The sequence below is a fragment of the Peptoniphilus obesi ph1 genome (genome assembly GCF_000311865.1).
Lineage (GTDB): Bacteria > Bacillota > Clostridia > Tissierellales > Peptoniphilaceae > Peptoniphilus_E > Peptoniphilus_E obesi.
Genome location: NZ_HE978580.1, coordinates 665,651 through 723,321 on the forward strand (window position 1 = coordinate 665,651; position 57,671 = coordinate 723,321).

Annotated in this window: 48 protein-coding genes, 3 pseudogenes, 2 riboswitches and 2 other annotated features (2 of these 55 running past the window's edge); of the genes and pseudogenes, 11 read left to right on the plus strand and 40 right to left on the minus strand. The window is 30.8% G+C overall.

Annotated elements, in window-relative coordinates; translation table 11 throughout:
* The 5 genes and pseudogenes from argH to HGPB_RS02910 form a co-directional block, all read right to left on the minus strand.
* Window positions 1–571, minus strand: the start of a protein-coding gene (argH, locus tag HGPB_RS02895; RefSeq protein WP_019132187.1) for an argininosuccinate lyase. Its footprint begins 866 nt before the window's first position; only the first 571 of its 1,437 coding nucleotides appear in the window; it begins with the start codon at window positions 569–571; the stop codon falls past the left edge of the window.
* Between the two features lie 9 nt (window positions 572–580).
* Window positions 581–1,456: pseudogene (locus HGPB_RS08940) on the minus strand (Na+/H+ antiporter NhaC family protein).
* Window positions 1,457–1,482: 26 nt separating this feature from the next.
* Window positions 1,483–2,130: a hypothetical protein gene (locus HGPB_RS08580; RefSeq protein ID WP_081578454.1), complete on the minus strand. Its 648-nt coding sequence runs from the start codon at window positions 2,128–2,130 to the stop codon at window positions 1,483–1,485.
* Between the two features lie 40 nt (window positions 2,131–2,170).
* Window positions 2,171–2,385: a binding site (T-box leader), on the minus strand.
* 76 nt (window positions 2,386–2,461) lie between these two features.
* Window positions 2,462–3,574, minus strand: coding sequence for a 5-methyltetrahydropteroyltriglutamate--homocysteine S-methyltransferase (locus HGPB_RS02905; protein WP_019132189.1), 1,113 nt, complete (start codon window positions 3,572–3,574; stop codon window positions 2,462–2,464).
* Window positions 3,575–3,677: 103 nt separating this feature from the next.
* Window positions 3,678–3,901, minus strand: a binding site (T-box leader).
* A 63-nt stretch (window positions 3,902–3,964) separates the two neighbouring features.
* Window positions 3,965–4,552: a xanthine phosphoribosyltransferase gene (locus HGPB_RS02910; protein WP_019132190.1), complete on the minus strand. Its 588-nt coding sequence runs from the start codon at window positions 4,550–4,552 to the stop codon at window positions 3,965–3,967.
* Window positions 4,553–4,738: 186 nt separating this feature from the next.
* Here HGPB_RS02910 and HGPB_RS02915 point away from each other — a divergent pair, with 186 nt between their 5' ends.
* Together HGPB_RS02915 and HGPB_RS02920 are read left to right on the plus strand one after the other, a co-directional pair.
* Window positions 4,739–5,197 (plus strand): LytTR family DNA-binding domain-containing protein, encoded by a 459-nt coding sequence (locus HGPB_RS02915; RefSeq protein ID WP_019132191.1) that lies wholly within the window; start codon window positions 4,739–4,741, stop codon window positions 5,195–5,197.
* A 10-nt stretch (window positions 5,198–5,207) separates the two neighbouring features.
* Window positions 5,208–5,654 carry a DUF3021 family protein gene (locus HGPB_RS02920; RefSeq protein ID WP_019132192.1) on the plus strand — a complete coding sequence of 149 codons (447 nt, stop codon included), beginning with the start codon at window positions 5,208–5,210 and terminating at the stop codon, window positions 5,652–5,654.
* Window positions 5,655–5,681: 27 nt separating this feature from the next.
* Here the strand turns inward: HGPB_RS02920 and HGPB_RS02925 are convergent, their stop codons facing one another.
* A complete protein-coding gene (locus tag HGPB_RS02925) occupies window positions 5,682–7,292 on the minus strand; it encodes a Na+/H+ antiporter NhaC family protein (protein ID WP_019132193.1) in 1,611 nt (536 codons plus the stop codon).
* A gap of 100 nt (window positions 7,293–7,392) precedes the next feature.
* Window positions 7,393–7,559: riboswitch (Lysine riboswitch) on the minus strand.
* A 128-nt stretch (window positions 7,560–7,687) separates the two neighbouring features.
* Complete coding sequence (gene yfcE / locus HGPB_RS02930) at window positions 7,688–8,197, minus strand: phosphodiesterase (RefSeq protein ID WP_019132194.1); 510 nt, start codon at window positions 8,195–8,197, stop codon at window positions 7,688–7,690.
* 191 nt (window positions 8,198–8,388) lie between these two features.
* Here yfcE and HGPB_RS02935 point away from each other — a divergent pair, with 191 nt between their 5' ends.
* Window positions 8,389–9,132 carry an SDR family NAD(P)-dependent oxidoreductase gene (locus tag HGPB_RS02935; RefSeq protein WP_019132195.1) on the plus strand — a complete coding sequence of 248 codons (744 nt, stop codon included), beginning with the start codon at window positions 8,389–8,391 and terminating at the stop codon, window positions 9,130–9,132.
* Between the two features lie 47 nt (window positions 9,133–9,179).
* On the opposite strand, the gene HGPB_RS02940 is transcribed toward HGPB_RS02935, so the two are convergent.
* The 5 genes from HGPB_RS02940 to HGPB_RS02960 form a co-directional block, all read right to left on the minus strand.
* Window positions 9,180–10,049: an acetamidase/formamidase family protein gene (locus HGPB_RS02940; RefSeq protein ID WP_019132196.1), complete on the minus strand. Its 870-nt coding sequence runs from the start codon at window positions 10,047–10,049 to the stop codon at window positions 9,180–9,182.
* Between the two features lie 86 nt (window positions 10,050–10,135).
* Window positions 10,136–10,459, minus strand: a complete 324-nt coding sequence (locus HGPB_RS02945; protein WP_019132197.1) for a branched-chain amino acid transporter permease — start codon at window positions 10,457–10,459, stop codon at window positions 10,136–10,138.
* Complete coding sequence (locus HGPB_RS02950; protein WP_019132198.1) at window positions 10,438–11,133, minus strand: AzlC family ABC transporter permease; 696 nt, start codon at window positions 11,131–11,133, stop codon at window positions 10,438–10,440. The genes HGPB_RS02945 and HGPB_RS02950 overlap by 22 nt, the downstream gene beginning before the upstream one ends.
* A gap of 123 nt (window positions 11,134–11,256) precedes the next feature.
* Complete coding sequence (locus HGPB_RS02955) at window positions 11,257–12,213, minus strand: 3-hydroxyacyl-CoA dehydrogenase family protein (RefSeq protein ID WP_019132199.1); 957 nt, start codon at window positions 12,211–12,213, stop codon at window positions 11,257–11,259.
* Between the two features lie 83 nt (window positions 12,214–12,296).
* Window positions 12,297–12,695: a hypothetical protein gene (locus HGPB_RS02960; protein ID WP_019132200.1), complete on the minus strand. Its 399-nt coding sequence runs from the start codon at window positions 12,693–12,695 to the stop codon at window positions 12,297–12,299.
* A 198-nt stretch (window positions 12,696–12,893) separates the two neighbouring features.
* Between HGPB_RS02960 and HGPB_RS02965 the strand changes: the two genes are divergently transcribed.
* From HGPB_RS02965 to HGPB_RS08435, 4 genes are all read left to right on the plus strand, one after another.
* Entirely contained in the window at window positions 12,894–14,360 is a 1,467-nt protein-coding gene (locus HGPB_RS02965; protein WP_019132201.1) for an APC family permease, read from the plus strand.
* Window positions 14,361–14,550: 190 nt separating this feature from the next.
* A complete protein-coding gene (locus HGPB_RS02970) occupies window positions 14,551–15,672 on the plus strand; it encodes a zinc-ribbon domain-containing protein (RefSeq protein WP_019132202.1) in 1,122 nt (373 codons plus the stop codon).
* 84 nt (window positions 15,673–15,756) lie between these two features.
* Window positions 15,757–15,825, plus strand: a riboswitch (Fluoride riboswitch).
* A 49-nt stretch (window positions 15,826–15,874) separates the two neighbouring features.
* Window positions 15,875–17,074 carry a cation:proton antiporter gene (locus tag HGPB_RS02975; protein WP_019132203.1) on the plus strand — a complete coding sequence of 400 codons (1,200 nt, stop codon included), beginning with the start codon at window positions 15,875–15,877 and terminating at the stop codon, window positions 17,072–17,074.
* A gap of 88 nt (window positions 17,075–17,162) precedes the next feature.
* Complete coding sequence (locus HGPB_RS08435; protein WP_019132204.1) at window positions 17,163–18,272, plus strand: copper amine oxidase N-terminal domain-containing protein; 1,110 nt, start codon at window positions 17,163–17,165, stop codon at window positions 18,270–18,272.
* 92 nt (window positions 18,273–18,364) lie between these two features.
* Here the strand turns inward: HGPB_RS08435 and HGPB_RS02985 are convergent, their stop codons facing one another.
* From HGPB_RS02985 to HGPB_RS03025, 9 genes are all read right to left on the minus strand, one after another.
* Window positions 18,365–18,616, minus strand: a complete 252-nt coding sequence (locus HGPB_RS02985; RefSeq protein WP_019132205.1) for a hypothetical protein — start codon at window positions 18,614–18,616, stop codon at window positions 18,365–18,367.
* A gap of 302 nt (window positions 18,617–18,918) precedes the next feature.
* Complete coding sequence (locus HGPB_RS02990; RefSeq protein WP_019132206.1) at window positions 18,919–23,199, minus strand: adhesin domain containing protein; 4,281 nt, start codon at window positions 23,197–23,199, stop codon at window positions 18,919–18,921.
* Between the two features lie 467 nt (window positions 23,200–23,666).
* Window positions 23,667–24,605, minus strand: coding sequence for an alpha/beta hydrolase (locus tag HGPB_RS02995; protein ID WP_019132207.1), 939 nt, complete (start codon window positions 24,603–24,605; stop codon window positions 23,667–23,669).
* A 149-nt stretch (window positions 24,606–24,754) separates the two neighbouring features.
* On the minus strand, window positions 24,755–25,348 hold the full coding sequence (locus HGPB_RS08440) for a DUF1294 domain-containing protein (RefSeq protein WP_019132208.1): 594 nt from the start codon (window positions 25,346–25,348) through the stop codon (window positions 24,755–24,757).
* 108 nt (window positions 25,349–25,456) lie between these two features.
* Window positions 25,457–26,170: a peroxide stress protein YaaA gene (yaaA, locus tag HGPB_RS03005; RefSeq protein ID WP_019132209.1), complete on the minus strand. Its 714-nt coding sequence runs from the start codon at window positions 26,168–26,170 to the stop codon at window positions 25,457–25,459.
* A gap of 121 nt (window positions 26,171–26,291) precedes the next feature.
* Complete coding sequence (locus HGPB_RS03010; RefSeq protein ID WP_019132210.1) at window positions 26,292–27,038, minus strand: copper amine oxidase N-terminal domain-containing protein; 747 nt, start codon at window positions 27,036–27,038, stop codon at window positions 26,292–26,294.
* 34 nt (window positions 27,039–27,072) lie between these two features.
* Entirely contained in the window at window positions 27,073–28,590 is a 1,518-nt protein-coding gene (locus HGPB_RS03015; RefSeq protein ID WP_019132211.1) for a hypothetical protein, read from the minus strand.
* 217 nt (window positions 28,591–28,807) lie between these two features.
* A complete protein-coding gene (locus tag HGPB_RS08445; RefSeq protein ID WP_019132212.1) occupies window positions 28,808–31,783 on the minus strand; it encodes an S-layer homology domain-containing protein in 2,976 nt (991 codons plus the stop codon).
* An 869-nt stretch (window positions 31,784–32,652) separates the two neighbouring features.
* A complete protein-coding gene (locus tag HGPB_RS03025; protein WP_019132214.1) occupies window positions 32,653–33,258 on the minus strand; it encodes a CadD family cadmium resistance transporter in 606 nt (201 codons plus the stop codon).
* Window positions 33,259–34,049: 791 nt separating this feature from the next.
* Between HGPB_RS03025 and HGPB_RS03030 the strand changes: the two genes are divergently transcribed.
* Window positions 34,050–34,505 (plus strand): CopY/TcrY family copper transport repressor, encoded by a 456-nt coding sequence (locus tag HGPB_RS03030; protein WP_019132215.1) that lies wholly within the window; start codon window positions 34,050–34,052, stop codon window positions 34,503–34,505.
* Window positions 34,506–34,518: 13 nt separating this feature from the next.
* Window positions 34,519–36,621 (plus strand): heavy metal translocating P-type ATPase, encoded by a 2,103-nt coding sequence (locus tag HGPB_RS03035; protein WP_019132216.1) that lies wholly within the window; start codon window positions 34,519–34,521, stop codon window positions 36,619–36,621.
* Window positions 36,622–37,072: 451 nt separating this feature from the next.
* On the opposite strand, the gene HGPB_RS03040 is transcribed toward HGPB_RS03035, so the two are convergent.
* The 14 genes and pseudogenes from HGPB_RS03040 to rlmD form a co-directional block, all read right to left on the minus strand.
* A complete protein-coding gene (locus tag HGPB_RS03040) occupies window positions 37,073–38,371 on the minus strand; it encodes an ATP-binding protein (RefSeq protein WP_019132217.1) in 1,299 nt (432 codons plus the stop codon).
* A gap of 334 nt (window positions 38,372–38,705) precedes the next feature.
* Window positions 38,706–39,350: a hypothetical protein gene (locus HGPB_RS03045; RefSeq protein ID WP_019132218.1), complete on the minus strand. Its 645-nt coding sequence runs from the start codon at window positions 39,348–39,350 to the stop codon at window positions 38,706–38,708.
* A 14-nt stretch (window positions 39,351–39,364) separates the two neighbouring features.
* A complete protein-coding gene (locus tag HGPB_RS03050) occupies window positions 39,365–41,311 on the minus strand; it encodes an FtsX-like permease family protein (RefSeq protein WP_019132219.1) in 1,947 nt (648 codons plus the stop codon).
* Between the two features lies 1 nt (window position 41,312).
* Window positions 41,313–42,047 carry an ABC transporter ATP-binding protein gene (locus HGPB_RS03055; protein WP_019132220.1) on the minus strand — a complete coding sequence of 245 codons (735 nt, stop codon included), beginning with the start codon at window positions 42,045–42,047 and terminating at the stop codon, window positions 41,313–41,315.
* A 199-nt stretch (window positions 42,048–42,246) separates the two neighbouring features.
* Window positions 42,247–42,615, minus strand: a complete 369-nt coding sequence (locus tag HGPB_RS03060; protein WP_019132221.1) for a 4Fe-4S cluster-binding domain-containing protein — start codon at window positions 42,613–42,615, stop codon at window positions 42,247–42,249.
* A 297-nt stretch (window positions 42,616–42,912) separates the two neighbouring features.
* Entirely contained in the window at window positions 42,913–43,518 is a 606-nt protein-coding gene (locus HGPB_RS03070) for a response regulator (protein ID WP_019132223.1), read from the minus strand.
* Window positions 43,490–45,037, minus strand: coding sequence for a sensor histidine kinase (locus tag HGPB_RS03075; RefSeq protein WP_019132224.1), 1,548 nt, complete (start codon window positions 45,035–45,037; stop codon window positions 43,490–43,492). The genes HGPB_RS03070 and HGPB_RS03075 overlap by 29 nt, the downstream gene beginning before the upstream one ends.
* 890 nt (window positions 45,038–45,927) lie before the next feature.
* A pseudogene (locus HGPB_RS08585) lies at window positions 45,928–46,262 on the minus strand (hypothetical protein); the annotation flags it as partial.
* A gap of 85 nt (window positions 46,263–46,347) precedes the next feature.
* Window positions 46,348–46,668, minus strand: coding sequence for a hypothetical protein (locus HGPB_RS03080; RefSeq protein WP_148497877.1), 321 nt, complete (start codon window positions 46,666–46,668; stop codon window positions 46,348–46,350).
* A 156-nt stretch (window positions 46,669–46,824) separates the two neighbouring features.
* Window positions 46,825–47,529, minus strand: coding sequence for an FRG domain-containing protein (locus HGPB_RS03085; RefSeq protein WP_019132226.1), 705 nt, complete (start codon window positions 47,527–47,529; stop codon window positions 46,825–46,827).
* A 172-nt stretch (window positions 47,530–47,701) separates the two neighbouring features.
* A pseudogene (locus HGPB_RS03090) lies at window positions 47,702–48,147 on the minus strand (nucleotidyl transferase AbiEii/AbiGii toxin family protein); the annotation flags it as partial.
* A gap of 76 nt (window positions 48,148–48,223) precedes the next feature.
* Complete coding sequence (locus tag HGPB_RS03095) at window positions 48,224–49,072, minus strand: AraC family transcriptional regulator (protein WP_019132228.1); 849 nt, start codon at window positions 49,070–49,072, stop codon at window positions 48,224–48,226.
* A gap of 146 nt (window positions 49,073–49,218) precedes the next feature.
* Entirely contained in the window at window positions 49,219–49,806 is a 588-nt protein-coding gene (locus HGPB_RS03100; RefSeq protein WP_019132229.1) for a type IV toxin-antitoxin system AbiEi family antitoxin domain-containing protein, read from the minus strand.
* A 324-nt stretch (window positions 49,807–50,130) separates the two neighbouring features.
* Window positions 50,131–51,456, minus strand: coding sequence for a 23S rRNA (uracil(1939)-C(5))-methyltransferase RlmD (gene rlmD, locus HGPB_RS03105; RefSeq protein WP_019132230.1), 1,326 nt, complete (start codon window positions 51,454–51,456; stop codon window positions 50,131–50,133).
* Between the two features lie 57 nt (window positions 51,457–51,513).
* Here rlmD and HGPB_RS03110 point away from each other — a divergent pair, with 57 nt between their 5' ends.
* Window positions 51,514–52,332: a polysaccharide deacetylase family protein gene (locus tag HGPB_RS03110; RefSeq protein ID WP_019132231.1), complete on the plus strand. Its 819-nt coding sequence runs from the start codon at window positions 51,514–51,516 to the stop codon at window positions 52,330–52,332.
* A 51-nt stretch (window positions 52,333–52,383) separates the two neighbouring features.
* Here the strand turns inward: HGPB_RS03110 and HGPB_RS03115 are convergent, their stop codons facing one another.
* Window positions 52,384–53,064: a phosphoribosylaminoimidazolesuccinocarboxamide synthase gene (locus tag HGPB_RS03115; protein WP_019132232.1), complete on the minus strand. Its 681-nt coding sequence runs from the start codon at window positions 53,062–53,064 to the stop codon at window positions 52,384–52,386.
* 48 nt (window positions 53,065–53,112) lie between these two features.
* Window positions 53,113–53,775 carry an aspartate/glutamate racemase family protein gene (locus HGPB_RS03120; RefSeq protein ID WP_019132233.1) on the minus strand — a complete coding sequence of 221 codons (663 nt, stop codon included), beginning with the start codon at window positions 53,773–53,775 and terminating at the stop codon, window positions 53,113–53,115.
* An 82-nt stretch (window positions 53,776–53,857) separates the two neighbouring features.
* On the opposite strand from HGPB_RS03120, the gene HGPB_RS03125 reads away from it, so the two are divergent.
* Window positions 53,858–54,118 carry a hypothetical protein gene (locus tag HGPB_RS03125; protein ID WP_019132234.1) on the plus strand — a complete coding sequence of 87 codons (261 nt, stop codon included), beginning with the start codon at window positions 53,858–53,860 and terminating at the stop codon, window positions 54,116–54,118.
* A gap of 307 nt (window positions 54,119–54,425) precedes the next feature.
* Here the strand turns inward: HGPB_RS03125 and HGPB_RS03130 are convergent, their stop codons facing one another.
* The 3 genes in view from HGPB_RS03130 to HGPB_RS03140 are tightly spaced (at most 8 nt apart) and all read right to left on the minus strand, a layout consistent with a single transcriptional unit that may run on beyond the window.
* The gene (locus HGPB_RS03130) at window positions 54,426–55,043 is read right to left on the minus strand and encodes a V-type ATP synthase subunit D (protein ID WP_019132235.1); all 618 of its coding nucleotides are present in this window, start codon (window positions 55,041–55,043) and stop codon (window positions 54,426–54,428) included.
* A gap of 2 nt (window positions 55,044–55,045) precedes the next feature.
* Entirely contained in the window at window positions 55,046–56,422 is a 1,377-nt protein-coding gene (locus HGPB_RS03135; RefSeq protein WP_019132236.1) for a V-type ATP synthase subunit B, read from the minus strand.
* 8 nt (window positions 56,423–56,430) lie between these two features.
* Window positions 56,431–57,671: the 3' portion of a V-type ATP synthase subunit A gene (locus tag HGPB_RS03140; RefSeq protein ID WP_019132237.1), read on the minus strand. Its footprint extends 526 nt past the window's final position; only the last 1,241 of its 1,767 coding nucleotides appear in the window; its start codon lies off the right edge, out of view; it ends in the stop codon at window positions 56,431–56,433.

The window sequence follows — 57,671 nt, forward strand, 5'->3', positions numbered from 1 at the left end:
ATAATCTTTTGTATAATTCTAAAAGTTTGTCGCAATCTCTTTTTAGTCCTTGGAAGTGGGCCATATAATAATATCCACATGTTATAGGTTGAGCATGTTGAAGGTGGGTAAATCCTGGCATTATTTTATGGTTTTCTTCTTTAGCTTTTTTTAATAAAACATTTAACAAATCTGTAAGCTTGCCTAAAGTATTTACAACAGACTGTCTTAAAAATAATGTTTCGTCCAAGGCATTTTGGTCATTTCTACTTCTTGCTGTGTGAAGTGCCTTGCCTGCTTCTCCAATTTCTTCTATTAATTGAGCTTCGATAAGCATCATTATATCTTCATTTGCTATATCAAGTTCAATTTCATTCTTGTCTAATCTTTCTCTTACAATTTTTAAACCCCTAGAAATTTCTTCATAAGTTTTTTTATCTATAATATCCTGCTTATAAAGCATAGTTACATGAGCAAGACTGCCCAAGATACTATATCTATATAGGACATGATCAAAACTTAATGATTCATTGTAATCCTGTGTAAAATCTGCCATAGATTTAGAAAATCTACCACTCCATAAATTTGCCATAATAACCTCCTAATTTTGATTTTCTTTTACAAGACCGTATTTTCTAACTGATATCTTATGCAAGATGTATATAATTAACATTAAAACTATAATAGATACAAAAATAATTAAATTAGATGCTAAATGTCCTGCAATTATAAATGTAATAAAGGCAATGATACCAACTGTTAGCGAGTAAGGAAGCATACAAGAAAAGAAATCCATATGGTCTCCTCCAGCACCAGTTGATGCAAGCATAGTTGTATCTGAAATTGGTGAAGATGAATCTCCAAAAAGTCCTCCACTACTTACTGCTGCAACAATTACTGATAGTGATACTCCTAGCTTATATGCCATAGGAATTGCTAATGGAATTAAAATTGCCATAGTTCCCCAAGATTAACCTGTAGCAAAAGACATAAGGCATGCTATCAAGAAAAATACTGCAGCTAACATTTGTGGACTTAAAAAAGACTCAGTTATTTCTAATATATACTCAGCTGTTCCCATTTCGGTACTTATTCCACCAAGCGACCAAGCAAGTGTTAGTAAAACTGCCATAAAACCAGCACCACTAACCCCGCTTAAAAAATTTGACATGCAATCTTCAAAGCTCATAACCTTTTGAACTAAACACATTATTACTAAAAATATTGTGGCAAGCAAAAATCCTGCTGCAATTGATGCCCTTATCATATTTCCTGGAACAACCTCAAAAGGAAATCCATTTAAAAATAAGTTTGTAAATATTGTTGCAACCATTATCACTAGAGGTATAACCATTATCCTAACAGGCACTTCTTTTCCATCATTATTGTATTTTTCACTGACTGTTTTTCTCATCGGAGTTCCGCCTGCTCTCATAGTTTGACCTGTCTCCATAGCCCTGTTTTGAGCTTTTAACATAGGACCATAATCAAATTGAGTAATAGCTAAAAACCCGCCATTATTAGTCCAAGTATGGCATAAAAGTTAAAAGGTATTGCCCCTACATATACAGACCAACTTGTAAGATCATTTATATTTAAATTGTTTAATTCTGTTTCAATTAGACCCATTGAATAAACTCCCCAACCAATAATTGGGATAAGTGCTGCATCACATATACTAGTTATGTCTAATATATAGGCAAATTTTTCTTTAGAAGTTTTTAATTTATCTAAAATTTCTTCAAAAATTGGTCCAAGGATTAAAGCATTGCCAGTATCCGTAAACCAGATTACAAGTCCACCAAGCCAAACTGAAAACTCTCCCTTAGCTCTAGTATTAAGTTTATTAGTCATTGACTTAGCAAAAGAGTTTGCAGCACCAGTGCTTGTTAGTAAGGCCACAAAGCCACCTATTATTGCCATCATAAATATTGTTTGTGCATTAGAATCTTCTGCAATTTTTACATACATAAAATCAGATATCATGCTCACAAAAGCTGTGAATGGATTAAATGAATTTATAATTAAAGCACCAAGATATACCGAAGTTAGTAAAGAAACTATTACATTTTTTGTTACAACTGATAATATTATTGCAACTAGCGCAGGTAGCAATGATAAAAATCCATAATAAATTGTAGTATCTTCCATATTCTCTCCCCCTTAAAAAAATATACAAAAAAAGTCCCTACTAAGGGACGTTTTAACGTGTTACCACCCAAATTCGTAATTAAAAAAATTACCTCATTTAGCTTAAACTAAAGCTATAACGTAGCCAACGTGTGAACTTATGTATTCATTCCATGCTCCGAGTTTCTTTTTGGTTATTATCGCCTAGTTTTTTTCAGCAAGCAAAACCTCTCTGTGAGTGCTCCAATAACCTACTCATCTCTTCATCGCAATTTATGAAATAATAACAAATATTTAATATAAAGTCAAATAAAAAAAGTCTGGTAGTGATTTTCTACCAGACCTTATCTCTTTATAAAACTTCTTCTGCAACTTCTCTGCAAAGAGCAATCTTTTTCCATTGGTCTTCTTCTGTCAAAGCATTTCCTTCTTCAGTTGAAGAAAAACCACATTGAGGTGAGATGCAAATATTTTCTTTTCCTATATATTTACTTGCTTCTTCTATTCTTCTTTTTAAATCTTCTTTCTTTTCTAGCTCTGGTCTTTTTGATGTAACAAGACCAAGTACAACTTTTTTACCTGCTGGGATTTTTGCTAAAGCTTCAAAATCTCCACTTCTCTCATCATCATATTCAAGATAAAAGGCTGAAACTTTTTCATTTGCTAGTAAAAAATCTGCTATCTTATCATATCCACCGCTAAAGTGCCAAGCTGATTTATAATTTCCCCTGCAAACGTGGCTTGTTATATTTAAATCTTTTGGAGCATTTTCTATTGTCCTGTTATTTATTTCTAGGTAAAGTTTTTTTAGTTCATCTACATTTTTGCCATTTGCTTCATATTCTTTTATTGAATCTTCATCAACCAAGGCTCCCCAAGTGCAATCGTCCAATTGAATATTTCTGCAACCAAGATCATATATCTCTTGGAAAAATTGTCCGTAAGCTTTTGCAACATCTTCTATAAATTCTTGGTCGTTTTTATAAATTGAATCTTCTTTTCCAATTTGAGTATATACATTTCTTAAAAATTGTGCGGGTGCTGGTAGGGTTTGTTTTGCAGATACTTCATCATCTTCAAATTCTTTCACAAATTTAAAATGTTCTAAAAATGGATGAGATGTTCCTGTGATTTTTCCAACTATCTTAACCCCTTCTGGTCTAAGACTTGCTCCGTGGAAATGGATTATATTTGCATCTTCTAACTCATATTTTTCTACACCATTTAAACCCCAGAAGAAATCATAGTGCCACCAGCTTCTTCTAAATTCTCCATCTGATATAAATTTTAAGCCTGCTTCTTTTTCTTTTTTTATTAATTTTGTAATTTCTTGGTCTTCAACTTTTTTCAAATCTTTTCTTGTAATTTTTCCATTTTTAAAATCTTCCCTTGCCTTTTTTAAATTTTCTGGTCTTAAAAAAGATCCAACTACATCAAACTTATAAGGTGCTACTTTCTTTGTCATATTATCTAATCTCCTTTTGCTTTTTCTATTAAGAGTATCTTTTTTAGCAAGCAAGGACTAGTAAAAAATCTATAAAAAAAGTCCTTACTGTTATAAAAATAACAATAAGGACGAAGAATTTTCCGCGTTACCACCTATTTTGCATAAAAATGCCACTCTCAAGTACCAACATACTCTATCTCTATAACGGGAGATCCCGTATGAATCTAATATCGATCCATCCTATCAGAGGCCATGTTCGTCTAATCATAAATTTTGTCCTTCTCAGCTAATTGGACTTCTCTGTAAAAATCACTCATAGATTACTCTTCTCATTATCTAGTTTAATTTTAACTTAGAAGATATATTAACACCCTTTAAAAAAACTGTCAACATATTTTTTTATTTATTTTAATGTCCATCTTTAAAAATAATTTTTTGATTTTCATAGTCTATTTTTTCTATTCTGACAATAGAATAGACATCAAGACCTGCTTCTTCTAGCCTTTTTCTGCCAGGTTGAAAGCTTTTTTCAACGCAAATTCCAATTCCTACAACATTTGATCCTGCTTGTTTTGCCAAGTCTACTAGACCCAAAGATGCTTCTCCATTTGCAAGAAAGTCATCAATAATTAAAACTTTATCATCTTTTTTTAAGTATTTTTTTGGAACCAAAACATCTGATGTTTTTCTTTTTGTATAAGAATAAACTTTCGCATGATAGCAGGCTTCTTTTTCTAAGGTCGAAGGCTTGGACTTTTTTGCAAAAAGCATAGAAACATTTAGTTTTGTAGCTAAAATAATTGCTGGAGCTATTCCAGAAGCTTCTATTGTGAGAATTTTTGTTATGCCTTTATCTTTATAATATTCATAAAATTCATCTGCAATTTTTTTCATAATAGTTGGATCAATCTGCTGATTCAAAAAAGAATCAATTTTTAATACATTGTTTGGATAAATAATACCATCTTCAAGTATCTTTTCTTTTAGATAAGACATTCTCTTCTCTCCCTTTGCAATCATAAACTATAAATTTCTAATCTTATAAATAATGATACTATAAAGCCTTTACAATTAAAACATAAGCTTTTTACCTCTAAGTGTTAATATATGGCCACTTATCCAAAAACAATAGTAAATTTTTAAATTCTTTATATACTTAAATTAAGCATAAAGAATAGGAGGATGATAGATATTAAACTTGAAATAATAATAGATAAAAATCTGGAAGAAAATTTAATCAAATTGTACACAAATTCTTATACAGAAGAAATAAAAGAAATAGAAGAAATATTAAATAATTACAAAAATAGTTCTAAAAATATTTTGACAGTTTTTAAGGACGATCAAGTTTTTGTAATTGATACTAAGGATATTATAAGAGTTTACAGTGAAAACAAGCATATATTTATCGAGACTAAAAATGATATCTATAAATCAAGATTAAGACTTTATGAAATTGAAGAAAGGCTTGAGAGAAATGATTTTATAAGAATTTCTAGGTTTGAAATCATAAATATAAAATACATAGAAAAATTAGACTTATCTTTTACAGGTACTATAGCTGTAAGTTTGAAAAATGGAAAAATATGCTATGTATCAAGAAGAAATTTAAAAGAATTTAAAAATATGCTAGGTTTTTAGGAGGGAAATAATGAAAAAAATAGGAAATTTACTTGTAAGTTTTTTAATCGGTGTAGGAATAGGATCTTTAGTAGAGTTAATTGTATCATTTTTTATTGGGAAAATAACAATTGGAGTGCCAGAATATGTTATGTCTCAGACTTCCCCAGTGCTTGCTCATTTCAAGAGCTTAATGCTATACGGAGGATATGGAATAGTTGGAACCCTTTCTGGAAGTTTCTACGATAAAGAAAAAACTTCTCTACTAGCTGCAACTGTAATTAATCTTGCTAGTCTTTTAATTTATCATTCTTTTGTTGGACTTTATCTAAAATGGTTTAATTTAAATACTCTAATTCAAGCTTTAATAGTTTTTACTATAAATTTTTTCATAATTTGGTCAATTATTTATTTCTTTGAAAAAAAGAATATAGAAAAAATAAATAAAAAGCTATCAAATAAAAAAGAGACAGAATGAAATTATCTGTCTCTAAATTATTTTTATTTAATTTTCAGGAAAAAGTTTTGTTTCTCTTTTTCTCATTATGAATAAGAATCCTATAACTATAACTGAACCTAATCCTAGACAAAGTAGAGCCGAGTTAGTAAATCCTGCTAGCAAGAAGCATAGAAAACTTATTGTTGCAACAGTTAAACCATAAGGTATCTGTGTAGAAACGTGGTCAACGTGAACACATCCTGCTCCTGCAGCAGACATGATTGTTGTATCACTTATTGGAGATAAGTGGTCTCCACAAACAGCACCTGATAGACAAGCTGATATACCAATAAAGAAGATTGGATCAGTTGAGTTAAACATACTTGCAACAATTGGAATTAATATTCCAAAAGTTCCCCAAGATGTACCTGTTGCAAATGCAAGGAATATTGCAACTACAAATATTACAGCTGGTAAGAAAGAATATAGGCCCGCAGCAGCACCTTCCATTGCTCCACCCACAAATTCAGCTGAACCTAAAAGGTCATTAGAAATATTTTTTAGTGAAGTTGCCATAGTTAAAATCATAATAGCTGGAACCATTGCATTAAATCCTTCTGGTAGACAATCCATAGCCTTGTCAAATTTAATTACTTTACGCATTATAAAATAAGCAATTGTAAAGATTAAAGTTATAATAGCTCCCCAAGGTAGACCCACAGTCGCATCGGTATTACCAAAAGCACCTATAAAATCTTTGTAATATTCTCCGCCGGCTTCAAAATATCCACCAACATAAACTAGGGCAAAAACTGAAATTACAATTAAAACTAAAATCGGTAGCACAAGGTCAATTACTTTTCCATCTGGATGTCCATCTTCAGCTGATATAGTTTCATTTTCAACCCCGCCAAGATGACCATGGTCTATAGCCATTTTTTCGTGTTTAACCATTGGACCGTAATCAACATCAAATATAATCATAAATACTACAAACATAAGAGTTAATAGTGAATAGAAATTAAAAGGAATAGCTCTTACAAAAAGTTCTATACCTGAAAGTCCAGTTCCATCTGCATAACCAGATACTGCAGCGGCCCAAGATGAAATTGGTGCAATCATACAAATTGGAGCAGCAGTCGCATCAATTATGTAAGCAAGCTTTGCACGAGAAACTTGGTGACTATCGGTAACAGGTCTCATTACAGAACCAACTGTCAAACAGTTAAAATAATCATCTATAAATATTAAAATACCAAGTAAAAAAGTTGCAATTTGAGATCCTTTTCTTCCCTTAATTCTTTTTGCAGCCCAGTCACCAAAGGCAGCTGTACCACCAGACTTATTAATTAGAGCAACTAGCATACCTAAAATGATTAAGAACAAAAATATACCAGCAGTTCCAGAAACAGCAGCTATCAATCCATCTACTACAACATGGTCTACCATATTAGCAAATGATCCTCCAGATGATAAAATAGCTCCAACAACAATTCCTATAAATAAAGAAGAGAAAACTTCCTTAGTGATAAGAGCAAGTCCAATCGCAACAATTGGTGGAACTAAAGCCCAAAAAGTTGCATAGGTTTCTACGCCTGATCCCGCAACAAAACTCGAAATAGCAACAATAATAATACCAATAATAAGTGCAATCCTAAGATTATTCTTATTAGTCATAACATAATACCTCCATCATTTCATAAGCAATAACTACAATAAAAAAAGAATCACGACGCCCGCCATGATTCTTCATGTTTTCTTATAAAATGAACATTTAGACCACGACAGCTCTCCGTTAATAACGACAGTATGCAAAATTTTCTCCTGCATCCCGGCAATTAAAAGTTCTGGGCAAACTTTTAACCCCTCGGCGATATCCCCTTTTGCTCAATTCGATTCCCTGAAAATTGAACTACTAATGTCAATCGCGCCTCTATCACGTTTCTTTAATTATTAGATACAATGCTAGCACTTAAAATTTTTCTTGTCAAGTTTAATCCTAATATATTTTATTAGTTTAAAGTTTTTTTACTATAAATTAATAAGACATTATCATCAAATTTATAAAATTTTTAATCCAAATTTATAAATTCGCAATTACCATCTTCATATATAGCACAAGAATTCATGCCATCCTTAGCAAGACTCGTGCTTCCAGGATTTATTACATCTATTCCATCAAATTTTTTAAAAAGTTTTTTATGACTGTGGCCAAAACATAAAAGATTTGCTCCTAGTTTTTTAGCTTTTTCTAATCTTTCTTCAAAACTTTCTTCGTATCCATGAACAGCATAAATTTTAAAGCCATCTAAATCTATCAGCCTTTCTTTATGAGATAGGTCTTTTCCTGTTACCATGGCATCTACATCGCTATCGCAATTACCTTTTACATAAACAATATCCTTATCTTTTAAATATTCTGCAAGTTTTGCAGGCTCATAAGATTCAAATAATGGATTTCTCGGTCCGTGATAAATAACATCTCCCAAATGCAAAATTAAATCACAGTCGCCCATTGCATCCAAGGCTTTTTTTGTTTGTATCAAAGACCCATGAGTGTCAGATAATATTCCTATTTTCAAATTTCCACTTCCTTATATTTATCTAAATTATTAATTTTTATTTCAAAATAAATTATGATTAATTATTTTTGTTAATATCGAATTTTTAATTAATCTTCTATAAAGTTAAAAGATTTCTGCTTTTCTAGGCTTTTATAATTAATTAGGGTATATATTTAACTGTAGTTTATTATATCAAAGGAGGAAATTTTATGCTAAAAGATAAAATTGCAGTTGTAACTGGTGGTACTAGAGGAATTGGAAATGCTGTTGTTCGTTCTTTCCTAGAAAATGGAGCTCAAGTAATTTTATTTGGATCTCGTGAAGAAACAGCTACAAAAGCAGTCGATGCTATAAAAAAAGATAATCCTGATGCAAAAATCGAAGGTGCTTGGCCAAAGCTTGCTGATTTTGAATCAATTTCAAAAGAAATAAAAAGAATCGAAGAAAAATATGGCCGCATTGATATCCTTGTAAACAATGCTGGTGTAACAGATTCAACTTCTGTTTATGAATATGATGCTAAGAAATTTTCAGATATTATAGATATAAATGTTAAGGGATTATTTAATGCAATCCTTGCAGTAATTCCTTATATGAAAAAACAAGGTGGAGGATCTATAATAAATACTTCTTCCATGGTTACTAAATTTGGACAAACTCTTGGAGTAGCTTACCCAACTAGTAAATTTGCAGTAAATGGACTTACTGTTTCTCTAGCAAGAGAACTTGGTCCTGATAAGATTCGTGTAAATGCAGTTGCTCCTGGAATTACAAATACAGATATGGTTAAAAACCTTCCTAAAGAAATGATTGATCCACTTATCAATATGATTCCACTTCGTAGAATTGGAGAACCAGAAGATCTATCAAAAGCTTTTGTTTTCCTTGCAAGTGATCAAGCAGACTTTGTTTCTGGCGAAGTTCTTTATGTGGACGGAGCCATGATTGTATAAGCCTATATAAAATAAACTCCTGACTAAAAATCAGGAGTTTTTCTTTTTTATAAATATTTTTTTGGAAATTCCATTCTCATTGTCCTATTTGGATTTACAATTTGACAAACTCTTAAATCTCCAGCAAGGGAAAGCAGTATTCCAGCTTGGTTTAAACTTATTGATTTTTTCTTCATCAAAAAGTCTGCCATGTTTGCTATTGCTAAATCTGATGCCGCTTCCATATTTTCAGCAGATCCTATGCTGATCCAAGCATCTTCACTCTCAATCATTGGAAGTTTGTAGGAAAAATCTTTTAAAATTTCAACTTTTAATTCAACTTCTCCTGCAATTTCAAGTCCAGCTCCCATAATTTCTCCATCTCCCATGCAAGCATGAAGATCGCCAAGAGATAAGAGAGCTCCTTCTACATTTACTGGTAGATATAGGCTGACTCCTTCTCTTACCATTTTGCAATCCATATTGCCGCCATGGTAATCTGGTGTACCCGTAACAACCGGATCATTTTCTGGAGCTGTTCCTATTACACCGATCATTTTATTTAAGTCAAGCCTGTCTGATCCAATTTGAATTTTATCTCCCACTATTTTTCCTACAAGTGTTTCTTCTTTTTCTACCTTGCTTCCAAGTCTTCCCATATTTGGAACTGCGACGCTGACTCCGCTATCTTTTACATTAATTTTTATTATATCAACTTTTAAAACGTCGCCTTTTTTTGCTCCTTCTATGTAGACTGGACCAGTGGCTGGGTTTACCCTTGAAAAATCTACGCTAGAAACCAAATCATCTTCACTTTTTATAGTATCAGTAAAGCAATCACAAGTTTCAAAAATAATGGAATCTCCGCTCTTTACCTTGCAAACTGCTTTGTGATTTTTGTCCATGCTAAAATTTATCTTGTCTTTTCCTACTCTCATTTTCATCTCCTCCTAAATTTATATGACTTAACTAGACTATACCCCATTACTTTTAATTTTTATTAGCTGCGCATTAAAGTTCAAATTTAAAATACCATTCGAATTAAAACCATATAAGAAAAAGTGCCAGCTAAAATCACTACTGTTGATGATTTTTTCATTAGCCCTAGACCAATAACTGTTGCACTTGCAATAATTTCTGGCAGAAAGTTTTCTGGACTCGAAAAGTTAACATTTTTTAAGCAATATACAACTAGCATAGCAATAGTTGCCTGAGGCAAAGTTTCTCCCAAATATTCTAAATATTCATTCTCTCCATTATATTTTCTTAAGATTAAAAAAGGCAAAGACCTGCATAGTATTGTTGAAACTACAAGGATTATAAGAACTAATAGTGTATTTTTTTCCATTCATACCTCCAAAACCTAATTAAAGTTAATACTAGAAAAATAACTATCATGGCTGGCAACATAAAATCATCCTTGCCAAAGATAATTAGACAAATTACAGAAGAAACAAAGCCAATCAGTGATGAAGAGCGTGTGGACTTCTTTTCCAATTGCCCTGTAAAAATTAAAAGAAAGAGTGCCGTCAAAACAAATTCTATTCCCCTTGTATCAAATTTTATTATTTGTCCAGTTACAGCTCCAATAAGCGTTCCAAGCTGCCAATATATGTAATCAAGAAGTGAAATTGCAAGAAAGAAATCTCTTTTTTTAATGCTAGGGCTAGGAGTTTTTGAATATACCAAAGAAAAAGTTTCATCCGATAATGTATATATAAGAAGTGGCTTGTAAGATCCCACATCCCTATACTTTCCTAGCAAGGCTATACCATAAAAAATATGTCTGGAATTTAAAATCATAATCATGATAGAAAATGAAACTATATCTATATTTTCTTTAAGATATGGAACTGCAGCAAATTGACAGGTTCCACTATATCCAAATATGCTAAAGATCATGGTGGTAAGTACAGAAAAACCTTCTGCTGACATCAAAAGTCCATAAGCAAAGCATATAAATAAATATCCAGTTAAGACTGGTAGCGTGTGTGGAAAAGCATCTTTAATCGCTTTTCTCAAACTATCACCTCTTAAATTTAATAAACATAAACTCAAGCTAATTTTAACATAATAATTAATCGTTTTGCTGCCTAAAACACAAAAAAGGATGCTAAAAAAGCACCCTCTTTCCTAAGAATTTATTTATATCAATTTATGGAGTTTTAATATATCAATTAACATTTTTGTCCTGTATTCATTTAAGCTTTCTCTATCATTTCCGATTTCTTTTGGTCGATTTTTAATTGCCTCATCTATTCCGTCATATAATTTTGAAGTCCCTTCAGGAAATTCAGTCCAAGTTGCCATATCATCTAGCCAAGTAAGCATTGATTTTCCAATAACATCAATCATGCCTTCTAGTCCTTTGTCACTTGCAAGTTCAAAGTTAAGACCAGATCCCATTATTCCCCATCTAATTCCAGGTCCAAATGTTAAAGCCTTATCAACATCTTCAATGCTTGCAACTCCATTTACTACTAAATCTATTGTTTCTCTAAAAACTGCAGCTTGAAGTCTATTTGCAATATAGCCTGGCACTTCTTTATTTAAAATTACTGGAATTTTTCCAAGATCTTCAAAGAATTTTTTTACTTTCTCTGCTAAATCTTCGCTTGTTTTTTCTCCCTTAACAATTTCTATAAGTGGAATTATGTGAGGAGGATTATATGGATGAACTCCTATTATTCTTTCAGGATGTTTAGCATTTTTCGCTATATCACTAACCAATAAACCTGATGTAGATGAAGCTAAGACAGCATTGTCTGGAGCATATTTTTCAAAAAGCTCAACAATTTCATGTTTCTTTTCCATAATTTCTGGCCAGTTTTCTTGTGCATAATCAATATCTTTTAAGCCTTCTTCTAGGTCAGTTGAATATGAAATGTGAGAAAGAATTTTTTCCTTGTCTTCTTCATTTATAACCTTATTTTCAATTAATTGCTTTAACATTCCATTAATTTTGTCTTGAGTTCTCTTTACTCCGTCTTGGTTTCTTGAAATATTTACAACATCCAAACCACCGCGTGCAAATATAAGCGAGAATGAAGACCCTATAACTCCGCCACCAATATTAGCTATCTTTTTAAATTCTGTCATCATAATACCCTCTTTCAATTCTATTTTTAATGACTCATTTATTTTCTACCCTATTTAGCCAATATTTTCATATTTAATTTATTTATCTATTTTATCTTCCAATAATTTCCAGCAATTAAGGGCCTGCAATCCCAGGTGTCATAAATATATCCATCTTTTAAAACGCTTATGTGCCTCGTCATCCTGACAAGATAAGTACCCTCTGGAAATTTTTCTGCAAATTCATAAAGTCTATATTTTTTGCCATTAGTTTTTCTGAGCTGCTTTTCTTTTTTGTATCCCTTGTTTTCTAAATATTTTTCCAAAACCCTGTATGAGTTGGGTGAATCTTTTATTTCCATGGCAAGTTCTGTCAATTCTAAAAAAGCCTCTTCCCAACTTATATCAAAAGCAAGACTAACTGATCTAAAAACACAATCAGCAGCCGTTACAAGTCCTCTTGGATTTGCATTATAAAACCTAAAATTACCTGAATCTTCTCTCATATTTTCCCTCTATATTAAAATTTATTTTTACTAAAAGCCCTAAATTGGCATTTTTTCTCATTTTTATATACAATATAATATATGATAGTTAAAGTATATAGTCTAGATTTTTTAATCTTACTATAAACATATATGTAGCGTTCGTATTATTTGGGGGCTGCCAGTCAGCCCCTTTTTTATTTAATGAGGTGTTTTAAATTGGATGATAAAGAAAAAAGATTGAGAAAGAAATTTCCAAATCTTAAATCTATAAGAGCAAAAAGACAAAATAGAAAACAAGGAGACATGGGTTACCTAGATTTTTTTATGCTAGGTTTTGGATCCATGGTAGGAGTTGGCTGGGCAGTTTCTTCTAACAGCTGGATCGCACAAGCTGGTGGACCAATACCTGCCTTTATCGGATTTTTAATAGCAACTCTTCTACTTATTCCAATTGGACTTTGCCATGGAGAACTTTTGGCAACTCTTCCAATTGGTGGAGGAGTTATGGTCTATACAGATAAGGCCTTTGGAAAAAGAGTATCTTTTATATCCTCTTGGTTCCTAGCACTTGCTTATCTAACCATACTACCTTGGGAAGCCATTTATATAAATACAATAATAACAGACATAGTCCCAGCCTTTTCTAATTCAAGAATTTTATATTATGTAGCAGGCTATCCCATACATTTATCTTCAATCATTTTAGGAGTGGCATTAGCTTTTTTATTATTTTTTATTAATTTTAAGGGGTCAAAATTTGCATCAAAATTGCAGTCCATTTTATCAATTGTAATTATTTTAGTCGGAGTTTTGGTTATAATATTTTCTTTTATAAAAGCAGACCCCGATAACCTTATGCCTGTATATAAAAATTTAGGCAAGGGCAAACATTCTTCCTTGTTCGGAGGAATTATATCTATGATTGTAATTGTTCCTTTCTTTATGTCAGGCTTTGATACAATTCCACAATCAATTGAAGAAACAAGCCCTGATAAAAAATTTAAGCATATAGCAAAATCTTTAGTGCTTTCAATTATTGCAGCTGGAATATTTTATTCACTAGTTATAATTTCAACAGGAGCAGCTTCTCCTTGGCAAGAATATTCTCTAGCAAGTCCACCTGCTATGGGCGATATGCTTCAAGATGCTTATGGTGGAAACTTAGGTAGAATCCTAAATGGATTAATCATTGTCGGAACAGTATCAGGTTTATTTTCAACTTGGAATGGTATGTTTATGGCATCAGCAAGGTTAATTCAGTCAATGGGAGCAAGTGGCCTGATTCCAAAAGTTTTCGCAATCAGCCACGCAGAATACAACACACCAGTTATAGGATCTTTGGTTTGTTTATTCTTTGCAGGCGTTGGACCCTTTGTTGGTTTGAATTTAATAGATCCTTTGACAAGTCTTGGATCAGTTGCCTTTGTTATAGGTTGGTTTTTAACTTGCCTATCCCTGCTTGTTATATTAAATGATGATAAAGATTTTTATACAACTTACAAGGCAAAGGGCGGAAAATTTACAGTCTATCTAGCCATTTTTATTTCAGCAGCAATTGTTCTTGGCACTTTTATTCCTGGAACACCAGCCTTTATGGGCTACACTGCCTTAATAATATTTTTCATTTGGCTACTACTAGGCATGTTTTTCTACTACCTATCAAGTAAATATATAGAAGATTAAATCAATTTATGAACCGGCTTAAAAGTCGGTTTTTTCTTTTTCTAGTATCATGTAGACTTATTGACTTTAGTTTTTCTAAATATATAATTATTCTTAGATACATACTTCTATTTATTGGCTTAAACTAGCTGGTTAAAACTATAATATTTAATACAGTAAATAGATAAAAATACATAATATAGGTGGTAATATGAAATGTAAAAATTGCGGAATGCAAAATGATAATGATGCACAATTTTGTATGTCCTGCGGAAGCACACTGAAAACCAATTCTTCAAACTATGATTATGAAAGAGATTATCCAAAAAAATCATCTGGCAAAAAAATCTTTCCTATCATAGCAATCTTGCTAGTAGTTTTAATATCACTAGGAGCCTACATAGGATTTACTGTAAATAAAAATAACAAAATCAACAGACTTGAAAATCAACTTGCTAGTGAAAAGATCGACAAAAACTACAAGAACATGTTAGACATAAACCTATCCTTATACGAACTTACAAAGGACGAAAAATATAAAAAAGAAGCTGAAAAAATTCAGTCCCTAGTCGGTGGTCAAGAGGAAATTGAAAAAGCAAAGGCCTACATAAATAACAAAGAATTTGCTCAAGCTTATAAAATTATCTTAAAATTAAAAAATAGTGAAACCAAAGACCAAAACCAACTAGATATTTTGACAACAGATTTTCAAGGTAGCCTAACAAACTTTATCAAAGAAACTAATGCATCTGGTGATTTCCAAACATCTAAAAATGTTTTAAATGACTTAATATCAATTGAACCTGGTAACCAATTCTTTACAGGACTTTTATCTAGTTCAGAAACAGGCCAAGAAGAAGTAAAATCTGCTCAAGAAGAAAGTGAAAAACAAGAAAAAGCAGCAAGTTCCGGCAAATCTTATATAGGAAAAACTTGCTATGTAAAAACTGAAGGATCAAATGTAAGAAGTGGACCAAGCCTTTCAGATGCTAAAATCAACAGCCTATCAAAAGGCTCAACAATCTATGTCCAAGACTATGCAGTAGATAATAGGTGTGTTGTTTGGTTATATTGTGAATACGGCTGGATATCATCAAAAAATATTTCAAAATCAAAAGTAGCTTCTTCTCAAAGTTATGACTATTACGATTCATACATCTATGTAAAAACAAATAACTCAAACCTAAGAGAAGGCCCAGGTCTTTCTTATGAAATAATTGGAACAGCATCAGCTGGAGCAGCACTTTATCCATACGATAAATCATACGATGATAGAGGCGTTGCTTGGTTTTTAACAGACTACGGTTGGATCTCAGAAAGAAATTTAAAATAAGATATTTAGCTAAGATACTAAAAGATATGTTTTGACTAACATATCTTTTTTATTTTTATATTAATATGCTATAATAAAAAAGAATTTTAATAAGGGAATGATGTTCTCCCTTGGGCAACCTAAACCGCAAAAGCTGATGACTTCTACCACTATTTATTTTTGTTGGCAGAAGTCTTTTCTTTTGCCCAAAAGGAGGATTTTTATGTTAACTTCACTCGCTTTAATATTTTTACTCGGACTTTTAATGGCAGAAATTTGTAGGAGATTAAAACTCCCAAGAATTATCGGTATATTTCTCACCGGAGTTTTTCTTGGTCCCTATTCTCTAAACTTACTGGATCCAAAAATACTTTCCATTTCTTCAGACCTAAGACAAATGGCATTAATAATAATTTTGATCAAGGCTGGACTTTCTTTAGACATAAAAGATTTAAAAAAAGTTGGACGACCGGCTCTATTTTTGTCCTTTCTTCCAGCAAGCTTTGAAATCCTAGCCTATACTTTTCTTGCAAACAAAATCTTGGGCCTATCTTATATAGAAGCAGCTCTTATGGGATCAGTCCTAGCAGCCGTTTCTCCTGCAGTTGTAGTTCCAAAAATGACAAATTTAATAGAAAATAAATATGGAAATGAAAAATCAATTCCCCAAATGATTCTTGCTGGAGCCTCTTGTGATGATATTTTTGTAATAGTTTTATTTACATCATTTTTAAATATGGCAGAAGGTGGATCTGCAAACTTTTCAGACCTATTAAATATACCAAGTTCAATTTTACTAGGAATAGCTTTGGGCTTAGTTCTTGGCAATATTCTCTACCACTTTTTTGAAAGAGCCTACGCAAAAGATGAATTAATAAGAAATAGTTTAAAAGTGATTATAATTTTATCCACTGCTTTTCTATGCATAACATTTGAAAATATCTTAAAAGAAAAAATTGCCCTATCAGGTCTACTCGCAGTTTTGAGCATGGCTTGCACCTTGCAGATGAAAAGTGAAAAAATAGTTGCCGAAAGACTTTCAGAAAAATTTTCTAAACTTTGGCTTGCTGCAGAATTAATTTTATTTGTTATGGTAGGAGCTGCCGTTGATGTTAGCTACACTTTAAAAGCTGGACCAAAAGTTGTAATTCTCATCTTGCTCGCACTTTTAGTAAGAAGCCTTGGAGTTTTCCTATCACTGGTAAAAACACCTTTGAATAATAAAGAAAAACTTTTTACAGTCCTAGCTTATCTACCAAAAGCAACAGTCCAAGCAGCAATAGGATCAGTTCCCCTTCAAGCAGGTCTAGACTGTGGAAATATAATTTTATCAGTAGCAGTAACAGCGATATTAATAACAGCACCACTCGGTGCCTTTGCTATGGATTTTAGTTACAAAAAATTATTAAGTCATGACAAATAAACTTTTGTAGCAAATTCCTTAGTTTATCTGATCCTTTTGGGTAAAATTATAATGTAATAATTTTCAAATTATATAAAAGGAGGATTTTATGAAAAATTTAAAAAGACCGATAGCCTTTTTCTTGCTTCTTATTATGCTTTTCTCAACTACTACTGCTTTTGCGGTTAGACATGAAAAAAGAGATATTGCTCTAAATGGTATTATCGTAAATGATCACATTGTCTATAGTGATGTTGAGCCATACATAAAGAACTCAAGAACTTTCGTACCTATCAGATTTATTGCTGAGGAACTTGGCTATGATGTTAAGTGGGATGATGTAAATCGAAAAGTTATCATGACAGAAGGAGATACTAAAGTTGAACTAAAGATTGGATCAGCTGATATGCTTGTTAATGGTAGAGTAGTTAAACTCGATGCTCCTGCTGAAATTAGAGATGACAGAACTTTTGTACCTCTTCGTGCAATTGCTGAAGCTTTTGGCGAAAAGGTTGACTTTTCTGAAGATTACAGGGCAGTTTATATAGGTGCTGAACCTAAGTATAATAAGTTCTACAAGGTTGTTTATTACTATACTAACGGACCTGTTCTTATTTCTAATTACACTATCAACATAGCAACTTATAAGATGGATATTAATGGAAATCTTACAAGATTTGAAACAGCTCATGATTTAATTAATAGCGTTTGTGATGACTTTGTTGATTATGAAATTAACGGAAGATCTCAATACGGTATAAGTATTTATAAAGAAAATACTCAAAGTAAAAACACTGGTCCAAAAACAAATTCTAGTGTTCCTAAGGATAGACAATTAAAAGATGAATATTATGTTGCTCCTACAAATGATCCATTAGTTGGAAGCTGGTTTGGTCGTCTTTTCTATGATGCTTCTAGTAAATACTCAACAGTTGATTATGTTTATATAGAAGCTTTAGGAAACAATAAATACAAGTTGACAAAGAGAACTTTACTTGAGTCCGATCAAAATTCTCAAGTAATAACTTCTCAATATGGTTACTATGATCCACAAATAAATGGTCTTGTTGTATCTGCTTCACCAATTGCTTATGATGGAACAGGACATTTCAAAAATCGTTCAGTTTACTCTCTAGAAACAACTTATTATCTAGAAAATAACAATACTAGAATATCTTGGGGTGAAAAGGGATCACAATACTTCCTTGATAAATATTAATAAAAGTTGATTAAATCAAAAATAGAAGTTAGAATATTCTAACTTCTCTTTTTTTGTGCAAAATATAAGTTTTTTTAAAATAATACTTTTGATTAATTTTTCCTAAAGACTTTTCTCATAACATATATAAAGTTTGTGCAGATAAGAATAGCAAGTATTCCTCCGATAATCCTTTTTGTATATCCAACTTCTTTTATAAAAATTGCATAAACTCCAAGGCTTATAATAGAAACTATATTTAAAAATGAAAATATAATTGTACAAATTATTTTTTCCCACTTCGGAATATCTTTTTCTGCAAAATTACAAGTTATGGTAAGAGAGATTATCTCTAATAGTCTCAATTTATGCCCTCCTAACTAGATTTATATAAGACTAAATTTTAAAAATCTATTTTAATAAATATATTTTATAATAAATCTCTCAATTTTTAAAATGATAAATAGGTGAAGATGACTTTAAAATTATAAAATTTAAAATAATTTTCTATTTCAAGATCAATAATCGCATCTCTCACTTTAAAAACTTATAATTTATGAAATAAAAAGGACTATAAGTTTAATAACTCGTAGTCCTTTTATCTCTTTCTAATCCAGAAATTTTCTAATTTCTCAATTTAGAAAAGCTTAACTAAATCTAATTTAGATTATTTATTTTTCTTATTTTTTCTTCTCTTATATTCTAGATAAGCAAGCATTGTGCTTGTCATTCCACCTAATCCTAAATAAGAAGCTACTCCTGGATCAAAAGTTTGTGGAGCTCTAGAATCATCTGTACTAGAAACTTTTTTAACCGTATCTTTTTCAACTTTTTGAGAAGTCTTTTCTTCTATAGAAACTTCTTCCTTAGTTTGAGAATCTTTTTCTTTTTCAGCTTCAACTATCTTAGAATCAACTTCAGATTTTGAATCAGTATTTTCTACTTTTTCTGAATCCTTCGATTCTGATTTATCAGGTGTTTGACCTGGAGTAGTTGGGTCAGATGGTTTCTCTTCGCCTGGTTTTCCTGGGATCTCTGGAATATTTGGTTTACCAGGTTCTTCTGGTTTTCCTGGGATCTCTGGAATATTTGGTTTGCCAGGTTCTTCTGGTTTTTCAGGTTTTTCTGGAGTGTCTGGTTTTTCTGTATTATCAGGAGTCTCTGGAGTTTCTGGTTCTTCAGGATCAACTGGTTTTTCTGGTTCTTCAGGGTCTGGTGTTGGTATTTCGCAGACATTCTTAGTTCCAACTTTAATAATTTTCTTTTGTGCCTTTTCAATTACCTTTGTTTCTCTAGATACTTCCTTGCTGTTTTTAATAGTAATTGTAGTTTCAGACTTACCATTTTTCCCTTCTTGAACAACTTCTTTTTCTCCAGCATTCATTTCAGAATCATAAATAATTTCAACCTCATATTTTTCTTCGTATTCAACCTTAACTTCACCTTCAGTTTTAGAGCCATATTTAACTATTTTTTTAGTTGGTTCTTCCCTTTCAACCTTTATTTCAAGTTTGCCTTTTTCTTGATTAAAGGAAGTTGTTATCTTAGCTTTTCCTTCTTTACCTTCTTGAGTTACTTCAGTTTTTCCAGCTTCCATATTTTCATCGTAAACATATTCTGTTTCAAAAGGAAGTTCAGTTTCTTTTTCAATTGGTTTTATACCAATCTTAATAACTTTATCTACAGGCTTTTTAGTTGTTTTAAATTCGCCTTTTTTAACTTCAGTAACTTCGCCATCTTTAATTACAAGATTATTGGTTCTTTCTTGTTCTCCTGATTCTCCGCCAGTTTCTATGCGTTGACCAGCTTCAAGGTTTTGATCATACTCTATTCTAGTTTCGTAAGGAAGTTCTTTCTTTTCAACTACATCATAATCACCGTTGTTAGTATCTTCACCAATTAGGATAACTGCCTTTTGAGCTTCTTTAGTAACTCTTGGGTCTGATATGTTTGTAACCTTAGAGTTTTCTATGGTAAGAGTTCTTTCTTGTTCTCCTACAACTCCTTTTAGTTCGTTGCCATCTTCATCCTTAGCGTATGCCCATTCGCCCTTCTTTAGGGTTGGGTCTTTTCTTACTTCTACTTCAAATGGAATTTCTTCTTTAACAACTTCACTTCCGCTAGTCTTGCCACCAATTTTTACTTTTTTATTTACAGCTTCTTTGGTAGTTTCTTTATTGATTGTTACTGTGCCATCTGCATTTCTTTTTGTGGTGATAGTCACTTCACCTTTTTCACCATCATTAATAAGTTCGGTTTTGCCTGCTTCTAGGTTGTTGTCAACTTCATATTCTGTATCAAATGGAATTTCTACCTTTGTTGTAGCTGGTTTTGTGCCGATTTTTATAATTCTTGGTGTTGCTTTTTTTACTGTTTCAACTACAATCTTGCTTTCGCCTTCTTTAAAAGTTCCATCTTGTTGGAAGATACCTTTTTTTCCATTTAAGGTGTCTTGGACGAAAGTTATCTTTAGTTCTCCTTTTTGACCGGCTTGTGTTTCTTGGAAGTAGCCTACCGGAAGACTTTCGTCATATTCTACCTTTGTTTCAAAAGGTATTTCAGATGTCTTTGTTTCATTGGTTAAAGTTTTGTGTTGCTTTGTGGCAATAAACTGTGCCTTGATCTCTTCGGTTTTCTTTTCACCAGTTGTTTGGTCAGTGTAGTTTACCCTAACAGGAACAGTTAGTTTTTCTCCTCCATTTATTTCCTTACCTTCTGGAAGATTTGTAGGAAGGGTCGCTGTTACTGCACCTGTTTTTTGGTCAATACTTACATTCCAAACATTGCCCTTGTTATCCTTAAAGGTATTACCAATCAATTCGTAGGACTCAGGTTGGTTTTTCTTTAAGTCCTCTTCTTTTTTTGGAACAATAGGATTATTAACTAAGGTATTTCCTTGAGGTCCTACTTCTGCCAAATACTCCGGTCTATTATTGTTAGTTTCTTGAACAACAAAGTGGAACCAGTGGGTATCTGTAGATCCATTTGTGTAGGTATACTCAACAGGTAGGGCTAAGAAGTCTCCGGCTTTAGCCTGTTTTGGAGCTTTTATTGTAAATTTCGAAATATTATCAGACTTGCCGTCAACAGTCCAGCGTCTGTCTGCATATTCATCACTAGTTATAAATTCCTTATAGTCAACCCCTAAATCATCTGCAATTTGTTTGTTGGCTATATCAAGGAATTCCTCTTTTAGTTTTCCTGTAGCTTCTCCTCTACTATAGGCCCCATCCATTTCTGCACCGGTTTTTTGGCTGCCACCGGTTTCGTCTGGAGTTTGTATCTCAACACTAAAATCTTGACCAGGAATTACTTTTGTAGAGCTATGTTCATCAATTTTATTACCCTCTTGATCTTTGAAAACTTGGTCATAGTAGCGTGTGTCATCAAGTTGTAAATTAAATTTTCCAATTAGATTATAGTGGTCGTAGCGGTCGATGCCTTGCTTGTCAATTGTTACAGTGCTTCCCTTGTGGTCGATGTCAGCAGTTCCTGCGCCTGTTTCTACATAGGTTCCTGTTTCACCAAATTGATCCGGTGTTTCTGCAATAGTCTTAAATTCTTCAGCAGTTCTTGGACGGGCGAAGAATTTAACGTCTAGGTATGTTAAGCCCTTATATTCAGGGTCTTTAGAAAAAATAGAATCTTCATTTACTACATACTTGCCACTTGCATCCTTTTTTAGGGCGCCTTCTGGCATCTGTATCTTAACTTTTCCATTTTCATCAATAAATGCCCTTGCCCCTGGTACTATCTTACCTGTAGTTGGATTATAAACTTGTCCGACTAGTCTTTCTTTGGCACTTTCATCAATATTATCTACCTTAATACCTGTGTCGATTTCTTGACCTTGGACAAAGACCTTATCATTGTACTCTCCATTTAATTTTAATTCTTCTAGCTTGTCATTTTCATTAGGCCATGGGTTTACCTTGTAACCTAAAGCAAAGCTATCTCCAAAAAACTTAATTTTTGGATTTTCTTGAGTATAATTGTCCTGCATACCAAAAGAAGTGGAGTCATTACCACTGTTATTAATATGTTTTAGTGTTTCTTCGCTGGCTTCGTAGTTTAAGTTTCTTTGTGTTCTAGAAGCACTAATATTTGTGTTCTCATCTGGCTTATAAGTTACCTCTGGAGATCCAGGAGTTAACTTATCTCCCTGACCCATCATTGGTTTTTCTCCCGGATTAACAGGTATAAGACCAGAGTCTGTAACAGAAAGCTTAGTATATGTTCTTTGACCGGTCTTCTTGTCTATAGTGATTTGGTAACCATATTCTGTCTTACTTGGCGATGTTACGGATGGGTTATTAAGTTCGAATTTAAAACCGTCTTTTTCTTCCTTTTCATCAGTAATATAGAATTCCTGATTTGTATCTCCCGGTTTTAAGTCTGTTTCTTTATAACGTTCAGATTTACTGTAGTCCTCTATTTGTTTTTCATCTATGGAATAGTTTGGATCATCGGCTTTTTGTAGATTACTATCTCCTGCAGCTGCAGTTTCTCCTGCTTTTTGAGCTTGAGGTGTCTTTTCTTCTTCTATTTCTAAATTTTCTTCAGCTTGAGCGACATCTGATTCTTCTTGAACAGATTGAACTTCGTCTTCTACTTGAGTTTCGTCTTCAAATTGAGCAGACTTTGCTTCAACTGCTTGGACCTTGTCTTCAACTTGATTTTTTTCTTCTGTATTAGTTTCTATAGCTTCTTGTCCATTTGAAGTTTCAGCAGCTTGAGTCGGATTCTTAATTTCTGCTTCTTGTTCTTGAACTTGCGTCGTATCTGTAGGTCCTGCTTCTTGAGCTTGAACAGGATCTGCAATTCCTAAAATTGAAAATCCCAAAGCGCATGAAACCAAACCAACAGACAGCTTTCTCATTCCATATTTAGGAACTCTGCTAGCCGATTTAATCTTTTTTTCCTCAATTACTTTTTCGAATTTCTCCAATTCTTAATATTCCTCCTTAATAAAATCACATATAGATTTTATTTATAATCTTGATAATAAATATTTTTCTATTCTTAATTTCCACTTTAAGTGTTAATTTTTAAATCTAAACTCTAAAATTTGCCCAAACTTAATATTACACAAATAATTACGTTTAGTAGAATATTATAACATAACTCTATGATCTTCACCAAATCTGTCTTACTAATTTTTCAGATTAACAAATATTTTTTATAAATTACAGCTTTAATTTTAACCACTAAGCTTTATATTATTTAGTTTGTAAATGTCTGTACAAAAATTCATACTAAATTTACTGCCAATTTATTAAGTTTCTAATATACTTCTTGATATAATTTTGAAATTTTAAATCTTAAAAGTTTTATAGAGATGTGATTTAAATATGATTGCATTATAACTAAAATATATAAAAATAAGACAGATAAATATAAAAATAATTACCCGTCTTATCTATAATTTTCTAAAAATTCTAAAATCAAATTTTTATATTCTTCTCTATCTTTTTTTGGAAATTCTGTATGTCCAAAAGATTTAGCAGTATATATTTTCTTCCTATCATGTTTAACTGCCCTGTACAAATTTTCTCCCATATAAGTTGGAGACAATTCATCCTTATCAGAATTAGTAATAAGAACAGGAACTGACACATCGCTCATCCATTTGCTGGCATTTATATCATTATAAGAAAAATGTAATTTAAATATTGTATATAAATTTGATGTGAATTTCATAAAAGAAGCAGGAATTTTCTGACTTTTTTCTATTTCAAAAAGTTTGTCGTCTAGCATTTCATTAGAATCATCTACAGGTGATTCTAAAATAAGATAATCAATATTTGAATCATCTCTTCCTGCTGCGATGGCAACACTTGCTCCTCCGTAAGATTCTCCCCACAAGATAATTTTACCATTCTTATCTATCTTGCTCTTCGCTGTCTTTACAGCATCTAATATATCAAATGATTCTAAAACTCCAAAAGTATTGTACAAAGCCTTGTTATCTCCAGAGTTTCTTTGGTCAATTGCTAAAACATCGTAGCCAAGATCCAAAAATACATCCATTATATGCGGAAGTGATGTTTTTGTTCCGCCTAAACCATGAACCAGTACCGCTATATTTTTATTGCCCGGATTTTTCACTAAGATAGCTGGAATTTTATGCTCATATTTGCTAGATTGAATTTCTATATATTCTACATCTTTTTCTCTTGCAAAATCTTTAAATTCCTTTTCATAACCTTTAGCAAATTTAAGTGTATCCTGCCTAGGAATAATATCTGTAAATCCATTAAAAACCTCCTTAGCTACAAATACAGAAAATCCTAAAGTAAATATTAAAATAATAATAAAGACTATAAGTAATATTTTTTTTACTTTTTTGCTCAAATTTTTCTCCTTAAATTTAAAATATTTATAATAAATAGTATCTAAAATATATAACTAGTCTTCATAAGTAGATTAAATATTTTGTAAACTTTTTGAAAATTCTTCTATTATATCCACTCATTTTTATATAGATCTTTAGCTAAGCAATATTATAGGCTTATATTGCTAAATAAAAGCAAGAGAAAAACTTGCATTAGAATAATAAGTGGCAAACCATAGATAAAATAGTCAACCCTTGTCTTGTGATTAAAGATAAACATGGAAAGCAGTCCACCGACAGAGCCTCCAATTATTGCAAGAAAAATCAGAAAAACTATCCTTATCCTATTTTTATTTTTTATTGCAAAATATTTATCTAGACCAAAGGTAAAAAAAGTAAATAGATTAATAATTATAAAATAATAAATTAAAATTTTGCTGGGATTGATATTCCAAACCCTAAAATCAATATCTTCTAATTTATAATTTTTCATAAATATCAAAATAACCACTTGAATCACAAAAATGCTTAAGGCAAAAACCCTATTCATCATATTTCCCTTATTAGACTTTCTGTCAAAAAGTATAATAAATAAAAACAGACCCAGTGATCCTCCTAAAAAACAGCTAAGCCTTGTTAGATAAGCAAAAATTTTTGTCTTTTTATTAAATTTTTTATCAATTAAAGCGAAGAAAAAAGAAATTATATTTATAAAAATTAAGTAATATAAAAATCTTTCTTCTATTATATTAATCTCTTTCATGTCTTCTCCTTCAGATATAAATTCAAAATTTACTATACTTTATCATATTCATAAAAATAATTTAAAATCAATAAATTTTTCCATAAAAATAAGGAGTCTTTAAACTCCCTATTTACTATAGATATAATGATTTTTGCTGCTGGCTGGATTTAATTTGTGGCCTTGGTAGGAAAAAGATTCAAATACTTTTTTATCAAATGATTCTGCCTTTAAAATATGGTTTGTAAGCCTTCCCCTTAATTTCTTGCTTGTGGCTGATGGTGATTTTTTATTTTCTTCTAAATTTTCATAGTTTTCATAAAAATCTATGTCAATCCAGTCTTCCATCTGTTTTTTATCAATTCTTTCAGAAAACTCCAAAGATGCTAAATTATATATTCTAGCAGACTTTAATTTTTCTGTGTAATTTTTCTTTTGCAAAGCTTTCAAGGTCTCGCCTTCAATCTTTAAACTTTTAGAAAAGTCTAACCTGTAGGGATTTATATTTGTAAGTGGACTTATTGGTCCGTAGAGTGCAGAGAGAATTACAAAGTGTTCTTTTGCAAAGTCTGACCTGCAAAGATCTTCATCTAGTTGAGAAAATGAAATTCCCTTATATCTTTCTATAGCTGCTTTGGCTGTATTTTTCCTTATATTCTTATAAAAATCAAAGACCTGGTCTCCTAGGTCTTTCTTTATCTTAAAAAATTCAAGCAATTCTTCCTTAGTCATCTTTTCAAGACTTTCTAGAATTTTTAGAGCAGTTTGGTCTAAATATGGACTCTTGTCAGAGTTTCCTAAATCCATAGTTTTACTTGGGGAGAAAATTATATACTCTTTCATTTTTATCCTTTCCTTAAATTACAAATTATTAAAATTTATTTATATTTATTAAATTTTTTATTTATGACTTATTTACTATGTATTAATTAATGATTCTTTATCACTTATTATGATTTCTATTTCAATTAACCCCAATTAATAATTCAAATTTATCTTCGACAACATTATATTCCATAAGCAAAGTGCCCTTTTTGTTGATATAATAGTGGCCCACAAGTTCTGTCAACTCATCATATATAGGATTATCTTTTCTAACTGTAACAAAATAACCCTTATCTTTTCCGTTAGCTAATTCTATTTCATAATCTGATGCTTCTACATAGAAGCTTCCATCCCCTATAATTCCAAGTTCTCTTAGTCTTTCTAGGACTTCATCGCCTGCATTGTCTTCATTTATATAATCAACTAAATAAGATTCTTCGTTTATATAAACAGCTCTTTTGCCTCCATTCCAATCTACATGCATGCCAAATAATTCTGAAATAGACCTTAGTGGTAGGTAGGTTCTGTTATTTTTCAAAAAAGGCGCTGCGTTTAAAAGTGCTGGTCCGGATTTCTTTTCATTTGAAATCCAAGCCGTACCATCGCCAATAGAAAGTTTTACATTTGTATCGCCTCTTTCTATTGTTACAGTCATATCATCTTTGTTATATCCGACTTTTGCGCCAAGATTTTCTGCAATTACTCTAACTGGAACAAAAACTCTATCCTCAAAAATAATTGGTGTCTGGTCTGATTCTAAAAAATGTCCATTAACATAAATTTTTATAGGACTTTGAACTTTATATACACTAAAAATAAATGAAGATAAAATTAAAGCAAGTAGCATTAATTTTGAAATCACATTTTTCTTTTTTAAATTTTTCATATCATCAACTTATTGTCCCCTTCCTAATTAACTTTTAGTCATCAGCACTAAGTTTTTTGATTATTCTCTTTGTTTTTTCTACATCCAATGGAGCATTTTCTTTTGTGTAGTATTCAATTTTTACTACTTTTACAACTTCTTCGTGGTCATCTTTACCTGCCGGAACAAGCACAAAATCTCCAACTTCAATTTCATCATCATCTGTTAGATAATAATAACTTTTATATCCATCTTTAAATTTTACGCTGCAAAAAATATATTCTGACTTGCGGCGTTTTATTTTGCCATAAATTGATGGATCTAAAATTTCTCCCAATATATAAATTTTTATAAAACTAAATATCTTTATTGCAAAATCTTCAAAATCTTTTGGCAAGCCTCTTTTGTCGTAACTTCCTTGAATAATCTTCTGCGGCCCTTTTCTATAGTCGATTATAATTTTATATTCTTTTATTTCATTTGGATCTTCTACAAGATCATCTGGATTGCCCTCGGCTTCTGAAAATAGTTCTTTTCCATTAAAGCTATCTAGTATAAGGTCAATCTTGTCTTTAATTTGATAGATATTATAAACTTTCCAATCGTCAGTTATCTTTCTTATATGTTCAAGGTTTTGACTTTTTCTATCAATAATTATAGCTTCCCTATAATTCCATTTAAAAATCTGTGCCTCTTCTCCATCAGGTCCTTCAATTTTCATTTTTGTGATTCTGTGGTAGTCCACTGTAATTTTATCTATAATGTTTGAATCGTTATTTCCATCAAATGCATATAAATCATCCATGTCGAGACTATCTCTTAAAAAATCTGATAAATCTATGCCTTCATATTCTAAATCTGAATCAAAAGAACCATTGTATTTATAAACTTTCCCATCCCTATCTGTTATTTCTATATTCCATCTGCCAATATCTGTAGTGAAAGTTTTATCATATCTTTTAGAAAAATAAGCTGCAAGAACAGATAATAATTTGCTGCTTGTATCTTTTTCAATTTTAAAAATTTTGCTTCGTTTTTTGGGATATGATTTTTCCCCACTACCAAATTTATAGGCGGAAAAGTAAACACGTCCCTCAGAATTTATACTAAGGCGTTGTTCTACTTCATCATCAGGATATGGAATCTTGTCAAAGGAAAGATTGTTTGAAATTATACAGACCTTTTTTATTTTGCTTTTACATGCAAAAACCTCATCTCCAGAAAGTTTTTCCAATTGCTTTAATGCCAAAATAAACCATGATCGATTTTCTTTAGATAAAATTTCTGATGAATCATCAGCCCAATATCTGAAATATACCCACTTAGAATAAATTGCAGATCCAAGCAATTGGATGTCTTTGATGTCATGGATTATTTTTTTTAGACCTTCATAATTATTTGCATGGTAGCCATATTTTTTAATAAATTCATCGCCAGAGCTGATTTTAAAAGCAAGAGCAGAACAATCATCAGCCATAGACTGGTCAAGTAAAGACTCGTATTTAATTTTTTCATCTTGAAACCTAGCCCGCCATTTCCTAGAAAAATTAAGTATAGCTTTCATTTCTGCCACTTGAATCCGCCTCCAATCGATAAAAATCTAAAGTCCATTTCTATTATCTATATACTAATTATAGACCATTTAAAAATATAATCTTTAATCTACTTATTTTAGCTAATTTAAAAACAGCAAAATTGTACCATTTTATACAAATTTATTATCTAAATATATTTATCCATTAAAAACCCCCTAATCTATATAAGATTTAGGGGGTAATTAAAGCAAATACTTATTTTATTATTGTTTTCCAAAGCTCTTCAACTGCGTTCGGTCTCATTCTCACATAGGTGTGAGTGTGGGATGCTTCGATTATTTCGTAGTATGCCCAGTATGTTTTATCTTTTAGGTCTTTAAATTCATGTATTTCTACATTTTTAAGTCCTTCTTCTTTTACAGATCTTTCAAAAAGTCTATTTAGCATTGCTGCAGTTTCTGCTCTTGTTATTTGTGCATTTGGTTTGAAAGTATTGTCTGGATATCCTAATATTCTTTCGTTGCCGTAGTTTTGATCTATAGCATCTTTGTATTTATAGCCTTCTATGTCTGTGAATGGTGCTTTTGCATCATTCTTTTTATCTATGTGAGAGATTAGTTGTGCAAGCTCTCCTCTTGTGATTTTTTCATCAGGTCTAAAGGATTCTCCTTCTTTTTCTTCCAAAATACCTTGTTTAAATGCTGCTTCTATATAAGGAGCATACCACTCATCTTTTGATACGTCTTTGTAAATGTTTTGTCCTTCAATTATTGGATAGCCTTTTAGTCTTACTAGCATTGTTACTGCTTCGGCTCTTGTGATGTTTCCTTCTGGTCTTACTGTGTTGTCTGGGTATCCAAAGATATAAGCTATGTGAGTTTCTTCTTTATTTAATTCTTGGCTATCGAAGTTAAATCTTACACCCCTTCTAGTTTCTTTTACTTGTGGTTGTGGTTCTGGCTTTGGTTCTGGTTCTGGTTTTGGTTCTGGTTTTACTTCTGGTTTTTCTTCTTCCCATTGGGCTAGGAAAGTATGGTTGTCTTTAACAGTGTAAGAATCTCCTGGTTTATATTCTGGACTACTCCAATATAAAAATTTATATCCTTCTCTCTTAGGTGCTTCCATTATTTTGATTACTTCATCAACTGGGTAGGTATCAGATTTTATTTCAGCCCCATCTGTAAACTTACCACCATTAGCATTGTATACAATCAACTTATTTGGATTTTTATAGTTTACATCGTAATTATTTAATAAACTAAGTCTAGTTAAAACTTCGTGATTAACATCTGAACTTGGATCAAATTTTAAATTAGTAAAATCAGCATAGTTGCTTGGTGGTGAAAACAGACCTGTATTAGCTACATTGCCTTTAAATAAAGTTTTATTGTCTACTTTTAAATTTTTATAGGCATTTTCATCAGTAATAGGGTCTTCGTATTTGTGAGAATTAGTGAAAATAGCTCCACCTTCTCCAAATGCTATATTCTTGGTAAAATTTGTACCTGAAATATTAGATTTTGCACTCTTAAAAATATAAAGAGCCCCACCATTATAAGCTGTATTATCACTAAAATTAGAATCTTTTATTGTAGCATCTTCATAACTAATAATAGCTCCACCATAATTTGAAATGTTTTCTTCAAAACTAGATTCTTCTATAGTTAATTTTGTGTTGGCATATATTGCTCCACCTTGGCTAGTTATATATTTTCCTTGTTCTACCTCAAACATACCATTGTTTTCAAATGTAGCTCCCTTTATATCTAATTTATTAGCACTAGAATAAATAGCTCCACCATATTTCCCAGCGAAATTATCACTAAAAGTACCACCATTTATTTCTACATCAGCGAAGGAAGCAATTACTCCACCATTTTTATTTGCAAAGTTATTTTTAAAAGTAGTACCAGATATATACAATGTTGAATTAGTATAGATCGCTCCACCTTGTAAATGTTCGCCAGTTATAGTTTTTATTGCTTTATTGCCTTCAAAAGTTGCTCCAGTAATATTTATCGTACAATCGTCCTCAGTTGTACATATAGCTCCACCTAAATCTGCTTGGTTATTTGATAGTGTTGATCCATTGATAGTTAAAGTATTCTTACCTAATAATCTAATAGCTCCACCCATGCTAGCTTTACAGTCCTTAATTGTAGTAGAAACATCCATAGTAAGCTTTGCTTCGGGATCTAACTTTATAGCTCCTCCGAAATTTGTATAATATTTGTCCGCATAACCATTTTGTATTGTAATATTTTCTAAGTTTAAAACACCTTTTTCACTTACCATCACGCAACAATACTTATTACTACCATCGATTGTAAGATTTTTTATAGTTGCTGTTCTTTCTTCTGCATCTAATCCGTTAGTTCCAAAACCTGCCCATAAAATTGTTTTTTGTTGATCATCCTTCCTGGAAATTGTATGTCCATCACCGTCTATTACAACATTAAAATTTACAAACGCATAACACCAACCAGTGTCATCATAAAACTTAGGATCACGTTCAACAAGCCAATCTTTTTTTAATTTAATATACCAGGTAAGTTTCTCTTGTCCATGAACTTTTAGTGGACTGTTATTTAATAAAAATCCCGCATCATACGCACTGTGATGTCTAAATTGAATTTCTGTGAAAATTGGCCCTGCTGGTTTTTCAACTCCTGAATCCTCGGCATCAATATAACTTTCGCTTATTTTTACACCATTGAGTGCAAATGCTTGTCCATCTTCTCTTTGAAAAATCATAAAGCAATCTTTGGCTACTTCATTGTATTGAGCTTCTGTAATTTTGTAATAGATTTTAAAAGAATCAGTATTACCATTTCTATTGTCATAAGTCTTTACACCATAATAATTTCCATTTATATCCTTGGCTATGGTGTTAATGGTGCTTAAATCAAAACTACCAGGATCTGTTACAGGATCTTGAACGATTTCTTCGCCAATTTCAATAGAATCTACCGGAGATTCTTCCCTAACATCTTCTGTCCTATCATCATCTGGCACTTCTTCTTTAAGTATTGGCTTAGTTTCTTCTTGTACCGGCTCCTCATCAGCTTTATTAAGATCACCAATATTAAGATAAGTAGGGTCAGCTTCTTCTAACTGTACTTTACTAACTTCATCATCCAGACCTTGGTCGGCATATACTAATCTTCCACTAAAAACAGATAATATCATTAGTAATGCTAGACTAAAGGCAACAATATTCTTTCTTTTCATCATTTCCTCCTTTTGTTTGTAAATTTCTTCACAAAATAACAAGATTATTTAAGCTTTATCAACTGCTTATCATTGCAAAAATTAATATAGTAAATATGAGCAGCTAAATTTATCTGATCTTGAAATAATATGTAAAATCTTATCATTTATTTGTACTATCTATTTTAATTATAGCATGAAAATGGCTATTTTATCATGATAATCAAGTGAATCTTATTTTTAAGCTAGATATTTTAATCTTTAATTAATTATTGAAGCCTAAAAACATTTTTCTATCACTTTTTAGTCGCAGTTTGAATTAAACTAATAAAAAAGGAGATCTTTTGAGCTCCTAATTTAATAAATTTATTTTTTATAAAAGTAAACACTAATATCCAGCATCATTTAGCAAGATTTCTAAATTCACATCTTTTGTATCAACGCTATAGCTTCCACACGGCTTGAGTGGTCAGTATGTATAATTTTAATATTTTAAGTAAGCGTAGTATGTGAGAATATATCCATCAGTATATTTCTTATGTTTTAAATTATCTCTAAATCTAAATTTACTTATAATATATAATTATCATTTGTATAAATAAAATACCATCAATATAGTAAACGAGATTTATCAAAATTTATTTATTATTTTTGGTTTTTCTATTACATAGTCTTTTGAGTGTTCTTCAAATATAACTTCTTTTTTCTTGTTCAGTCTTTCTATTCGCATAATTTACCTCCCATATCACAGGCAAGAAAATAACACTTATTTTTAACATCCTACACAATCCTTCATTCTCATATTTTTGGGACAGATAAGAGAATTTTAAGTAAACAAAAAAGACCTACTAAAGATTTCCTTTAATAGGTCTGAAATATAAAAATAACTATTAACTTGTGATTAGGGAAATGAGATAATTAATCGTTCCATTTTCAATCAATATATAGAGACCGAGCCCAATAAACACGACTGGTACAATAATTTTTTCGTACTTTTCTACAATCTCTCCGATAGCAGAAATTGAGGCGAGATTTTGAGATAATTTGCATAGAATCAAAATTCCTAACGCAAATATTACTAGACTTATACCAATCTCAATCAAACTCTTTCCTGTAAAATAGGGAATATAAATTCCTAAATTATCTCCACCCATTGCCACTGTTAAACTTGTAAATGCTAAGATTTTTGATCCATCTCCGGTAATTTTTCCCTCGATGTCTTCTTCATCAATATCTTCATCCACAAAAATTGCTCTTATACCAAGACCTAGTGGAATTAGACCAAGGAGTCCGATAATCCAATCTTGTGGAATAAAATTTAAAAAGTAAGCGGCAATAAGACTAACCAGAACAAGCAGTCCTGTACCTAAATACTGTCCTGCATAAATTGATTTCAAACCTTTCTTGCCTTGACTGGCGAATAAAATAGTCAAAACAACTAAGTAGTCAATTGATGTAGAGACAAAAACTAATAAAGCGGATACTATTGTTTCCATTATTTCTCCTTTCAAAATGTTTAATTTTTTAGACAATCAAAAATTGACTGCAAACACATTGTGCCTTGGCAGTTGCCAAAGGAGACAATTGAAGAAATAATTTCACAATTTTCCCACCTTTTCTTTAAATATTATCTAAAGTTTACTAAAATAGTCGGATTTCGTCAAGTATGCTGATAGATATCCACGCAAACTATAGAGATTGAAATTATATAAAATTAGATATACCAAACATTATTTATTTAATATTGAACCATCTCATTCACTCTTTTCTGAACTGCGTACTAATCATATCCAGCTTGTAGATTAAGTCCATGACCAGTAGATGCTGGATGAGTAATGGCTACAGGAATTTTACCTTGATTCCATTCTTTAAAGTCTTCATTTATTTTAAGTTCTCATACATCAAATTTATATTTTATTCTTCTTTCATTTAAATAAATCTATAAATTTTGAGTAAAATTCCTGAAGTGAATTAAACTAAACTACTATGAAAAATGAAAGAGTAGAATTTGTGAAATTTATGACTATATATTTATCCAAACAATAAATGCAGAAAAGGTATCATCGTATTTATCATATTTGGAACATATTATTAAAAATAAGGAATTAAAAAAGCGATAAATATAAATCAATGATAACCTTACAAATCGTACTGGGAATAAATTGGAAAACAAACGCAATAATCTTTGCTTACATTTATTAAAAAGACTTGACATATTTCGTTTACAATAGTAGACTTATTTTGAGCATATTCGTTTACTTCTGTAGACAACGAGGGGGAAAGGAAAATGAGCAAAATAGAATTTAATACTTATATCACAGATGCTGAATGGGAGGTCATGCGTGTAGTTTGGGCAAATGATCGAGTAACTAGTAAAAAAGTCATCTCCATATTGAAAGAAAAAATGGACTGGACACAATCCACTATCAAAACGATCTTAGGTCGATTAGTTGAAAAAGGCGTACTAAATACAGAGCAAGAAGGTAGAAAGTTTATTTACACTGCCAATATTGAAGAGAAAGAAGCCGTAAGGGATTATGCAGAAGATATTTTTAACCGTATTTGCAATAAGAAAGTCGGAAATGTAATAGGAAGCATCATTGAAGATCATGTCTTAAGCTTCGATGATATAGATCGACTAGAAAAAATATTAGAGATGAAAAAATCTTTCGCAGTAGAAGAAGTGGATTGCAATTGTCCAGAAGGACAATGCGAATGTCATTTACATCATCATGAAGAATAAGGAGGAATTTAAAATGAATAATGACAACAGATATTCGTCCCATAATCACCATGATTATGACGACATGGATAAGTTAAAACACGAGCATGGAATCACAGATGAACATGGAGACCATAAGGATCAACATCAAGTACATCATGATGGGCATGATCACAGCGGGCACAGTGGGCATGACCACCATCATCACGGTAACTTTAAGGAACTTTTCTTAAAATCATTGCCACTAGGAATCATTATTATGCTCTTATCCCCTATGGCTGGGTTTGACCTACCATTCCAGTTTACTTTTCCATATTCTGATATTGTAGTAGCTATTTTATCTACTATATTAATTATTTATGGTGGACGTCCATTCTATCAAGGGGCAGTTGACGAATTTAAACAAAAAGAACCTGGAATGATGGCTCTCGTATCTTTAGGTTTAAGTGTCTCATATTTATACAGTATTTATACTGTAATAGCAAGCTACGTAACAGGTGAACAAATTATGGATTTTTTCTTTGAATTTGCTTCATTACTATTAATCATGTTATTAGGTCACTGGATTGAGATGAAAGCTATTGGAGAAGCAGGAGATGCACAAGAAGAACTGGCTAAGTTAGTGCCGAAAGATGCTCATGTTGTATTAGAAGATGATTCCATTGAAACACGTCCAGTTGCTGACTTAAAAGTAGGTGATTTAATTCGTGTTCAAGCCGGAGAAAATGTACCAGCAGATGGAACTATCGAACGTGGCGAATCACGTTTAAATGAAGCTCTTCTAACTGGGGAGTCAAAAGCAGTAAAAAAAGGCCCTGGCGATGAAGTAATCGGGGGCTCAACAAATGGAGAAGGGGTTCTTTATATTAAAGTACTTGAGACAGGTGATAAGTCCTTTATCTCTCAAGTACAGGATTTAATCAGCCAAGCTCAAAGTCAACCTTCTCGTGCAGAAAATATTGCGCAAAAGGTTGCAGGTTGGCTCTTCTATATTGCTGTTATTGTCGCGCTAATTGCTTTTGTAGTATGGACGCTTATAGCGGACATCCCAACGGCAGTAAAATTTGCTATCACAACATTAGTTATAGCTTGTCCTCACGCCTTGGGTCTTGCTATTCCACTGGTCACCGCCCGTAGCACAAGCTTAGGAGCTAGCCGTGGCTTACTAGTAAAAGACCGCCAGTCTTTAGAAATAGCTCAAGATGCAGATGTGATGATTTTAGATAAGACAGGTACTTTAACAACTGGTGAGTTTAAAGTATTAGATGTAAAACTTCTTAATGACAAATATACAAAAGAGGAAATCATTTCACTATTGGCAGGTATTGAAGGAGGGTCTAGTCACCCTATTGCTCAATCAATTATAAGTTTCGCCGAGCATCAAGATATACGTCCAGCATCTTTTGATTCGATTGATGTGATTTCCGGTGCTGGAGTAGAGGGTAAAGCAGGCGGGCACCGTTACCAATTAATCAGTCAAAAAGCATACGGACGTAATCTAGATATGGATATTCCAAAAGGAGCAACCCTCAGTGTCTTAGTAGAAAACGATGATGCCATTGGTGCTGTAGCTTTAGGGGATGAATTAAAAGCAACTAGTAAAGAATTAATTAAAGCTCTTAAAAAGAACAATATAGAGCCGATTATGGCAACAGGTGATAATGAAAAAGCAGCTCAAGGCGCGGCAGAAGATTTAGGGATTGAATATAGATCAAATCAATCTCCACAAGACAAATATGAGTTAGTTAAAACACTTAAAGATGAAGGAAAAAAAGTTATCATGGTAGGTGACGGTGTCAATGATGCTCCTTCTCTTGCCTTAGCAGACGTTGGTATAGCGGTCGGTGCAGGAACTCAAGTGGCGTTGGATTCAGCTGATGTCATCTTGACTCAATCTGATCCAGGAGATATTGAATCATTTATTGAATTAGCACACAAAACAACTCGTAAAATGAAACAAAATCTCTTTTGGGGAGCTGGTTATAACTTTATAGCTATCCCTCTAGCTGCAGGAATTTTGGCCCCTATTGGTATCACATTAAGTCCTGCAGTAGGAGCAATTCTAATGTCTGTGTCAACAGTCATCGTCGCCATTAATGCTATTTTATTAAGTTTAGATCCAAAAAATAACGGTTAACAGATCGAATGATTGAAACTCCTTAAAGTATCAAGATACAATAGTTTTACAGGAAAAAAAGAGATGTAAGTACTGGCTCTTTGTAAAATCGTGTTGGTAGAAGTAGACGATTTTTCTACCAACACGATTTTTAATTTATTATAGAACTGACTTCTTTTAAAATCCTAAAATCCATTGATTTCAACTGTTTTATAGCTTGTCATTCTATTTTCTTGACATCAATACTACACTCTCAGCAGGCGATTTCTGCCAATCGAAGCTCCCTATTCAGTCGCTTCTCTTGGGAAATCTTTGCATGAGACCTGCCTCTACTTTTCAGCGTCTCTTCGCTCCTTGACAAGTAGGGCTAGGACTTCAACATGGCTTGAGTGGCCAGTATGGATAAAACTTGATATTTTTTTAAAGCCTCGTATGTGGAAATATATCCATAACAAATCAGTTAAATTCTTCATTATAAGTCCAAGCTCTCCTTGTTTAACAAAAAGTCAAATAAATTAATAGTGAGTATTCCATTTTCATCTAAAAATGGTTTTATTAGATCTTTCACGATAATAATTTTCTTAAATGAGTCATCAATATTTAACAAGGAGGCTTTTTCTTGATTTATTTTTTCTATGGAAGGGAGGCTATATGCAGATTGAATATAATATCTTTTATTTCCAAGGTTGGCTATGAAATCAACTTCCAGCTGTTTCTTTATATCTTTATTATTGACATTTTCCCTTTTAATGACCATTCCTACATCAACCATATATCCACGATATCTTAATTCGTTATAAATGATATTTTCCATTAGGTGGGTTGGTTCTATCTGTCTAAAGTTTAATCTTGCATTTCTCAACCCTACGTCTTCAAAGTATATTTTATAAGGCGTGCCTATATATTTTCTCCCTTTAACATCATAGCGATAGACTCTTTTTAAGATAAAAGAATCTTCAAAGTAGCCTATAAATTTATCAATGGTATTGGCTGAAATCTTTGATTGTTTTATAGACTTAAAAGTTGAAGCTATTTTACTTGGATTCGTAAGACTTGAAATTCCTGATGCTAAAATATTAAGTAAGTCTTCTAGTTCAGAAGTTAAGCGTATGTCATACCTATGAACAATATCTCGTAAATATACATTTTCGAGTTGCCCCTTTAGATAATTCATCTTATCTTCATCCGTTTTCATTAAAGCCCCAGCTGGTAAACCGCCGTAAACTTGATATTCAGCAAAAGCATCTTCCTTGTCGCCATCAAAAGTTTGAAGAAATTCAGAAAATACAAGGGGCATAATATGGATCTCATCACCCCTACCTGCAAATTCAGTGATTACATCTTTAGATAGAAACTTTGAATTGCTTCCCGTGACATAGACATCAAAATTATCTTGACGCAAAAATCCATTTAAGACTTGCTCAAAAGATTTAAGCAATTGAACTTCATCTAAGAGGATATAAAATTTTTCCTTGTCATTAGTTTTGCTCATGATATAGTCTAAAAACTTTTTTGGATCTATTAATCTTTCACCGCTTAGTAAATCTAAATCCATTAAATCTTCGTCAATTTTTAATAAATCTCTTCCTGAATCAAAGGCAAATTTTATAATATGTTTATTATCTACTCCATTTTCAAGCAAATGATTATAAAAAAGATTATTAAGCAAGTAAGATTTACCGCTCCTTCTAATTCCTGTAATAATCTTAATGAATCCATTGTCTTTTTTTCGTATTAATTTATCTAGATAGTAATCACGTTTTATTTCCATAAACCTACACCTTTTTCTATTTAGAATTATTTCCGTTTTGGAACTTAATCTAAGTACATTATAAAGAATAAGGTCATATAGTTCAAATCTATTTAGAAATAATTCCATATAGGACATATTTCGAAGTTAGTTTTACACCGTTTAAATTATTTTTAATATCCTTAAAGTGTTTGTCAATTTTCATTCAAGTACTTGGTCATTTTTTTATACTTATTGAACAAGCCATTACCATACATGGTAGGACTATTTTTGTAATTAAAAGACCCGACTTACACCACTTTAAGAGGCATGTCGGGTTCTGTTGGCTTTATTGTGTATTTAGTTTTTATCCTTGTCAATTTTCTATTTCAACTTCAACTGAAGATTTAAATATTACTTTAAGATTTTCATCTAGCCAAATTGTTATATTTCTTTGCAATGATTCATTAGCAAAAGAAACATCATCAGTAGTTTTTTTTATTCTATCTTCAAAAAGTTTAGGAATTTTTATCATAACAATACCTAAAATTGTTGCTACTATAAATATAATATAGTGGAATTTGATAAGTGCAAGCGTTACAAATATAATTGTACTTATTATAGAAAAAATTTTTAATAACGAACCAAGACTCTTCTCTATTAATAGAATATCAGTAGTCATCATATTTATATATTTAGAAAAATCAACAATACCTTCATTGTTATTTAGGTCATCACAAACTCTTCCTACACTTAGGGTTCGTAATTTTTTAGAAAGAAACTGTAAAAATATTTGTTCCTTTATGTTAGCGTAATTTCTGAAAAAAACTGATATTGTCCAAAAAAATGTAGCTATTATTAAATAATTAATGAAGGAGAACACATTGCCCTCGATAAGCCTATCTACACTTGTAGCTAGCTGCAATGCAGCCACTATATCCATAGCTGGATATAGTATATATATAATTACCAAAAAAACAAACTTTTTTACCTCTATTTGCAATAAATCTGTAATTTTCATAATATTCAAGCCTTTTAAATTTGCCTATCCACCATTTTAGTTTTCTCTGTCTTCAACAAACAAACTATTACAGTAATAACAATACATATTATAATAAAAAATATATTTAAATATAGACACACTTTAATTGGAAGATTTGCTCCTATAGTAATTTCATTTATACTAAATTCCTTGGTAAATTTAACCAACATTATAGAAATTACCATAATTATCATAATATTGGCGGAAAAAATAGTAGCCAGAATTTCTACTAAATTTTCTAGAATTATTTCCCCTCTAGTAAAGCCCATTCTAAATAATAATTTAAAATCATCTTCTTTAAAAGAAATTAAAGATATTATATTTTGAGCAATAATTACCAACGCTAAAATCATACAAGGGAAATAAAGAAATTTTATTGTTGTAAATTCATGATCAGAAAAATTCTTTAAGTATTCGTTTACATCTTCTGAACCTGTCAAAACTCTTGAACTTGGTAAAATTTTTTTAACTTTCTTTTCTAATTCAGCCTTTCCAATGCTTGAGTTACTCATATATAACTTGTTATCAATCTTTTCAAGTCCTTGCAAGAATTCATTTGAATTATAGTCAATATATATTTTCGGCAATAACAGGTAAGGCACAGATTTAAAAACTGCTACCACATTATATGTCTTCTTTTCTCCATTATAATATGTAATTTTTATTTCATCTCCAAGTTCATAATCATTACTTGCACCAATCTTATTTTTAGATATATTATCTATACTTCCTGCCTCTAGGTCTAAATTAACCATAAGACTCTTATCATTAATGTAATTAACTCCTACATAATGATCATCTTCTGCAGCATCATAATAGCTTAAAGTGTTTGTAATTATTAAATCTTGTGTACCCTTAATCTCTAATAGCTTTTCTTGAGCATAAGCATCTATTTTTGTTGGATTTATAATGGCATATATCCCTTCTCCCATTTTCTTATTTTGAGCATTATACTCTCTATTCATCCTTACTACACTTACCTCTGAAAAAAGTGCAAAAATCGAAGGTATTATAACTGCTAAAAGAATGGGTGTGGCAAGCGAAAGATTTTTTTGTGTATTCATTAAAACTCGACCTCTACAATAAGAAGCTAATGCCGAATTTTTTAACACCAAGACTTTTGCTATTAAACTAGAAAATTTCGGAATCAATATAGGGGCCACAATTATAACAAGAGCTATCGCTAAAGCTCCAACTCCTTGAATATCTATTATAGTCCCTGTTTCTACCGGCTTAATTAAAGTATAATATAGAAATATGAAAAATAATATTAAACCAATAATAGCTCTTAGAATAATATTTCTCTTGCTAAGAGTTGCTATCTCGTTTGATTTAATAAATAGATCTATAGGCCTTGTCTTTATAACATTTATGCTTGCTGTTAAACTTGCTATAATAACCATAACAAAAATAGCTAATAAACTTATTACGCTAGATTGTAATCCTGGTCTTAGATTAACCATTAAAAGACTATCATATCCTGGCTTGAAAATAAAATAAAAGAAAAACTTTACATAAGCTTTTATAAAAAATCTAGACAAAAATATTCCAAGAACCGAAGCTATAATATTTAAAATTAAAGTTCTAAATAAAAGAATTTCAATAATCTCTTTATTATTTAGACTATTAAGTTTTAAAAGAGCCCAATCTTTATCTTCCTGCTTTATTGAAAAATAAATTGTCCCTACTAAAAGTAAAAACCCAAAAAATAAAATCATTAAAAATTGAAGTTGAGATCCATTCACTAAGTCTCCAAGTATAAGATTATTTTTTTTTCTATTAAATGTAGAAAAAATTAAATCATTATTTGGGTTTAATGTAGCCAAATACCACGCAGATGTTAAACTTAGAGTTATAGAGATTAAGGTCATAGATAAAAACATCCATAAGTTAACTAGCTTATTTTTCCAAATCATCCTTATAGCAATTTTTACTTTCATCTTAATCTTTCCCTCCTAATTTCTTGTTTTCTTCAAGATCTGTAAAAATTTCTAAAATCTCTCCGATGCTTGGCTTATTAATTTCTTGACTAATCTGACCATCAAGCAAAAATAGTACTCTGTCCATTTGAATCGCTACGTTAGGGTCGTGTGTTACAACTATAGTGCTTGTACCTATATCATTCAGCTTCTTCATTTCCTCCAAAACATTGTAAGAAGAATTGGTATCCAGTGCCCCTGTAGGTTCGTCTGCAAAAATAAGGTCTGGTTTAAATAAAAGGGCCCTGGCTATGGCAACTTTTTGTCGTTGACCACCAGACAATTCTGCTGGATAAAACTTCTCTTTACAACTTAAATTTAAAAGATCCAAAGTTTCTTCTAATTCTTTTATATTTAGTCTTTTTTTGATAAGACTATTTTTCAGCTCAATGTTTTCTTCTACATTTAAGACAGGAATTAAGTTAATATCTTGAAATATAAAGTCAAAATTTTTTCTATACAGTTCATTTAACTTTCTTGTGGAAAGCGACCTAATATCTTTGTTTAAAAATAAAATCTCCCCTCTACTAGCTCTTATCATACCGCATAAGCAATAAAGAAGTGTTGACTTTCCTGAACCAGAAGGTCCCATAATCGCTATTGACTCAGACTTTTTTAATGATAAAGATATATCTTTTAAAATATAGTTACTTCCATCAAAAGTATGGTAAAGGTTTTTTACTTTAATAACCTCCATAAAATCATCTCCAATTTTAAAGAAATAAGACCATCAAAATTATAATTAACTTAAAGGCGGTCTTATTATTTAATAGTTTCTTTCATTATTTAGGACTAACTTTAAGCAATTGCTATTTGGCTTATAGCATTGAAACTACTGTTTTAACCAGATTTTCTAGAAAGCACCTTGCTTGAGATGTCCTTTATTTCTTGTAATTTTAGTTTTGTATCCAATAGCCTATACTAAATGAACAACTATTTACAAGCGATGCTATTAGTAGATATGTTTTCAATTTAAAATAGTCGCATATTTGATCAATTAGTTTTATTTCAAGTAGTGGCTCTCCACCTATAAAATCTAATATAACTCCTTTGGGTCTTATCATTTCTTCTGATAGTACATAATCAATAAATTTCTTAGCTACATCAAATGACATTTTTTTGTTTGAAGATTTATGTGTAATATAACAATAATTGCATCTTAAATTACAATTCTCTGTTACAATAAATGTTAATGTCTGAGCAAGACCATCTTTCCAAATATTAATTTCTTTTCCAAGTTTATAGGTCGTCTTATTTTCTATCATCTTTATTTAAATTATTATTAAATGTACTATGTGAATATTTAGGGTGCTTAGCAGCATTTTTTGCTGTACAACTATACCTACAAGTATTAGTACAAAATAATTTACACACATTAAAAGGAGTAATTTCTCTTCCTACCAAATTATTTTTTAGTTTACTTGAATAATTCATCACTTTATCACCTTTAATTATTATTAATCCTTTACTTTTTCTTTAATTTTATATTTTTTTAACTTTCATTTCAGCTAACTTTTGTGAATAAAAAAAAGCACTAGGAATTAAAGTCCTAATGCTGATTATTAAAATGAATCTACATATCCTAGTTCTCTGACCTTATCTATCATTTCTTGATAATTTCTAACATTTAATTTTTGATATATTCTAGATAAAGATACCGCCAAGCTTCTAACATTTGTGTTAAGTTCTTTAGCTAATTCTTTCCTAGACATGCCATTTGAATACAATCTCACTATTTTTAATTCATATTTCGTCAACGATTCTAACATATGATTTTCTTCAGGAAATATTATCTTATCTTTTTCTACAATACTTTTAATATATTGTATTAAATTTTTAGTATCTTCTTCTTTAGAAATAAAACCTCTACATCCTATTTCTTTAGCTCGTTTTATATAAAATTCTAATTTATATGCAGTTAAGATAACAATTTTAATTTCCTTATACTTTTCTATTAATTTTTCAGCTAGATCTAAGCCATTTACTGTTCCTTCAATACCCGTTAAGTTAATATCTATAAGTAATAGATCATAACTAAGAATTGATTTATCTGTATTAAGTTTTTCAATACTGTCTATTACATCTACAGAAATAGATTGTTCTGTTTCTAAACTCATTTTTAAGGAAGTAGCTACCATTTTATGATCTTCTATTAACAAAATTTTCATTTATAACTCTCCTATCTAATGGAATTTTTATTTTAAATTGTACATATGATTCTTCTAATCCTTCATTATTTTTAAATATTTTATATTCAAATACGCCTCTGTATTGTTTTAAATTAAGTCTTAGAATATTTAATCCTATATTGCCTTCTTTAATTCTAGCATTATCTTTTATATAATCTCCAACATTTGTAACCGTTAAGTAAATCATCTTATTTTCCACTTTCAGAAGAATATTCGTATTATAACCTTTAGAATGCTTAAATGCATTTATTAACAACTCATTAATACACTTATATACTAGCTCATCATAAGGTGATGAAAGTTCAATATCTTTTTTACATTCAAATTCAATAAGCATCTGTTTACTTAAATACATATCTTCTAGATCTGATATAAGTTTATTATATGCATCATACAAAGAACTGTATTCTTTAATCTTAGGATTAAATGAATCAATTTCATGTCGAATTAAATCATTCAATTTATCTAAATTCTGTAATATATAATTTTTATCTGAACCTGACAAATTATCTTCTATCCATCTACGTATCGCTATTATAATTTGAAGTATATCATCATGTAAGAATGTCTGAATTTTTAAAGTATTAAGTCTTTCAATTTCTCTGTTTCTATATATTTCAACATAATAACTATCTAATAATTCATCAAAAGTAACACTTTGATGTTTCTTATACTCCTTATAACTTCTAAATTCTGCTAAATATATAAAAAAGTAAAAAGATAATAAAGTAATATCTACTACAGAAATACCAACTAAATATAGCATTACAAATAAAACAATATAACCTAAAAATAGGTCCCTCATGGCTTTGATAAATAATGCTAATCCATTTCTTACATCCGTTATCATAATTTTATATAGTAATACCGACTCCATTGATATAATTGATAATAGTAGGTACTCACTAATTGAAACATTCTCAATACTATTGATTTTCTTATAAATACAAAAAGAAATAATAAAACATATTTGTAAATATAAAATTACCCCTTTATTATTATGTCTTATTTTTTTATCTAATATATATGAAATACTAGGACTCATTAATAAAATAATAACTACATATTTATATATAAAATCGGATAACGAATAATTATAATTCACTGTTAAAGCTGAAATAGAAAGAATAATAGTTATAATTAGTTTTTTAATATTTAACATATATGTTGAATATATCAGCGCTAAATTTTCTAACAATAATAAGCTGTATATGATTAATTCTATGTGTTTTCCTATCTGTAAACTAATTAGTATTGCATCTTCCATACATATAAACATTATAAATATAATAATTAAAATACTATGCTTTAAAATAAATTTTTTATCAGAATTTAATATTGTAATAACATACGAAACAAAATTTACAATACTCAGCAAAATCATTATTATAATTCCTATATCTTTTCGTTGATAATACTTTATAAAAGGAATTATAGGTATAAACAAAATAATTTGTAATATAATATGACCAATCAAAATCAAATCTTTTCTTTTCATAATTTTCCTTATAAATGTTGGATAAAAAACAAATAATTGTAACTCTATGATATAGACAATGTGTGATTTTATATCAATATTCTTCTAATATTATTATATACTATATCTCAGTATAAATTAGTTATTTCAATATCTTATATTCTGCCTACTGCTTTCTAGTTATTTTTTACTCTTTTATTTATTGTAACTTTATCAATAATAAATCTCAGCTAACTTTTGTGTATTAAGCATAAATTTATCAAATATTCAAATAATACTTTAATAATCATTGTTTATTCAAATCGAGTAGAGGCTAATTTATAGTCCCTATCACACCACCCGTACGTACCGTTCGGCATACGGCGGTTCAATATTTTCTTGTATCATATTATTTATGTATCTGTTTAACTTTATTCTTTTTGTATCTGAACCTTAAGAGATGAATACGTCCTTACTTGTGTTCCATCAAGTCATAGTGCATCCTTTTCAAATATTACAATAAATATCGTTCCTCCCTTCACTCCATTTCCATTACAGAAACTTCTTCGCTACTATAGATTCTGCTGACTTCTCACTATTCGTTGTTATTACTATTTCGCTAGAGAGACCTCACGGGATAAGCCCTAATACTTTCATCGTTTACTTGCAGAATTTACGCTTTGGGTTTACGGTTACCTTTTGGGTCTTCGCTATCTTCGGCTAGCTTGCCCACCTGTTACGCCTTGTATTCTGTTCCTGTTCGTGAAGCCATGATTTCACTATTGCTTCCTCTCTCCCAGATGTCACCATCAAAAACTTGCAAGTCGCTATTAGATTTGTTGGTAACTACGCTCTGTAGGGATTTTCACCCCCAGCATTAAAACATGCCCGTCATAACAAAAAAATAAAGGCAGTCCGAAGACTGCCGATATTTATCTTTCTGTGCCTTTGCTATGGTCTTTCTTATTTGACTTAGCTTTGTCATCTGTCTTAAAGCTTTTTATTTGCCCTAATATGGACTTTTTATCTTTATCTTGACTCTTTACTTGTTCTTTTGCTTTTAAGAGCTTAGAAGATAAAATACGAACATTCTTATGTTCTTTCCCGTTGTTATCAATACTTGTTTTTACTTGTCCGAATATTTTAACAAAATCTCCCTATTTTGGTTTTCTAAGTCTTTAATCTTATTGCAATATGATTAACAATTGATATAAATTCCCATCGTCATCTTTTAAAATAATTGAAAGTTACTTAATTTAAAGTTTTCAATAGTATCGTATTTGACTCTAACATTGATTCAATTTTAAATATCTTCTTTGTTTAATGTAGAATTTATATAAAAGGATAATTTCTTATACCTCTTCTATATAAAAATCTTCTAGTAATTCAAATTTTGATTTTCTTACTTCACTCTTCTTATACACATATTTTGCTATGTTATCAGGATCGTTAAATAATTTTTTTCTATTTACCCCCAATAAATCTAAATCTTTTACAATTTCTATTTTATTTTCAATTTCTATGGAAATATCAGGAACTATTTTCTGTATATAGTCTCTCTTTTCTTGTTTATTCAAAATATTAAGTGGTGAATATAAAATATTTTGATAAATAAATCTACCAGATTGTAATGTCATTCTATCAAAATTAATATTAGGGTAATATAATATCATTGGAAAATCAGGTACTTCATAAATATTATTACCATACTTTTTAATTAACAAATATATAAAAGTTGTTAAATATATTATTACATAATCTTCTAATTTCTGTATTTTTAGTTCAAATGAATAATTTGTTAATTTTGATAATTGGAAAAAAATATCCCTCTACATATTCAGCTCTTCATTTTTGTTTTTAAGAAATACTTGAAGAAGCCTTTGATTTAATTCATTTGGCCTATCCATAATATATCCTTCTTTAATTCCCTTATCATACCAATCTACAGCTTTTATTATTTCAGACGTATATGCATTGTGTTTACTTTTTTTTAATAAAACTTTGATCATATTTAAATTATTAGATAATGAAATTATGAATCCTTTCCTATTATTCTTATAAAATTCTAATAATTTATTATAAAACATAACTTTTGTTTCATTTTGTTCGATTAAATCATTATAAAAGTATTGTATTTTTCTTCCTGAAATTTCATCACTAAATTTTATGAAATTATTTTTCTTAAATATATGGATATATCCTGTGTTTTCAAAGTTATCACAACACGAAAAGTATAACGCGACTAAAGCTGAACTCGTAATATCTATTAAATTTGTAGGCAACCCATGGTGTTGCGAATAAGATATAAAATTTGACTTTTCAATATCACTTAATTGCGCACTAACTTCATAGAAATATTCATCTATCATCTCATCAATTATAGATCTATTTGAATCGATAAAATTATCTCTATAACATGATGCCGCAATATTCGTATACTTCCTCGATTCTCCCCTGAAATATGCATCCAATAAATTTTTTTCTTTAAGAATTTTAATATAATCATATAAACTGCGAGCTCTTAATAATTCCATACTACCTCCTTATTGTTTACACTTTTTTATTATCTACTTAGGCTGAACAATTGACATACATTTTTTTAGTTTTAAATACTCTAATCAAAAGGTAAAAAAGAATTAGATTAATTCCACTTCTTTAGTCTTTAATATTTTCTTGCCTATAATTTTCTAGACAGTGCCTGGAAAATTACATCTCATTAATCCTATTTGATAAAGTTGTGACTACATCAACAACCTTATCAAAGGTCAAATCTCCAATATACTTATTTTCATTAAGATATACTTCCCACAAGGATCTTAGGTATGAATCTTCTTTTATGTCCTCGATTATTTCCTCATAGTCTTTCATTATCTCCTGACTTCCTCTTTTTTTTGAAATTTTCTCTATTGCTTCTTTTAAAATTTCATAATCTATCTCATCTTTTTTCAGCTTGTAGAGAGTGTATAGGTCGTAGAAGTCTCTCATTCGTGTTGTTGTTATATTTCTTCTGATTATGTTTTCGTATTTTTCAGCTAAAATTGTTTCTAATGGGTATACCATTATTTTTACATCTTCTTTACTAAAGAGATGTATTCTATTTCCCTTGGTATTGTTGCTTCTCCCGTTGTTAGATCAAGTTTCATAGGATTTTTTACTCATTCCTATTTTTACTAATAGCAATCAAAAAAGCACCTACCATTTTGATAGATGCCACTAAACATATTTAAATTATTCTTTTACTATAGGAACCCATAATTCCATTTTATAGTCTTCTGAATTAGGGTCTCCATCTCCATATACTTCAAAATCGGGACTTTCATCATGTCTATATCCTTCTTTAGGAAAGAAATATGAAATAATATACTTCCATCCTTCGTGAATACACTTTGGTATAGGTCCTTGTAAGCTTACAATAGCATACTCTTTTTCAGGAATGCTAAGCGTATCCAAACCTAACTCTTTAGCTTTTACTTCATCCGTTAAATCAAAACCAGCTAAATATATAAATGAATCTTCTTCATCCATTATATAGTCATATCCTACGCCAAAGATTTGACCATTACCAAACTCTTCAAATTTTTCTCTTGGTACTTTTTCAACCAGCCTATCCCAAACTTTTGGGAAATTTGAACTTTTAGTTACATCTGATTTAATACCAGCTACTTTAAACGCTTTCTTTTTCTCAATCTTAATATCCATTTGATTTCCTCCTTGAACTGAAATTGAAAAGTAGATTCTTGGGAAATATTGATACTTTTCTCCTTTTTTTACTTGACCTGGAGTTAGCTTATGAAAACTTTTAAAAGCTAAGGCAAAAGAATCCTGAGAATTATAACCATATTTTATTGCGATGTCTATAATTCTTTTATCTGAATTTTTTAAATCAATTGCAGCATTTGTCATCTTTCTTAATCTTATATATTCAGATAATGAATATCCTGATACGATTGAAAATATTCTTGAAAACATTGGAAATGAATATCCTGTTATCCGTGTTATTTCTTTTTCATCAAGTTCATCAGTTAAGTTATCTTCAATATAGTCTATTGCTAAGTTAAAAGATTTCATTATATCCATATTTCCACCACCTTTCATTTAAATTGTACAAGGATTTATTAAATTATACCCGATAATGCTAATACAAATATTATATCATCACATGTTTATACTATTTTTCTTCTCTGCCAGACTTCTTATCTTGCTCTTTATGTTCCCGATATTAATCACAATAATACCTCCATATATTTTCTAATTTCATCTTCTATTTTAAATAGTCTACTGTATTTTATGAGTCGTCTTAGATTTTTATTTGCTGATTTAAAGTATCTTTTTATGGCTTCTGTAAAAATCTGCTTATCTATTTTTTCTCTATCGATTACGATATCGCAAATTGTTCGATCAATATCATAAACTGGTATGAGATTGCCTTGTGGTGACTTTATTTCTTCCTTGCCAATCTCGTATAAGTCTTTTTTTACATAGTGAACTTGCAGATCTTCGTACCTCTTTTTGATATGGCTTGCATTGTAGCCTTGGGGTACAGATATATGAAATACATTTGGAGTTCTGTCAGACAGGTCGTGGAGATAGAGGGCTGTTTGATGGGAAAATATAATTCGATTTCTATTTGATGATATTAAAACAAAATCGTCTATTACTTTTCCTTTTAATTGATATAGTCCCGGTCTTAATCTTTCTAATTGTCCGCTCTTTGTTAATTCTGATAAATTATGTCTAGTATATCCAAGTTCTTCTGCTTCTTTATTAGTTATTATTAAATTTTCTTGTATATAATCTTTAAGTGTATCCATAGTCCGCCTCCTCTCATTTACGCTTTTATTATATGTTATAAAAGCGATTATGTAAAGTTGGCTTGTGAATTTTTAATATTTTGAAAAGGATGTAACGAATCCTTACTTCCTTTAATAAAAAAAGAGCAGCCTTATTTAAGCTACTCTTGTAGAAAGTATAAAATGGGTTTTTTCTTATTAAATTTTTCTTTGTGTCTCCTCATACCAGTTGCAAAACTACTCTTACGTCCATGTAGTTTTTTTGAGTCTTTTTGACGTATCCTTCTTCATCTTTATCAAAGACAAAATGCTTGTAAAACTGCTTAAAATGCAGGATTTCTATATTTACATCTTTTGTATCAACGCTATAGCTTCCACATGATATGTTCTTGGAAATTGGTCTACTATTTCAAATTTTTCTATTTTATATCCTCTTTCTATAAATTCTTTTAAGTCTCTTACTTGGGTTACTGGGTTACAGGATATATATAGGTACTTTTTTGCATCAAAGTTTATTATGTCCCCTATGGCTTTTGGGTTTATTCCTTCTCTTGGTGGGTCAAGGACTATTAAATCTGGTTTAAAGTCTAGGTTTTTTACTTCTTTAAATACGTCTCCGCAGATAAATTCTACATTCTCTAATTTATTTTCTTTGGCGTTTTCTCTTGCTGCTTGGACTGCTTCTTCTACTATTTCTATACCGATTGCTTTTTTTGCAGATTGTCCTAAGATTTGTGTTATTGTGCCTGTTCCTGAATATAGGTCAAGGATTTGTAAGCCTTCTGTTTCTTCTAGCATATTGATTGCTTCTTGGTAGAGGACTTTTGCTGACTGGGTGTTGGTTTGGAAGAAGGAATATAGGCTTATTTTAAATTTTAATCCTAGTATTTCTTCTATTAAGTAGTCTTGCCCGTAGTAGACTGAAACTTTTTCTGGAATTACAGCATCTGATAGTGAATCGTTTATTGTGTGAATTATCCCTACTATTTCACCTTTTATTTCTAGTTTTTTTACTTCTTCAAAGTAGTCTGTGTAGTCATATTCTTCTGAGCTTGTTACAAGGTTTACTAGCATCTGTCCTTTTTGATTTCTTCTAAGTAAAAGGTGTCTTAGTTTTCCTTGGTGTTTTGTTCTGTGGTAGGGTTTGATTTTTCCATCAAAGTATTTTCTCGTAAATGTATGGATTGTGTTAAAATCTTGGTCTACTATGTTGCATTCTTCTGTGTTTACTGTTTCGTAAAATTTTGCTTTTTTGTGTAGGCCCAAAGTCAACGGCCCATCTATATATTCATCGGAAAATGTGTATTCCATTTTATTTCTATATTCTTTGTAGCTTGGCGATTTTATTATTTCAAAGTCTTCTATTCCTATTTCTTTGTAGAGTTCTTTTAGAAGGGTCTTTTTATAGTTTATTTCATCGTCATAGGACATGGTTTGGTAAGTGCATCCCCCACATTCATCAAAGTGGATGCAGTTTGATTTTCCTTCTAGGTCTGATCTTTCTAAAACTTTTGTGATTTTTCCCTTGCTTCTTCTTGATATTTTTGCTTCGACAACTTGCCCAAGTATGCCGCCTTTTGTTTTTAATTCTCTATCGTTTGAACTTATGGTTGATTTGTTTGGAAATTCTACTTTTTCTATTTTTCCTATAATTGTTTTATTTTTTCGCATGACATATCTCCGTATTTGTAATATATTTATAATAATATTATATAAAAGAGGTAATTTATGAAAAAATTTTTTAAGTTTGCTTTCATTCCCCTAATATTAATTATACTATTTGTTGTCTATTTTTATTTTTTTAGGACTGTTGGTAAAAATACTATTCCAGTTATTACCTATCACAGTATACAAGATAGTAATGAAGATGGAAATGAATATATTATAAAAACTGAAAGTTTTGAGGAAATGGTAAAGGGTCTAAAAGAAAATAATTTTACTTTTTTATCTTTGAGTGATGTTGAAGATATTGTCTATAATGGGAAAGAACTTCCAGAAAAGTCTGTTTTGATTACTTTAGATGATGGCTATAAAGATAATTATACTGATGTTTATCCTATTATTAAAAAGTATGATGCCCACGCTTCTATATTTTTGATTGGATCTAAGCTTGATAGTGAGGGGTTTTTATCTTCTTCTGATGTTATAGAAATGGCTGAGTCTGGTTTTATAGATTTTGGTTCTCATTCTTATAATTTGCACGATCTTTTCGAAGATGGACCTAACAAAGGCAAGACTTGGTTGTCTGCAAAGCTTGAGGGTGAAAGTGATGAGCATTATTTTAATAAGATAAAAGATGATTTGATTTGGAATAACAATTTTATTTATGAAAGATCTTCAGTTTTTCCTACTGCTATTGCCTATCCTGGTGCTATGGTTAATGATATTATTATCAAGGCTAGCAAGGAAGCTGGTTTAAAGATTGGTTTTGTTGGAGCGAATAAGACTGCTTCTAAGATAGCTGATCTTGATCCTTATGAAATAAAAAGATTCAATATAAGACAATCAACTAATATAAAAAGAATGGTTAGATTTTTATCTAATTGAGTATAAAAAAGACCTTAGACTAATTAAAATCTAAGGTCTTTGTTTTTTATCTTATTTTAAAAGTAGTTCAGGTAATTTTAATGGTTCGATATATTCATCGCCCTTATAAATTCTCATGTTTCCGCCTGAAACTTCATCAATTAGCATTATATTTCCTTCATTATCTCTACCAAATTCAAGTTTTAGGTCATATAATGTTAATCCATTTTCAGCTAGGATATCTCTTATAAGGTCTGAAATTTCTCTTGTAAGCTTAATTAATGTTTCATATTCTTCTGCTGTTAGAAGTCCTAAAGCTACAAGACCATCTTTTGTAATAGGTGGGTCGCCAGCATCGTCATCTTTTAGAGTTACTTCACAAAATCCGTCAAGATCTTGTCCTTCTTCTGCATACATATGGTATCTTCTGTAAAAACTTCCAACTGCTTTGTATCTGCAGATAAATTCTAGTCCTTTACCAAATGTTTTTGCAGGAAGCACTTCCATTGTCTTTTCTTCAAGATCAGAATCCACATAGTGTGTAGGAATGTTCTTTTCTTTGAATTTTTCAAAAAAGAATTTTGTTAATGCTAGTGCCGCATGGCCAGAACCTTCCATAGTAAGACCTACTTGATTTTCGCCTGGATCAAAGACGCCATCTTTTCCAGTTACATCGTCCTTAAATTTTAATAGGTAATTTCCATTTTCAAGTTTGAATAAATCTTTTGTCTTTCCTTTGTTTATTAGTTCCATATTAACCCCCTAATTTTTAAATACATTAAGTATTATACTACTATTTTCTTAAATGAAAATATTTTTTACTATCTTTTTTTTATAAATTTCTTTGATCATATAGTCTTTTGGATCTATAATCTTAATTGATGTTAAGCTTTCTAATTCTTCTTTTATGTAGGGAAAGTGGGTACAGGCTAGGACCAAACTTTCTGTACCAATATTTTCTAAAAATTTCAAAAAGTTTTTCATGTCCAGTATTTCTATAATTTCTTGTCTATCTCTTTTTTCTTCTATCAAATTAACAAGCCTAAGCATGCCGATAGATAGAGTATCTGCATCTTTATTTGCATCTTTTATTATCTTATCTATCTTATAAGCAGAAAGAGCATTTGCTGCTAATATGCAAATTTTTTTATCTTTTACATCCTTATAGGCTTCTAAAGGCGTGATTATTTCTATGTTTTCTTTTGCTGAAATTTTTTTATAATCAACTGCAGAGCTCAAAGAGTTGCAATATACAAATATTTTTTCAGCGGACTTGTTTTTCGCATCTTTTATTTTCTCAGTAAAAATAGATTCTAATTCTTCTTTAGAATAATATTGAAGCTTTGTTTGTTCTTCTGGATTTTTTGAAAAAGGATAGGCTAGACTTTCAAATCCACTTTCTTTTAATACATCTATACCCATCTGAGTGTCTCTTGGAGTTCCTGCAAATACTGCTATTTTCAATCTACCACCTCTTCTTTTTATTTTATCATATTTAAAAAATAATATTTGGGTATTAATTATTTAGTATATTAGGGGTGATTATTTGAATAATATTGATGAAGAAAGACACTATAAGTTAAATCAAATGCTAGTAAATTTATCTGAATTTGATTATGACATGGTTTATGCCCTTGTTGAAAGGCTTTCAGAAGATAGTCAAGATGTGGATGAAGCTCAAGAAGTAGAAGATAAATTGCACGACCAATATGGTCAAGACTATATAGATAGCCTTGATGAAAAATCTTTTACTGATATGCTTGGAGAAGATTATTTAGAAAGACTTATGCATTGGAGAAATGATTAAAATCTAATATTTTTAAATTTTAGGCTCATTATGGGCCTTATTTTTTTGTGAACTTATTTATAAGAAAGCTAAATATAAAATAAAATATGGAAAAAAGGATAAAACTTAAAAATATTGATCCTAGTTTTTCAGAGTTTGATAAATTCGTATAGTTTGAACTTATAAAATAAAAATAAATCTGCACTAAAATATATCCTAGTGATGCTCCTAAATAATTTTTCATTTTTCCTACTTATGTATTTTAATCTTCTGTTTTGATTTTATCATAAATAAAAAAGCTGTGCTTATAAGTAAACACAGCTTTGTCTTATGATTTTTTCTTATCCTTAACTTTTTTAAGTCTGAAGAAGTCATCTCTTTCTTTTTCTTCGAGTTCGTTTTCTATATCATTTATCATTTTTTTATATTTTGGTATTTGTACTTTTTCAAGGGCATTGGCTTTTTTACCAGTCTTTTTTATTTCTTGAGCCAGTCTAAAGATGCTTGTTTCAATTTCTGCTAGTTGGTAGATTAGATATTTTATATTGTGCATGTCTAGGGATGCTATATCGAAAGCTACTGTTGTGTTATGAAGTGAATATTCTGTCTTTAATTCTTCGCTTTCGTATTTTACCTTAGGTATTTCTACTCCCATTACAGATTTTGATACTATTTCATATTCTTTTTCCTTTGCTATAGAATGGCTCATTTCATAGACTGGTCCGGAACCCATTGTTATTGAAGCTTCTAGCAGGGACTCGTAAGATTTTTTAAATGATTCTTCGATTTTTTCTTGCAGGTCTGCTGCTTCTTTGTTTCGGTCCATTATTTCTTTTATTAAGACTGTTCTTTTTTTGTCTAGTAGTTCATAGCCCTTTTCTGCAAAATTATAGGCATCTTTTAAGGCCAAGAGATTTGCCTTGGTAGCTGCTATTTTTTTTGTCATATTTATTCACCCAAATACTTTTTCTTTAATTTTGGACTGATTCTATCTAGCGAATCTTTTGGTAAGATTTTTAAAAGTTCCCAGCTAAGGTCTAAACTTTCTTCTATGTCCCTATTTTCGTCAAAGTTTTGTGATAAAAATCTTTTTTCAAATTCTTTTCCAAATTTTAAAAACATCTTATCTTTATCGCTTAGGTCTTCTTCTCCAACGATTTGTGCTAGGGCTCTTACTTCTTGTACTCTGGAGTAGGCTGCAAAAAGTTGTGATGATACATCTGCATGGTCATCTCTTGTGTAGTCTTCTCCTATGCCGTCTTTCATAAGTCTTGAAAGTGATGGAAGGATATCAACTGGTGGATAAATTGCTTCTTGGTTTAAATCTCTTCCTAGTACAATTTGTCCTTCTGTTATAAATCCTGTTAGGTCGGCTATTGGGTGTGTTATATCATCATTTGGCATGGTTAATATTGGAATCAAAGTTATTGATCCATCAATTCCTCTTATCATTCCTGCTCTTTCATAAAGCATGGCAAGGTCTGAATATAAGTGACCTGGGTAGCCTTTTCTTGATGGAACTTCTTCTCTTGATGATGATACTTCTCTTAGTGCTTCTCCGTAGGATGTTATGTCTGTCATTATTACCAAAACTTGTTTATTTTTTTCAAATGCTAGATATTCTGCTGCCGTTAAGGCACATTTTGGAGATATCAATCTTTCCATTATTGGGTCGTCTGCATAGTTTATATACATTACTAGTTTTTCTAGAACGCCTGCATTTTTAAATGTTTGTCTAAAGTAATCTACTTCATCATGTTTTGCACCTATTGCCGCAAATACGATTACAAAGTCTGAACCTTGGTCATCTTTTATTTTTGCTTGTTTTGCTATCTGTGCAGCTAGTTCGTTGTGAGGAAGTCCTGATCCTGAAAAGATTGGTAGTTTTTGTCCCCTTATCAAAGTTGTCAATACATCTATTGATGAGATTCCAGTTTGTATAAAGTTTCTTGGATATTTTCTGCTGGCTGGGTTTATTGGTCTGCCGTTGATGTTGTAAAATTTATCTGCATAGATAAGTGGTCCCTTGTCTATTGGTTCTGCAAGTCCATTAAAAACTCTTCCTAGTATTTCTTCTGATAAGGGAATTTCAAATGGTCTTGCTTCAAAACTTAGTTTTAAGTTTCTTGTTGATACGCCAAGGTTGTCTCCAAAAACTTGAACTGTTGCCTTATCTCCATTTATTTTTACAACTTGACCTAGTCTTGTTTTTTCATCTTCTAGAGATGTAATTTTTACTATTTCTTCATTTGATACTCTGTGTAAGTTTGAAAGTTCTATTAAGGATCCTTCAACCTTATCGAGTAGTAAATATTCTTTTTTCAAAATTCCACCTACCTTACATAAGTTTCATCTAAGTTTGCATAAAAATCTTTAATTTCTGTAGCTAGCTTAGGAAAAGCATCTAAGTTGTCGTTTTCAATTTCGTATTTCATGTTTATAACTTTTGTAAATATTTCTTCGTTTTTAACTTTTGAAATTGGTATGTGATTTTTTACGGCTTCTTTAGATTCTTCATATAGTAAGTCTATAATTTTTAGCATTTCGAATTGTTTTTCTAATGGAACAAAGCTATCTATTTCATTAAAGGCATTTTGTTGTAGGTAGGCTACCTTGACTATTTTACATATTTCAAGTATCAATCTTTGGTCATCTGGTAGTACATCTTCTCCTACTAGCATTACAATTTCGTTTAATTTTGCTTCTTGATGAAGTAGGTCTAGATATTTATTTCTAAGATAGATTATGTCTCCATCAAGTCTATAATCATAATAGTCTTTTAGCATTTTTGTATAGCCTGAATAAGAGTTGTTCCAGTTTATTGCTGGATAATGTCTTGCATAGGCAAGTTCTTTATCTAGGGCTATAAATACATTTACAAATCTTTTTGTATTTTCTGTAACTGGTTCTGAAAAGTCCCCACCTACTGGAGAAACTGCTCCGATTAAAGTTACTGATCCTTCTTTGCCAGATAGAGATTCTACATAGCCTGCTCTTTCATAAAATTCTGCAATTCTTGATGGAAGATAGGCTGGATATCCTTCTTCTGCTGGCATTTCTTCAAGTCTTCCTGAGATTTCTCTTAGTGCTTCTGCCCAACGTGATGTTGAGTCTGCCATCAAGGCTACGTGGTAACCTTGGTCTCTAAAATATTCTGCAATTGTTACTCCAGTATAGATGCTGGCTTCACGAGCTGCTACTGGCATGTTAGATGTATTAGCTATTAGGATTGTTCTTTGCATCAAAGGTTTGTTGGTGTTTGGGTCTATTAGTTTTGGAAAGTCTTCCAATACTTCTGTCATTTCATTTCCACGTTCCCCACAACCTATATATACTATTATGTCTGCGTCACAATATTTAGCAATTTGGTGTTGGGTCATTGTTTTTCCTGTACCAAATCCACCTGGTATTGCTGTTGTTCCTCCTCTTGCTATTGGGAAAAACACATCAAATATTCTTTGTCCTGTTACAAGTAAGTTTCTTATTGGCTTTCTTTCCTTTATTGGTCTAGGAATTCTAACTGGCCAATTTTGATACATTTTTAATTCTTTTATTTCTCCCTTATTTGTCTTTA

Excerpts from the sequence above, each read along its gene's own strand:
- HGPB_RS02975 (WP_019132203.1), top strand. The coding sequence starts at position 15,875 with ATGTTAACTTCACTCGCTTTAATATTTTTACTCGGACTTTTAATGGCA.
- HGPB_RS03010 (WP_019132210.1), bottom strand. The coding sequence starts at position 27,038 with ATGAAAAATTTAAAAAAGAAAAATGTGATTTCAAAATTAATGCTACTT.
- HGPB_RS03030 (WP_019132215.1), top strand. The coding sequence starts at position 34,050 with ATGAGCAAAATAGAATTTAATACTTATATCACAGATGCTGAATGGGAG.
- HGPB_RS02920 (WP_019132192.1), top strand. The coding sequence starts at position 5,208 with ATGAAAAAAATAGGAAATTTACTTGTAAGTTTTTTAATCGGTGTAGGA.
- HGPB_RS03050 (WP_019132219.1), bottom strand. The coding sequence starts at position 41,311 with ATGAAAGTAAAAATTGCTATAAGGATGATTTGGAAAAATAAGCTAGTT.
- HGPB_RS08440 (WP_019132208.1), bottom strand. The coding sequence starts at position 25,348 with ATGAAAGAGATTAATATAATAGAAGAAAGATTTTTATATTACTTAATT.
- HGPB_RS03025 (WP_019132214.1), bottom strand. The coding sequence starts at position 33,258 with ATGGAAACAATAGTATCCGCTTTATTAGTTTTTGTCTCTACATCAATT.
- HGPB_RS02910 (WP_019132190.1), bottom strand. The coding sequence starts at position 4,552 with ATGTCTTATCTAAAAGAAAAGATACTTGAAGATGGTATTATTTATCCA.
- HGPB_RS03080 (WP_148497877.1), bottom strand. The coding sequence starts at position 46,668 with ATGATATTATATTACCCTAATATTAATTTTGATAGAATGACATTACAA.
- HGPB_RS02935 (WP_019132195.1), top strand. The coding sequence starts at position 8,389 with ATGCTAAAAGATAAAATTGCAGTTGTAACTGGTGGTACTAGAGGAATT.
- HGPB_RS03100 (WP_019132229.1), bottom strand. The coding sequence starts at position 49,806 with ATGGATACACTTAAAGATTATATACAAGAAAATTTAATAATAACTAAT.
- HGPB_RS08445 (WP_019132212.1), bottom strand. The coding sequence starts at position 31,783 with ATGAAAAGAAAGAATATTGTTGCCTTTAGTCTAGCATTACTAATGATA.
- rlmD (WP_019132230.1), bottom strand. The coding sequence starts at position 51,456 with ATGCGAAAAAATAAAACAATTATAGGAAAAATAGAAAAAGTAGAATTT.
- HGPB_RS02925 (WP_019132193.1), bottom strand. The coding sequence starts at position 7,292 with ATGACTAATAAGAATAATCTTAGGATTGCACTTATTATTGGTATTATT.
- HGPB_RS02970 (WP_019132202.1), top strand. The coding sequence starts at position 14,551 with ATGAAATGTAAAAATTGCGGAATGCAAAATGATAATGATGCACAATTT.
- HGPB_RS03070 (WP_019132223.1), bottom strand. The coding sequence starts at position 43,518 with ATGAAAATTTTGTTAATAGAAGATCATAAAATGGTAGCTACTTCCTTA.
- HGPB_RS03095 (WP_019132228.1), bottom strand. The coding sequence starts at position 49,072 with ATGGATATAATGAAATCTTTTAACTTAGCAATAGACTATATTGAAGAT.
- HGPB_RS03110 (WP_019132231.1), top strand. The coding sequence starts at position 51,514 with ATGAAAAAATTTTTTAAGTTTGCTTTCATTCCCCTAATATTAATTATA.
- HGPB_RS03060 (WP_019132221.1), bottom strand. The coding sequence starts at position 42,615 with ATGATAGAAAATAAGACGACCTATAAACTTGGAAAAGAAATTAATATT.
- HGPB_RS03130 (WP_019132235.1), bottom strand. The coding sequence starts at position 55,043 with ATGACAAAAAAAATAGCAGCTACCAAGGCAAATCTCTTGGCCTTAAAA.
- HGPB_RS03055 (WP_019132220.1), bottom strand. The coding sequence starts at position 42,047 with ATGGAGGTTATTAAAGTAAAAAACCTTTACCATACTTTTGATGGAAGT.
- HGPB_RS02945 (WP_019132197.1), bottom strand. The coding sequence starts at position 10,459 with ATGGAAAAAAATACACTATTAGTTCTTATAATCCTTGTAGTTTCAACA.
- HGPB_RS03085 (WP_019132226.1), bottom strand. The coding sequence starts at position 47,529 with ATGGAATTATTAAGAGCTCGCAGTTTATATGATTATATTAAAATTCTT.
- HGPB_RS02960 (WP_019132200.1), bottom strand. The coding sequence starts at position 12,695 with ATGAGAGAAGATTCAGGTAATTTTAGGTTTTATAATGCAAATCCAAGA.
- HGPB_RS03045 (WP_019132218.1), bottom strand. The coding sequence starts at position 39,350 with ATGAAAATTACAGATTTATTGCAAATAGAGGTAAAAAAGTTTGTTTTT.
- HGPB_RS03035 (WP_019132216.1), top strand. The coding sequence starts at position 34,519 with ATGAATAATGACAACAGATATTCGTCCCATAATCACCATGATTATGAC.
- HGPB_RS02955 (WP_019132199.1), bottom strand. The coding sequence starts at position 12,213 with ATGATGACAGAATTTAAAAAGATAGCTAATATTGGTGGCGGAGTTATA.
- HGPB_RS02940 (WP_019132196.1), bottom strand. The coding sequence starts at position 10,049 with ATGAGAGTAGGAAAAGACAAGATAAATTTTAGCATGGACAAAAATCAC.
- HGPB_RS03040 (WP_019132217.1), bottom strand. The coding sequence starts at position 38,371 with ATGGAAATAAAACGTGATTACTATCTAGATAAATTAATACGAAAAAAA.
- HGPB_RS08435 (WP_019132204.1), top strand. The coding sequence starts at position 17,163 with ATGAAAAATTTAAAAAGACCGATAGCCTTTTTCTTGCTTCTTATTATG.
- yaaA (WP_019132209.1), bottom strand. The coding sequence starts at position 26,170 with ATGAAAGAGTATATAATTTTCTCCCCAAGTAAAACTATGGATTTAGGA.
- HGPB_RS03075 (WP_019132224.1), bottom strand. The coding sequence starts at position 45,037 with ATGAAAAGAAAAGATTTGATTTTGATTGGTCATATTATATTACAAATT.
- HGPB_RS08580 (WP_081578454.1), bottom strand. The coding sequence starts at position 2,130 with ATGGAAGATACTACAATTTATTATGGATTTTTATCATTGCTACCTGCG.
- HGPB_RS02905 (WP_019132189.1), bottom strand. The coding sequence starts at position 3,574 with ATGACAAAGAAAGTAGCACCTTATAAGTTTGATGTAGTTGGATCTTTT.
- HGPB_RS03115 (WP_019132232.1), bottom strand. The coding sequence starts at position 53,064 with ATGGAACTAATAAACAAAGGAAAGACAAAAGATTTATTCAAACTTGAA.
- HGPB_RS02915 (WP_019132191.1), top strand. The coding sequence starts at position 4,739 with ATGATAGATATTAAACTTGAAATAATAATAGATAAAAATCTGGAAGAA.